58 protein-coding genes, 2 pseudogenes and 1 riboswitch (2 of these 61 running past the window's edge) are annotated in these 57,040 nt (G+C 38.4%); of the genes and pseudogenes, 32 read left to right on the top strand and 28 right to left on the bottom strand.

Translation table 11 applies throughout. The features are described 5' to 3' along the window. Window positions 1-161 carry the 5' end (the start) of a universal stress protein gene (locus MHI18_RS15405; RefSeq protein ID WP_340848583.1) on the bottom strand. Its footprint begins 385 nt before the window's first position, so the window shows 161 of its 546 coding nt (coding positions 1-161); it begins with the start codon at window positions 159-161; its stop codon lies off the left edge, out of view. 215 nt (window positions 162-376) lie between these two features. On the opposite strand from MHI18_RS15405, the gene MHI18_RS15410 reads away from it, so the two are divergent. The 3 genes and pseudogenes from MHI18_RS15410 to MHI18_RS15420 form a co-directional block, all read left to right on the top strand. Continuing rightward, the gene (locus tag MHI18_RS15410; RefSeq protein WP_340848584.1) at window positions 377-538 is read left to right on the top strand and encodes a hypothetical protein; all 162 of its coding nucleotides are present in this window, start codon (window positions 377-379) and stop codon (window positions 536-538) included. A gap of 161 nt (window positions 539-699) precedes the next feature. Further along, complete coding sequence (locus MHI18_RS15415) at window positions 700-2,727, top strand: transglycosylase domain-containing protein (protein WP_340848586.1); 2,028 nt, start codon at window positions 700-702, stop codon at window positions 2,725-2,727. Between the two features lie 285 nt (window positions 2,728-3,012). Beyond that, a pseudogene (locus MHI18_RS15420) lies at window positions 3,013-3,225 on the top strand (alpha/beta hydrolase family protein); the annotation flags it as partial. Between the two features lie 204 nt (window positions 3,226-3,429). Here the strand turns inward: MHI18_RS15420 and MHI18_RS15425 are convergent. Beyond that, window positions 3,430-3,750 carry a hypothetical protein gene (locus MHI18_RS15425; RefSeq protein WP_340848587.1) on the bottom strand — a complete coding sequence of 107 codons (321 nt, stop codon included), beginning with the start codon at window positions 3,748-3,750 and terminating at the stop codon, window positions 3,430-3,432. A 344-nt stretch (window positions 3,751-4,094) separates the two neighbouring features. Between MHI18_RS15425 and MHI18_RS15430 the strand changes: the two genes are divergently transcribed. From MHI18_RS15430 to MHI18_RS15445, 4 genes are all read left to right on the top strand, one after another. Beyond that, window positions 4,095-5,369: an MFS transporter gene (locus MHI18_RS15430; protein WP_340848588.1), complete on the top strand. Its 1,275-nt coding sequence runs from the start codon at window positions 4,095-4,097 to the stop codon at window positions 5,367-5,369. Between the two features lie 105 nt (window positions 5,370-5,474). Further along, window positions 5,475-6,014, top strand: coding sequence for a glutathione peroxidase (locus tag MHI18_RS15435; protein WP_340848590.1), 540 nt, complete (start codon window positions 5,475-5,477; stop codon window positions 6,012-6,014). Window positions 6,015-6,132: 118 nt separating this feature from the next. Beyond that, window positions 6,133-6,669 carry a GNAT family N-acetyltransferase gene (locus tag MHI18_RS15440; protein ID WP_340848593.1) on the top strand — a complete coding sequence of 179 codons (537 nt, stop codon included), beginning with the start codon at window positions 6,133-6,135 and terminating at the stop codon, window positions 6,667-6,669. A gap of 36 nt (window positions 6,670-6,705) precedes the next feature. After that, on the top strand, window positions 6,706-7,455 hold the full coding sequence (locus MHI18_RS15445) for an SDR family NAD(P)-dependent oxidoreductase (RefSeq protein WP_340848594.1): 750 nt from the start codon (window positions 6,706-6,708) through the stop codon (window positions 7,453-7,455). Here the strand turns inward: MHI18_RS15445 and MHI18_RS15450 are convergent. Further along, window positions 7,443-7,670 (bottom strand): hypothetical protein, encoded by a 228-nt coding sequence (locus tag MHI18_RS15450; protein ID WP_340848595.1) that lies wholly within the window; start codon window positions 7,668-7,670, stop codon window positions 7,443-7,445. The genes MHI18_RS15445 and MHI18_RS15450 overlap by 13 nt on opposite strands. Before the next feature lie 100 nt (window positions 7,671-7,770). Then, on the bottom strand, window positions 7,771-8,124 hold the full coding sequence (locus MHI18_RS15455; RefSeq protein WP_340848596.1) for a hypothetical protein: 354 nt from the start codon (window positions 8,122-8,124) through the stop codon (window positions 7,771-7,773). 536 nt (window positions 8,125-8,660) lie between these two features. On the opposite strand from MHI18_RS15455, the gene MHI18_RS15460 reads away from it, so the two are divergent. The 5 genes from MHI18_RS15460 (at window position 8,661) to MHI18_RS15480 (ending at window position 15,202) form a co-directional block, all read left to right on the top strand. Further along, window positions 8,661-10,412, top strand: coding sequence for an ABC transporter ATP-binding protein (locus MHI18_RS15460; RefSeq protein ID WP_340848598.1), 1,752 nt, complete (start codon window positions 8,661-8,663; stop codon window positions 10,410-10,412). Further along, window positions 10,409-12,427, top strand: coding sequence for an ABC transporter ATP-binding protein (locus tag MHI18_RS15465; RefSeq protein WP_340848599.1), 2,019 nt, complete (start codon window positions 10,409-10,411; stop codon window positions 12,425-12,427). The genes MHI18_RS15460 and MHI18_RS15465 overlap by 4 nt, the downstream gene beginning before the upstream one ends. A 216-nt stretch (window positions 12,428-12,643) precedes the next feature. Next, window positions 12,644-13,219, top strand: a complete 576-nt coding sequence (locus MHI18_RS15470) for a TetR/AcrR family transcriptional regulator (protein WP_340848600.1) — start codon at window positions 12,644-12,646, stop codon at window positions 13,217-13,219. A gap of 160 nt (window positions 13,220-13,379) precedes the next feature. Next, window positions 13,380-14,501: an ABC transporter permease gene (locus MHI18_RS15475; RefSeq protein WP_340848601.1), complete on the top strand. Its 1,122-nt coding sequence runs from the start codon at window positions 13,380-13,382 to the stop codon at window positions 14,499-14,501. Then, window positions 14,501-15,202 carry an ABC transporter ATP-binding protein gene (locus tag MHI18_RS15480; protein WP_340848602.1) on the top strand — a complete coding sequence of 234 codons (702 nt, stop codon included), beginning with the start codon at window positions 14,501-14,503 and terminating at the stop codon, window positions 15,200-15,202. The genes MHI18_RS15475 and MHI18_RS15480 overlap by 1 nt, the downstream gene beginning before the upstream one ends. Window positions 15,203-15,260: 58 nt before the next feature. Here the strand turns inward: MHI18_RS15480 and metC are convergent, their stop codons facing one another. From metC to MHI18_RS15495, 3 genes and pseudogenes are all read right to left on the bottom strand, one after another. Then, the gene (gene metC / locus MHI18_RS15485) at window positions 15,261-16,442 is read right to left on the bottom strand and encodes a cystathionine beta-lyase (protein WP_340848603.1); all 1,182 of its coding nucleotides are present in this window, start codon (window positions 16,440-16,442) and stop codon (window positions 15,261-15,263) included. A 140-nt stretch (window positions 16,443-16,582) separates the two neighbouring features. Then, window positions 16,583-17,416, bottom strand: a pseudogene (locus MHI18_RS15490) (IS3 family transposase); the annotation flags it as partial. Continuing rightward, window positions 17,410-17,973: a helix-turn-helix domain-containing protein gene (locus MHI18_RS15495; protein WP_340845507.1), complete on the bottom strand. Its 564-nt coding sequence runs from the start codon at window positions 17,971-17,973 to the stop codon at window positions 17,410-17,412. The pseudogene MHI18_RS15490 and the gene MHI18_RS15495, both read right to left, overlap by 7 nt. A gap of 83 nt (window positions 17,974-18,056) precedes the next feature. Continuing rightward, window positions 18,057-18,168, bottom strand: a riboswitch (SAM riboswitch). 938 nt (window positions 18,169-19,106) lie between these two features. On the opposite strand from MHI18_RS15495, the gene fumC reads away from it, so the two are divergent. Continuing rightward, window positions 19,107-20,489 (top strand): class II fumarate hydratase, encoded by a 1,383-nt coding sequence (gene fumC, locus MHI18_RS15500; protein ID WP_340848606.1) that lies wholly within the window; start codon window positions 19,107-19,109, stop codon window positions 20,487-20,489. Between the two features lie 52 nt (window positions 20,490-20,541). Next, window positions 20,542-20,784 carry a hypothetical protein gene (locus tag MHI18_RS15505; RefSeq protein WP_340848608.1) on the top strand — a complete coding sequence of 81 codons (243 nt, stop codon included), beginning with the start codon at window positions 20,542-20,544 and terminating at the stop codon, window positions 20,782-20,784. A 61-nt stretch (window positions 20,785-20,845) separates the two neighbouring features. Here MHI18_RS15505 and MHI18_RS15510 read toward each other — a convergent pair whose 3' ends face one another. Both MHI18_RS15510 and MHI18_RS15515 read right to left on the bottom strand, forming a co-directional pair. Continuing rightward, window positions 20,846-21,958, bottom strand: coding sequence for an ABC transporter ATP-binding protein (locus MHI18_RS15510; RefSeq protein ID WP_340848609.1), 1,113 nt, complete (start codon window positions 21,956-21,958; stop codon window positions 20,846-20,848). Window positions 21,959-22,075: 117 nt separating this feature from the next. Further along, complete coding sequence (locus MHI18_RS15515) at window positions 22,076-22,948, bottom strand: PucR family transcriptional regulator (protein WP_340848610.1); 873 nt, start codon at window positions 22,946-22,948, stop codon at window positions 22,076-22,078. Between the two features lie 198 nt (window positions 22,949-23,146). On the opposite strand from MHI18_RS15515, the gene MHI18_RS15520 reads away from it, so the two are divergent. Beyond that, window positions 23,147-24,283 carry a M20 metallopeptidase family protein gene (locus MHI18_RS15520; protein ID WP_340850299.1) on the top strand — a complete coding sequence of 379 codons (1,137 nt, stop codon included), beginning with the start codon at window positions 23,147-23,149 and terminating at the stop codon, window positions 24,281-24,283. 89 nt (window positions 24,284-24,372) lie between these two features. On the opposite strand, the gene MHI18_RS15525 is transcribed toward MHI18_RS15520, so the two are convergent. The 6 genes from MHI18_RS15525 to MHI18_RS15550 are packed head-to-tail and all read right to left on the bottom strand — an operon-like array spanning window position 24,373 to window position 29,883. Further along, entirely contained in the window at window positions 24,373-24,558 is a 186-nt protein-coding gene (locus tag MHI18_RS15525) for a hypothetical protein (RefSeq protein ID WP_040372233.1), read from the bottom strand. Between the two features lie 58 nt (window positions 24,559-24,616). Beyond that, entirely contained in the window at window positions 24,617-24,829 is a 213-nt protein-coding gene (locus MHI18_RS15530) for a YheE family protein (protein WP_340848612.1), read from the bottom strand. A 46-nt stretch (window positions 24,830-24,875) separates the two neighbouring features. Beyond that, the gene (locus MHI18_RS15535; RefSeq protein ID WP_340848613.1) at window positions 24,876-26,072 is read right to left on the bottom strand and encodes a YheC/YheD family endospore coat-associated protein; all 1,197 of its coding nucleotides are present in this window, start codon (window positions 26,070-26,072) and stop codon (window positions 24,876-24,878) included. Next, window positions 26,069-27,436 carry a YheC/YheD family endospore coat-associated protein gene (locus MHI18_RS15540; RefSeq protein WP_340848615.1) on the bottom strand — a complete coding sequence of 456 codons (1,368 nt, stop codon included), beginning with the start codon at window positions 27,434-27,436 and terminating at the stop codon, window positions 26,069-26,071. Before MHI18_RS15540 ends, MHI18_RS15535 begins: the two co-directional genes overlap by 4 nt. After that, window positions 27,433-28,512, bottom strand: a complete 1,080-nt coding sequence (locus MHI18_RS15545; RefSeq protein ID WP_340848617.1) for a YheC/YheD family endospore coat-associated protein — start codon at window positions 28,510-28,512, stop codon at window positions 27,433-27,435. Before MHI18_RS15545 ends, MHI18_RS15540 begins: the two co-directional genes overlap by 4 nt. 15 nt (window positions 28,513-28,527) lie before the next feature. Beyond that, window positions 28,528-29,883, bottom strand: a complete 1,356-nt coding sequence (locus MHI18_RS15550; RefSeq protein WP_340848619.1) for a YheC/YheD family endospore coat-associated protein — start codon at window positions 29,881-29,883, stop codon at window positions 28,528-28,530. A gap of 138 nt (window positions 29,884-30,021) precedes the next feature. Here MHI18_RS15550 and MHI18_RS15555 point away from each other — a divergent pair, with 138 nt between their 5' ends. The 4 genes from MHI18_RS15555 (at window position 30,022) to MHI18_RS15570 (ending at window position 32,885) form a co-directional block, all read left to right on the top strand. Continuing rightward, window positions 30,022-31,158 carry a DUF445 domain-containing protein gene (locus tag MHI18_RS15555; protein WP_340848620.1) on the top strand — a complete coding sequence of 379 codons (1,137 nt, stop codon included), beginning with the start codon at window positions 30,022-30,024 and terminating at the stop codon, window positions 31,156-31,158. Between the two features lie 50 nt (window positions 31,159-31,208). After that, window positions 31,209-31,562 carry a YlbF family regulator gene (locus MHI18_RS15560; RefSeq protein ID WP_340850300.1) on the top strand — a complete coding sequence of 118 codons (354 nt, stop codon included), beginning with the start codon at window positions 31,209-31,211 and terminating at the stop codon, window positions 31,560-31,562. A gap of 130 nt (window positions 31,563-31,692) precedes the next feature. After that, window positions 31,693-32,559 (top strand): Cof-type HAD-IIB family hydrolase, encoded by an 867-nt coding sequence (locus tag MHI18_RS15565; protein WP_340848621.1) that lies wholly within the window; start codon window positions 31,693-31,695, stop codon window positions 32,557-32,559. A gap of 74 nt (window positions 32,560-32,633) precedes the next feature. Continuing rightward, window positions 32,634-32,885 (top strand): transcriptional regulator SplA domain-containing protein, encoded by a 252-nt coding sequence (locus MHI18_RS15570; RefSeq protein ID WP_340848623.1) that lies wholly within the window; start codon window positions 32,634-32,636, stop codon window positions 32,883-32,885. 185 nt (window positions 32,886-33,070) lie between these two features. On the opposite strand, the gene MHI18_RS15575 is transcribed toward MHI18_RS15570, so the two are convergent. Beyond that, on the bottom strand, window positions 33,071-33,934 hold the full coding sequence (locus tag MHI18_RS15575) for a dimethylarginine dimethylaminohydrolase family protein (protein ID WP_340848624.1): 864 nt from the start codon (window positions 33,932-33,934) through the stop codon (window positions 33,071-33,073). A gap of 152 nt (window positions 33,935-34,086) precedes the next feature. Between MHI18_RS15575 and MHI18_RS15580 the strand changes: the two genes are divergently transcribed. Further along, entirely contained in the window at window positions 34,087-35,706 is a 1,620-nt protein-coding gene (locus tag MHI18_RS15580) for a long-chain fatty acid--CoA ligase (protein ID WP_340848626.1), read from the top strand. Window positions 35,707-35,814: 108 nt separating this feature from the next. Then, window positions 35,815-36,606, top strand: a complete 792-nt coding sequence (locus MHI18_RS15585; protein WP_445670039.1) for an enoyl-CoA hydratase — start codon at window positions 35,815-35,817, stop codon at window positions 36,604-36,606. A gap of 60 nt (window positions 36,607-36,666) precedes the next feature. On the opposite strand, the gene MHI18_RS15590 is transcribed toward MHI18_RS15585, so the two are convergent. After that, entirely contained in the window at window positions 36,667-36,855 is a 189-nt protein-coding gene (locus tag MHI18_RS15590; RefSeq protein WP_340848629.1) for a YhzD family protein, read from the bottom strand. Window positions 36,856-36,995: 140 nt separating this feature from the next. Here MHI18_RS15590 and MHI18_RS15595 point away from each other — a divergent pair, with 140 nt between their 5' ends. Both MHI18_RS15595 and MHI18_RS15600 read left to right on the top strand, forming a co-directional pair. Beyond that, entirely contained in the window at window positions 36,996-37,895 is a 900-nt protein-coding gene (locus MHI18_RS15595) for an ABC transporter ATP-binding protein (protein ID WP_340848630.1), read from the top strand. After that, on the top strand, window positions 37,888-39,135 hold the full coding sequence (locus MHI18_RS15600; protein ID WP_340848631.1) for an ABC transporter permease: 1,248 nt from the start codon (window positions 37,888-37,890) through the stop codon (window positions 39,133-39,135). Before MHI18_RS15595 ends, MHI18_RS15600 begins: the two co-directional genes overlap by 8 nt. Before the next feature lie 48 nt (window positions 39,136-39,183). Here the strand turns inward: MHI18_RS15600 and MHI18_RS15605 are convergent, their stop codons facing one another. The 3 genes from MHI18_RS15605 to MHI18_RS15615 are packed head-to-tail and all read right to left on the bottom strand — an operon-like array spanning window position 39,184 to window position 42,307. Further along, entirely contained in the window at window positions 39,184-40,797 is a 1,614-nt protein-coding gene (locus MHI18_RS15605; protein ID WP_340848634.1) for a YndJ family protein, read from the bottom strand. Continuing rightward, window positions 40,784-41,398: a DUF4166 domain-containing protein gene (locus tag MHI18_RS15610; RefSeq protein WP_340848635.1), complete on the bottom strand. Its 615-nt coding sequence runs from the start codon at window positions 41,396-41,398 to the stop codon at window positions 40,784-40,786. Before MHI18_RS15610 ends, MHI18_RS15605 begins: the two co-directional genes overlap by 14 nt. Window positions 41,399-41,407: 9 nt before the next feature. Further along, on the bottom strand, window positions 41,408-42,307 hold the full coding sequence (locus MHI18_RS15615; RefSeq protein ID WP_340848636.1) for a DoxX-like family protein: 900 nt from the start codon (window positions 42,305-42,307) through the stop codon (window positions 41,408-41,410). A 258-nt stretch (window positions 42,308-42,565) separates the two neighbouring features. Between MHI18_RS15615 and MHI18_RS15620 the strand changes: the two genes are divergently transcribed. The 4 genes from MHI18_RS15620 to MHI18_RS15635 all read left to right on the top strand — a co-directional run bounded on the left by MHI18_RS15620 (window position 42,566) and on the right by MHI18_RS15635 (window position 48,226). Beyond that, window positions 42,566-43,777: a metallophosphoesterase family protein gene (locus tag MHI18_RS15620; RefSeq protein WP_340848637.1), complete on the top strand. Its 1,212-nt coding sequence runs from the start codon at window positions 42,566-42,568 to the stop codon at window positions 43,775-43,777. Window positions 43,778-43,790: 13 nt separating this feature from the next. Beyond that, window positions 43,791-46,790 (top strand): ATP-binding protein, encoded by a 3,000-nt coding sequence (locus MHI18_RS15625; RefSeq protein ID WP_340848638.1) that lies wholly within the window; start codon window positions 43,791-43,793, stop codon window positions 46,788-46,790. Between the two features lie 208 nt (window positions 46,791-46,998). Next, window positions 46,999-47,937, top strand: a complete 939-nt coding sequence (gene yhaM / locus MHI18_RS15630) for a 3'-5' exoribonuclease YhaM (RefSeq protein WP_340850301.1) — start codon at window positions 46,999-47,001, stop codon at window positions 47,935-47,937. Between the two features lie 88 nt (window positions 47,938-48,025). After that, the gene (locus MHI18_RS15635; RefSeq protein ID WP_340848639.1) at window positions 48,026-48,226 is read left to right on the top strand and encodes a sporulation YhaL family protein; all 201 of its coding nucleotides are present in this window, start codon (window positions 48,026-48,028) and stop codon (window positions 48,224-48,226) included. 75 nt (window positions 48,227-48,301) lie between these two features. On the opposite strand, the gene MHI18_RS15640 is transcribed toward MHI18_RS15635, so the two are convergent. Further along, window positions 48,302-49,177, bottom strand: a complete 876-nt coding sequence (locus MHI18_RS15640) for a peptidylprolyl isomerase (RefSeq protein WP_340848641.1) — start codon at window positions 49,175-49,177, stop codon at window positions 48,302-48,304. Between the two features lie 192 nt (window positions 49,178-49,369). On the opposite strand from MHI18_RS15640, the gene MHI18_RS15645 reads away from it, so the two are divergent. Beyond that, entirely contained in the window at window positions 49,370-49,453 is an 84-nt protein-coding gene (locus tag MHI18_RS15645; RefSeq protein ID WP_340850302.1) for a YjcZ family sporulation protein, read from the top strand. 151 nt (window positions 49,454-49,604) lie between these two features. Further along, on the top strand, window positions 49,605-49,694 hold the full coding sequence (locus MHI18_RS15650; RefSeq protein ID WP_081705008.1) for a YjcZ family sporulation protein: 90 nt from the start codon (window positions 49,605-49,607) through the stop codon (window positions 49,692-49,694). 130 nt (window positions 49,695-49,824) lie between these two features. On the opposite strand, the gene MHI18_RS15655 is transcribed toward MHI18_RS15650, so the two are convergent. Next, window positions 49,825-50,007 (bottom strand): hypothetical protein, encoded by a 183-nt coding sequence (locus MHI18_RS15655; protein WP_407951462.1) that lies wholly within the window; start codon window positions 50,005-50,007, stop codon window positions 49,825-49,827. Between the two features lie 84 nt (window positions 50,008-50,091). Beyond that, window positions 50,092-50,634: a DUF3267 domain-containing protein gene (locus MHI18_RS15660; protein WP_340848644.1), complete on the bottom strand. Its 543-nt coding sequence runs from the start codon at window positions 50,632-50,634 to the stop codon at window positions 50,092-50,094. 158 nt (window positions 50,635-50,792) lie between these two features. Between MHI18_RS15660 and MHI18_RS15665 the strand changes: the two genes are divergently transcribed. Next, entirely contained in the window at window positions 50,793-51,128 is a 336-nt protein-coding gene (locus tag MHI18_RS15665) for a DUF1878 family protein (RefSeq protein WP_340848645.1), read from the top strand. On the opposite strand, the gene MHI18_RS15670 is transcribed toward MHI18_RS15665, so the two are convergent. The 5 genes from MHI18_RS15670 to MHI18_RS15690 form a co-directional block, all read right to left on the bottom strand. Continuing rightward, window positions 51,125-51,703, bottom strand: coding sequence for an HTH-type transcriptional regulator Hpr (locus MHI18_RS15670; RefSeq protein WP_340848646.1), 579 nt, complete (start codon window positions 51,701-51,703; stop codon window positions 51,125-51,127). The two genes, MHI18_RS15665 and MHI18_RS15670, sit on opposite strands and share 4 nt — an antisense overlap. A gap of 245 nt (window positions 51,704-51,948) precedes the next feature. After that, window positions 51,949-52,332, bottom strand: a complete 384-nt coding sequence (locus tag MHI18_RS15675) for a YtxH domain-containing protein (protein ID WP_340848647.1) — start codon at window positions 52,330-52,332, stop codon at window positions 51,949-51,951. Window positions 52,333-52,628: 296 nt separating this feature from the next. After that, on the bottom strand, window positions 52,629-53,147 hold the full coding sequence (locus MHI18_RS15680; protein WP_340848648.1) for a tryptophan transporter: 519 nt from the start codon (window positions 53,145-53,147) through the stop codon (window positions 52,629-52,631). A gap of 124 nt (window positions 53,148-53,271) precedes the next feature. Beyond that, window positions 53,272-54,366: a 3-phosphoserine/phosphohydroxythreonine transaminase gene (gene serC, locus MHI18_RS15685; protein ID WP_340848650.1), complete on the bottom strand. Its 1,095-nt coding sequence runs from the start codon at window positions 54,364-54,366 to the stop codon at window positions 53,272-53,274. 176 nt (window positions 54,367-54,542) lie between these two features. Beyond that, on the bottom strand, window positions 54,543-54,968 hold the full coding sequence (locus MHI18_RS15690; protein WP_340848651.1) for an HIT family protein: 426 nt from the start codon (window positions 54,966-54,968) through the stop codon (window positions 54,543-54,545). A 571-nt stretch (window positions 54,969-55,539) separates the two neighbouring features. Between MHI18_RS15690 and MHI18_RS15695 the strand changes: the two genes are divergently transcribed. Further along, entirely contained in the window at window positions 55,540-56,283 is a 744-nt protein-coding gene (locus MHI18_RS15695) for an ABC transporter ATP-binding protein (RefSeq protein WP_340848652.1), read from the top strand. Further along, on the top strand, window positions 56,276-57,040 hold the 5' portion of the coding sequence (locus MHI18_RS15700) for an ABC transporter permease (protein WP_340848653.1). The gene runs 444 nt beyond the window's last position; only the first 765 of its 1,209 coding nucleotides appear in the window; its start codon is at window positions 56,276-56,278; the stop codon falls past the right edge of the window. The genes MHI18_RS15695 and MHI18_RS15700 overlap by 8 nt, the downstream gene beginning before the upstream one ends.

A 57,040-nucleotide genomic window follows, 5' to 3' on the forward strand; every position in this document is an offset into this window, starting at 1 on the left:
TTTCCTACTGTTCGTTGTTCAACCTTTTCATTAAAAACATGCACAATAGTGAGATGAGAGCCTAAATAGGTTTTATGCAGCTTTATGCCGTACTCGATTGCTCTTTTTCCGCTGGGTGTGCCATCGTAAGCTGCGATGATATGGTTAAATTCTACTTCCATCTTTCTTCATCTCCTCAAATGTTTTAAGTATGATTGGTTCACGATTCTAGATGAAGGGATAACAGTTTATTATGTTATACCCTCTTTTACAAAATTTATCCATAGTTTAATTATGTATTTTTTGACATAAAGAAACAAATAAGACGATGGTCATCTATAAAAATGGGGATGGTTGGTATATTATAATAATATGCTGTCTAGAAAGAGGTGGTAAGATGCAACGTAATATTCCGAAAATGCACCCTACAATTAAACGCTGCTTAACCCATCTAGAAGTATTAGGCACCGATGATAAAACAAAACAAATTGTCTATATGTATCTGCAAACCTTATATAAAGAATTGTCCTTATCCCATAAACACTCTAATGATCATTAAAGGTCCGGCAGTCGATTTTCTTCGACTGCTATTTTTTTAGGATTAGTGTATGTTTATTGGGAAATCATTAAACTAGTGACATAATGATATTTTAGAGGGTAGTAAAAGAGGGATAGACCTTTTTACCATATGAAGATTTTTTGATTGTTGGAGGGATTGTTATGGAAGGGGATCGACGGTTAAGAACAAAAAAACGGAAGAGAGCCAGACTAATCGGTTTTGTTCAGGTTGGTATCTTAGTACTGTCAATTATTACACTAGCGGCAGCTGGCTTTATATATTCTGTATTACCAGATACTGATATTAGTCAATTAAAGAATCAAATTGGTCACTCTACTAAGATTTATGATCAAGATAACCAATTGGCGAGTACTGTGACTGCGAATAAGTCAGAGGGAATATCAATAGAAAAAATACCAGAACATGTAAAAAACGCTGTGATTGCAATCGAAGACCGCCGCTTTTACGAACATCATGGTATTGACTATAAAGGGATAACACGTGCGATGGTTAATAACCTGAAGGCGGGTGGAATTGTTGAAGGAGGAAGTACTCTTACGCAGCAGTTCATAAAAATCTCATTACTTGAATCTGACAGGACCTATAAACGAAAAATACAAGAATACTTTCTCGCGAAAGAAGTTGAACATGAATATAAGAAAGACGAAATCCTTGAAATGTATTTTAATCAGGTTTATTTCGGGCATGGAGCTTGGGGAATTAATAAAGCATCCCAAATATACTTTGGTAAAGATGTTGAGCAATTAACCATTTCCGAAGGAGCGATGCTTGCGGGCGTTATTAATCTTCCAAGTAAACTAGATCCCTATAAGAATTATGAAGGAGCGATTAATCGACGTAATCTTGTCCTTAGCCGAATGGAGGAACTGAATTTAATTAGTGCTGAGAAAGCGGATCAAGCGAAGAAAGAAACAATTACTCTCGCTTCGGTTGATCAAGTAGATCCGCTAAAAGGTAAGTATCCGTATTATGTCGACCATGTTTTAGCAGAGGCTTCTAAAATGTATAAGATTGATTTGGATGAGTTGTTGACTGGCGGCTATAAAATCTATACCACATTGGATCAAGAGGTTCAAAGTATTGCAGAGGCCATTTATAAGGAAGATTCTAATTTTCCAACTGGTACAAGTCCAGATCTTGTCCAAAGTGGAACTATTTTAATCGACCCGAAAACCGGCGGAATAAAAGCATTAATCGGCGGCAGGGGAACACACCAATTTCTTGGCTATAACAGGGCTACTCAGTTGATTACATCACCGGGATCATCCATTAAGCCGCTGGCTGTTTATGTGCCTGCACTAAAAGAGGGGTATGAATTAACAGATCCTTTGGTCGATGAAAAAATGGCTTTTGGCCAATATAACCCAGAAAATTTGAATGGGCAGTATAAGGGAACGGTCCCTATGTATGAAGCAGTCATGGAATCATTAAATGTCCCGACTGTGTGGCTTCTTAATGAAATCGGTATCCAAAAAGGAGTTGACTCCTTAAAGGACTTTGGACTGCCCTTAGAAAAGGACGATCGTAACCTATCTATCGCATTAGGGGGGATGAGTAAAGGAGTATCTCCTCAGGATATGGCAGAAGCATATACGGTGTTTGCCAATAATGGTGTACGGAATGAGTCTCATGCCATTGTGAAAATTCAAGACCCAAATGGAAAAGAAATGGCTGTTTGGGAAGAACAATCGAAAAAGGTGGCCACAAAAGAAGTCGTAGAAAAAATGAATTCTATGCTCTTAGGAGTAGTGAAGTATGGAACAGGTGTAAATGCCGCAGTCGAAGGTCATGAGATTGCTGGGAAAACCGGATCCACACAGGTTCCGATAGAAGGCATATCAGGAGTAAAAGATCAGTGGTTTGTAGGGTATACACCATCACTAGTTGGAGCTGTCTGGGTTGGGTATGATAAAACAGATAAAGATCATTACTTAACGACCTATAGTAGTGAAGGGGCTACTAAAATTTTTCAAAAAATTATGGCTCAATCGTTACAATCCAAAGAATCAAAATCGTTTGAAGCAGCTGATATAGGTCCATTAATTGAAGAACAAGAAAGAAAAGCTGAAGAAGAGAACCAAAAAAACTATTGGGAAGATAAGAAAGAAGAATTTAAAAAGGGCTGGAATAAATGGCGTAATAAGCTATTTAATAACGACGGCAATTAAAAAGGATAAGGTTGGCATCTTCTGATTCATTGTCGAATCAAGGAGATGTCATTTTTTTGTAAAGAGATGGATGGAATCGTATGAATAAGAGATGTGTTGTTATGGAATATACAACCATTTTTATCAATTATCTTATATAATAAAGAGAGAGAATATTTAGAAAAATAAGTAACGCGCAGAGTAAAAAATTTTAAGAAAAGAGGAGTAAGTATGATTCAGTTTGAAAGTCGGATAGTACACATTTTTTATAAAATTTAGCTATTAGTGACTTTGCAGTTAGTCCTGATGACAAAGCCCATGTTAGTGATCCAAGGCGCGAATGATCCACGCGTTGTTCAACAGGAATCAGATCAAATTGTGGCTGCTTTGGAGGGAAAAGGGAGGGAAGTGGAATATGTCGTTCTAGAAGATGAGGGACATGGGTTTACGAAAAAGGAAAATGAAATTTACGTTTACAAGAAAATCCTAGAGTTTTTTAATACACATATACATAGATAACAGGGTGTATGGAGTGCGCATGAGAAATTATATGGATATATCAAAAATGAACTAAGCACGAAAAAGGACTGCCTTAAGGCAGTCCCGAATAATTAAAAGATAAAGTTAGCAATAATACCGATTACGACAATAGCACCAATGATCATTAAGATTGTTCTCATGTTTTTTCACATCACTTTCTTAGAGTAATAGTAAGTGTACTCATTAGAGTTTAATTTTATGATTAGAATGTACAACAAAGTCCATCTTGTCTTCAGAAATATAAGATCCAGCACAGCATTCATTGATCTTCTGCATAATGGCCTGTACTTCAGGTCCTTCAATCATAATTTTTAAATCAGAACAGTCCTCAAGGGTGAGCATAAAGGAAACGAGTTTTGATAACCGTTCAGGTTCAACTACTCTGTTCTTGCAGATGAAGTAAATACTGCCTTCATAATTTTTGGATATTTCAAACAGATCCATAATTTGCTGCATACTTAATTTCTTATCGAAGGTTAGTTGAGATGAAATTGTTTGATTCATAAGTCGATACTCCTTTTTAAGTAATATACCAATTGTATGATTTCATCGAGTTGTAGATGTTATGTTTGCTTATGTTAGATATTTACCCGCCCTGGTTCATTTGAAACCTATTATTTGGAACAGGTAAATATTATTTTGAAATACATATTATTGAAGAGTATAAGATGACAGGTACTAATGAATAACAGCTATATGAGGTTAGCGGGGGGACAGGTCTGTATTTTTAGTGTACAAAGTAGGAACTTTCATCCGCCTAAAGTCTGAAGAAAAAATGATCAGAAGGCGGTTTTTTATCGGAAAATTCCCATGTAGTATTAAAAGAAAAAACAGAATGAGGGAATGTAATGAACAATATTATTGGGATTTTTCGTAATTCAAATTACACGAAGTTGTTTTTTGCTACGTTTACATCACAAATGGGAGGCACAATTGGACTCACCGCTTTTACCTTCTATTTGCTCGATCGTTTTTCTAGTCAGCCAGCGTATGCAACAGTTACGGAATTAATGTTTTCTTTACCGACGCTGGCCGTTTTCTTTTTGGTGGGGGTGTTTGCCGACAGACTAGACCGAAGGAAGATTGCCCTTTACTGTGATTGGATATGTGCTGGACTCTCACTAATCTTTCTTTTGTTATTATCGGTTGACATTATGCCGTTGATTTTTGGGCTTCTATTTATCCGCAGTGCTATTCGTAATTTTTTCTTTCCGGCCGAGGCTGCTCTTGTGCAAGGGATATTATCTAGTGATGACTACACCACAGCTGCTGGGTTAAATCAAATGGTCTCCAGTTTATTTATGTTATTTGGAAGCGGCATGGGTGTGTTCTGTTATTGGACGTTTGGTATTGAAGGGGCGATTGCTATTGATATGGTTTGTTTTATTATTAGCGGCTTTTTGATTAAATCGACCCAATTTACTGAAGAAATACGGCTCCCAAATGGAAGACATACACTTAAAGATTTAAATGTTTCCTTAGTTATAAAGGATTTCTCGTCAGGGTTTCTCTATTTAATTCGAAATAAACTGCTGCTTACATTAATCTCTGGGTTTGTCCTTTTTGGAATAGTAAACGGTGGTTTTTCAGTCATGCAGGTGTTTATTTTAAAATATAAGCTGGAACCGTTAGATTATGAAAAGTATGCCGTTCTTTTAGGGATTATTTTCGGACTGGGTGTTTTAATAGGAAGTATCATTGCTTCCGTACTGGCAAAAAAATTAAAACTACATCATATGCTTATTATTGGTTTGTTGATTTCTGGGACAGCGACTATCTTTGGAGCCCTGGTTAATTCAACTGTTCTATATATGTGCGGGTTAGGGATTGTAGCCTTATCTCTTCCATTGGTTAACGTCTCGTTAGGTGGGTGGCTTCCAAGTATTGTGGATCCGAAGATGATGGGCAGGGTTCAGGGATGTATTAATCCGGTGATGATGCTCTCGCAATCATTGACACTATTCCTTATTGCTGTTCTATATCCTAGCTTTGTAACGATAGAAATGTTGTATTTGATTGTAGGCAGTTGTCTTGTACTTGTGGGTTTCTTCTATATGATGATTTTGCCTAAATTTATCAATCAGGAACATGCACAAAAGAAGAAGGAAGTCGTTGCTTTATAAATGGATGAGAGAGTTCTATGATGGCTAATTATAGTAAATATGTATATGATTAAATAGGACTTTTCACTTAGATGATAGTCACATAGATTTCTTGGAGGATATAGGATGAGTATCTTTAATTTTTCTGCACAAAAGATGAATGGACAGGAAATTTCTCTTGAACAATATAAAGGTAAAGCAATAATTGTTGTTAATACAGCAAGCAAGTGCGGATTTACCCCACAATATGAAGATTTGCAAAAATTATATGAACGCTATCAAGATAAGGGATTAATTATTTTAGGTTTTCCATGTAATCAATTCGGCCAAGAAACTGAAAATAATGAGGGTATACAAACATTCTGCCAGATTAATTATGGTGTTTCGTTCCCGTTATTCGGGAAGGTTGATGTTCGCGGAGAACAGGCGCACCCGCTTTTTCAATACTTAATAAAAGCAGCTCCATTCGAAGGCTTTAAGAATAATTCAGGCAGCAGACTGTTGAAATCGATGATTGAGTCAGAGCACCCAGAACTCTTGGGAGACGATTCTATTAAATGGAACTTCACTAAATTCTTGATTAATAAGGAAGGGGAAATCGTTAAACGATTTGAACCAGCGGATGAGCCCTTTGACATGGAAGCTGATATTGAGAAATTAGTATAAAGGCATTAATATTAACGGGCAGTCCTCCAGATGAGAGGGCTGCCTTTTTACGATTTTAAAGGAATAGAAGTAGTTAAATCGAATAGATAAGAGAGATAAAAATATAGGGGGAAAGTAAATGTTTCCGAAGCTTGAGACTAGCCGATTGATTCTAAGAGAAATAGGGAATGAGGATATAGAGAGCGTTTTTTCAATCTTTTCTAATTCGGATGTCACCCGTTTTTATGGAATGGAACCGATGGAAAATAGTAACCAAGCAATACAACTTATCACGAACTTTACTAAAAGTTATCAAAAGAATCAGGGGATACGATGGGGAATTGTCAAAAAAGAAGACAATGAACTAATAGGTACAATTGGATTTAATAATTGGGCTCCGAAGAATAAACGGGCTGAAATTGGTTATGATCTTCACCCTAGTTATTGGCGGAAGGGATATGCAACGGAAGCCATTCAACGTGTATTGTCATATGGGTTTAGTCAGATGGAGTTAAATCGTATTGGTGCCATTGTATATTTGGAAAATAAGGCATCAAGACAGCTGTTGAAGAGTATCGGATTTGCAGAGGAGGGAATCTTAAAGGAATATATGCTTCAAAATGGACACTTCTATGATGTGACTATGTTTTCTCTATTAAAGCGTTCAAGAGAATAAGTAAGAGCAGAGATACCTACAGAAAGGAGTACGAATATGGATTACTCTAATAAAACGGTTATTGTAACGGGGGCTTCTAATGGTATTGGCCGAGGGGTGGCTGTTGGTTTTGCAGAAAAAGGGGCATCGGTTGTACTGGCTGATTTAGATGAGGCAGCGGGAGTCGAAGCAGCAGCTAGTTTACAAGAAAAAGGATGGCAGGCCATATTTATTAAAACAGATGTGAGACAGGAAAGTGACATTCAACAGCTGATGGAGAAAGCTGCTCAGTCATTTGGGTCGATAGATATTTTAATTAATAATGCTGGGAAAGCAAAATTTACGCCTCTTCATGAATTAGAAGTAGAAGAATGGGATGATCTATTAAATACGAATTTACGTAGTGTCTTTCTTTGTACGAAAGCGGCATCAAAATATATGAAGCAAAATGAGGCAGGAGGTGCGATTATTAATCTTGCCTCAACACGAGCGATGATGTCTGAACCTAACTCTGAAGCGTATGCTGCCAGTAAGGGCGGAATTGTTGCATTGACGCATGCTCTCGCCGCTTCACTTAGTCAAGAAAGAATTACGGTGAACGCCATTTCTCCAGGCTGGATTGAAACAGGTGATTATGCGCGGTTAAGAACAGAAGATCATCTTCAGCATTTTTCAAGACGAGTTGGCCGTCCTCAAGATATAGCTCGGGCTTGTTTGTATCTAACGGCAGAGGAAAATGACTTTGTAACAGGGATAAATCTGATCATCGACGGGGGAATGACTCGTAAAATGATTTATGAAGAATAGTCAGTCAGCTCTTTCTTGCGACCGCGATAATTTTCCTCGTGATTAAACTCTCGGTTGAGAAGCAGTTCCATCGCTTCAAGATCGGAGGTATGTACGGGTGGATCTAATTTTGACCATTGTACGTAATAAATAACATAATAGCTTTTAATTTTTCTTAAAATGACGGGCGAATTTGGAAAGGCATCATATAAAGCCTTCACTTGATGGCGTTTCATATAGGACCAGTGTAATAGATTCATAGCTGCACCTGCTTTTATTCTTTTTATCTGTGTTTACCCATTGGGAAGAACAAATAATCGACCATCTCAAAAAAGCTTAAAGACTGTGCCTCAAAGCTTTTGTTGCAGTATGGAATTGAGGGCCGGTAATCGTTTTAATATCCTGAAAATAGGTACAGATCATCAGCCACTTTTCAGGATAGATAGAAACGAATCGTTGAATACTTTCGACTGAATAAATAAGTAAACAGTCAAGCGGTTCGTGCTTTATCTTCTGTAAATCATATAATAAAGCATGGGGAATCGTATAAAATTGTTCGACTTGAAAACCGTTTAATTGGACAAGGGTATGCGGCTGGTCAATGAGATACTTGTCCAACACTATTTTTTGTACCAATAAATGATAATTTTCATCGCCAGACTGTCTGTTCAATAATACGATTGAACGCATTTTATCACTGCCTTTTTAGCATACAGTCTGGCCAAAATAAAGGATACATATGCTTCGAAGGATAGGTAAGCTAAACTATTTGAAAAATATAAAAATTTGTAATTGACAAAATTCTTTAGTCGGATTACTATTATAAAAGGAAACTTTAACCATTAAAAAGAAGGGAGGCGAAGATTATGACTTACATGAAGAGGAGTAATCCAAATGTCATTTATCTTCATAATATAGCCTGCCTGAATCCTGCTTTATATCTGTCTTAGACAGAATTTAGTTATGTTCACATAAGCGCAGGCTGCATTCCGCGGTGTGTGCTTTTTATTTGTTTGCATTTTTGTGCATTCCAAAAAAAGCTTTCGTGTGCTGCGAAGGCTTTTTTTGTCTTTTTGAGAGGGAGTACGATGCTAAAAGCATCTGTTCTATAGATAAACCATACACAGGAGGAATAAGAGATGATTAAAAGGACAAAGATTATGCTGTTGAACACAGGAGATCCAGAAAGCGGCTAGTACATCATTTAGACTAAAGGAGGAAAATACATGTTTTCGATATTCATAAAGCTGTCCTGGTTTTTCAAGGAACAATGGAAGCGGTACAGTATTGCCATACTATTTTTATGCTTAGTGAACGTGATGGAGATTATACCGCCAAAGCTTGTCGGTATGGCCATAGATGATATTAACCAAGGTACGCTGACTACGAATGGGATTGGGCGATATATTCTCTATTTAGCGTTAGTCGGGACGGCTAGTTATCTTTTTAGTTATATATGGAGTTACCTGTTATTTGGTGGAGCCTTTTTAGTTGAGCGCAAGCTAAGAAGTGGATTTATGGGCCATTTATTAAAAATGACACCTACGTTTTATGAACGAAATCGAACTGGTGACTTAATGGCAAGGGCGACAAATGATTTAAAGGCTATTTCAATCACTGCCGGTTTTGGAATTTTGACGTTAGCGGATTCTGTTCTATTTACAGCAACGATTTTGCTTGTGATGGGAACAACCATTAGTTGGACACTAACTTTGGCCGCTGTGCTGCCGTTACCTATTATGGCTGTAATGATTCAGGTTTTTGGTAATAAAATTCACCAACGATTTACCGATGCACAAAATGCGTTCGGTGACCTAAATGATAAAGTGCTAGAATCTGTTGCAGGTGTCCGCGTCATTCGGGCTTATGTTCAAGAACGTGAAGATGAGCAACGTTTTGATGATATGACTGAGGATGTATATAAAAAAAATCTTGAAGTGGCCAAAATTGATTCGTTATTCGATCCGACTATTTCCATTTTGGTTGGAATTAGTTATTTAATTGGACTGGGTTATGGCGCCTATATGGTCTTTCAGCAATCGATTACCTTAGGGAGCTTGGTTTCCTTTAATGTTTATCTCGGCATGCTGATCTGGCCGATGATAGCAATGGGTGAACTGATTAATGTGCTGCAAAGAGGAAATGCATCCTTAGACCGTGTTCAAACCACTATGTCTGCCCATCAAGATGTGAAAAATGAAGATAACACTGAAACGGTGAATCGGCCAGAGGAAATTATTTTTGACTCGGTTGAATTTACCTATCCATCTTCTAAAGTAACTAATTTAGATAATATTTCAGTCGCCGTTAACCGAGGACATACGCTTGGTATCGTCGGTAAAACTGGCAGCGGGAAGACTACATTTGTGAAGCAGCTATTACGTGAATATCCGTTAGGAAAGGGTATATTGTCTATCGGAGATATCCCCCTTGAGAAACATTTAATAGAAGATGTCCGAAACTGGATTGGCTACGTCCCTCAAGATCATTTTTTATTTTCAAAATCAGTAAAGGATAACATCTTATTTGGAAAAATGGATGCCACAGAGGCGGAACTGGCTGAGGCAATTCGTTTAGCCGATTTTGAAAAGGATTTAGAGATGCTTCCAGAGCGTCTGGAAACAATGGTCGGAGAAAAGGGTGTGGCGTTATCCGGCGGCCAGAAGCAGCGGATATCAATCGCACGTGCACTCATTAAAGACCCGGATATACTGATTCTTGATGATTCGCTTTCAGCGGTTGATGCCAAGACAGAAACGAACATTATAACCAATATCCAAAAGGAACGAGCAGGAAAAACGACCATTATTACAACACATCGACTTTCAAGCGTACAGCACGCTGAGTGGATTATTGTCCTCGATCAAGGGAAAATCATTGAAGAAGGAACGCATGAAGATCTGCTCAAGCTGCAGGGCTGGTATTGGGAACAATATGAACGACAGCAAGTGGAAGATGGAGCGGAGGTAAGTGCATGAAAGTAGTTAAAAAACTCTATCAATATGCCTGTTTGTATAAAAAAATTATCATTGCCGCGCTTATTATGTTATCCATATCGGTTGCCGCCGATTTAGGTGGACCGTTTGTAGCGAAAAAGGTGATTGATTCTCACGTTTTAGGAATTGAATCACCCTGGTATGAAACAGTGAAAAGCAAAGATGCCGTCTCCTATCAGGATACCTGGTATAAGCGAGGCAGTTACTTTGCAGATAATGAAGAAAAAGGCCAGGAAGTAAGGATTCTTCAAACAGGTACAAAGTTTGTCTTTGTTGAGGAGTTGGTTCCGTTTGAAGGAAAAAGAACGCTTGCAGATTCAACTCTTAGGGTGACCAAGAACAACGAAACAACAGCGTATGAGGCACAAGTTCTTTCTAAACGAGAATTAATGGCCTTTTATCAGCCGGAAATTTCACGGATAGCGCTGCTTTTAGCTTTTTATCTAGGGTTGGTTATTCTATCCTCTATTTTTCAGTACGGACAAAGCTATTACTTGCAAAAAGCAGCAAATCGAATTATTCAACGGATGAGGAATGATATTTTTACACATATCTCCCGATTGCCGATTCGCTATTTTGATAACTTACCAGCTGGAAAAGTGGTTGCACGAATTACGAACGATACAGAGGCAATCCGTGAATTATATGTTACGGTCCTCGCCAATTTCTTTTCAGGGACTATCAATATCATTGGTGTTTTTATTGCTCTATACATTTTAGAACCAGTGATTGCACTGATTGCTTTATTGGTTATTCCCATATTAGTAGTGTGGACATATTTCTACCGGAAATTTGCTTCAAAGTATAATCAAATTATTCGAGCAAGAATTAGTGATATCAATGGAATGATTAATGAATCTATATCTGGAATGAGTATTATTCAGGCTTTTAGTCGTGAAAAAGAAACCGAAAAGTCTTTTGAAAAAATGAATCATGAGCATTTTACGTATCAAAATAAGATGTTGAATTTGAATTCACTGACGGGCCATAATATGGTTAGTGTTTTACGAAATATAGCACTGGTAGCCTTTATTTGGTATTTTGGAGGACAGTCATTAACTGCCTCTTCAGCTGTTTCTCTCGGTATGCTCTATGCAATTGTTAACCTTATCAATCGGCTGCTTCAACCCGTCCAAGGGATTGTTAATCAGTTTGCCAATCTAGAACAGGCCCTCGTGGCGGGTGAACGTGCTTTCAGTCTCTTAGATGAGCAAGGGATAAGGGTAAGTGATGGGAAAATTAACCGATATAAGGGTGACGTTGAATTTAAGGACGTTTCCTTTGCCTATAAGGAAGATGAGTATGTCTTGAAAAATATTTCTTTTACAGCAAAGCAAGGTGAAACGGTGGCATTGGTAGGTCATACTGGATCAGGAAAGAGCTCGATTATGAATCTGCTGTTTCGTTTTTATGACCCTAGTAAAGGAACGATTACCATTGATGGCCGTGACATCACAGACATACCTCATCAAACTCTTCGGGAGCATATGGGAATCGTTCTTCAGGATCCCTATTTATTTACAGGTACGATCGCGTCGAATATCAATCTAGGAAATGAGAACATTTCCAAAGAAACCATTGAAAAGGCATTACGAGAGGTAGGGGGCGACACAGTACTAAATCATTTACCACTTGGTCTAGAGGAACCAGTTGTTGAAAAAGGAAGCACGCTCTCCTCTGGACAGCGTCAGCTCATATCCTTTGCAAGAGCTTTAGCTTTTGATCCAGCGATATTGATTCTAGATGAAGCAACAGCGAGTATTGATACAGAAACAGAAGCCATTATCCAGCAAGGAATGGATGTATTGAAACAAGGACGTACGACCTTTATCATTGCCCACCGACTTTCAACCATTAAAAATGCAGATCAAATTCTCGTTCTTGATAAAGGCAGAATTGTTGAAAAGGGAAGCCATGATGAATTAATCGCGTTGAAAGGGAAATATTATCAGATGTATGAATTGCAGAAAGGTAAGAATAAAGGCCTGGCTGGATAACAAATACCCCCTCTTTCCTAAGAGGGGGTATTTGTTATGGGATGGTGAAAATAATAAAAAGGTGAAACATACCCAACTTGTACTGTACAATACAAAGATAATATACTTCGAATTAGACCGTTTTTTATGTCTCATTAAAGTAAATATTCGGCATCTTAGGGAAAGTCGATTAAGCTAGCATACAGATTAGTTGAAAGTAATGGAAGAGGTGGTTAGATGACAAGAGAAAGGAAGTTCTCGACTCCAGAGATATTTAAAGCTACAAATTCCCTTTTACTACGTTACGGTTATGAAGGCTTTACATTTAGTCTCTTAGCAGAGTCATTAGACGTATCGAGGGCAGCCATTTATAAATATTATCCCAATAAAGAAGAACTTATTATTGACTATATGGTCTATGAAATGACAAAGATGCTGATTGATCTTCAAAAGATTGACCAGTCCGCAACCTTCACAGCTCAATTAAATGAGCTTATTACACTTATTTTTACGTACAAGGATATTCATCAAATACTAGGGATGGTTCATCAATTCAAAGAAAGCAGTTCAGCTGTGATTATGGAGAAAAAGAAACAGCTGGAAAAACTTCATTTGGACATGTATCAATACCTAGAAGGTCTTATGGTGCAAGGGAAAAAAGAAAAGGTTCTGCGGGACACTCTTTCAAATGATGTGATACTAGGCTGTATTTTTCAAAGCATCGCCATCCCCAATCACAGGGGGATACCTGAAAATGAATGGATTTCATCAATAAAAGACGTGGTCTGCTATGGAATCTTTGAAATTAAATGAGTGACACTTGTGTAACTTAGATGTATAATAAAGTTACACGAGTGTTATTTAAGTTTGAACTATTTTTTTTGCCTAAAGATACACTTGTGTAACTTTGGCTTGTCATCATAGAGTTTAGCTGTGTTGCTAAGTACTAAATACGAAATGAGGGTGTCTTTTTATGTTTTTAGCTTTGAAGGAGTTAAAGCACGGAAAACTTCGGTTTGCAATGATTGGTTTTATCATTGTATTAGTGGCTTGGCTTGTATTTATTCTTTCCGGTTTAGGAAACGGTCTATCAACACTGAGTGCAGCGACCATTAAGAATATGGATGCTGATTATGTCGTTTTCGAAGAAGGGTCTAGTTCTTCATTCAGTAAGTCCATGCTATCAGAGTCAATCAGTTCGGATTTAAAAGATCAAGCGAATGTTGAAGAGGTAGCTCCATTTGGTTCTGCTATGGGAGCCATCTTAAAAGAAGGCAGCGATGAAGGGCAAGATAAAACAGATGTTGCCATTCTGGGAATCTCTCCGGGATCTTTCCTAGAGCCGAAACTTATCGAAGGAAAACCTTTAGATGAAGAAAACCAGTTGGGTGTTCTGGCTAATGATACCTTAAAAGAGGATGGATATACGATTGGTGATACGCTCACTTTAGATGGGTCTACCGAGACATTCCAAATAATCGGATTTGTAGAAAACGAAACGTATAATCATTTACCCGTATTATTTACGACCTTGGATCACTGGCGTTTATATAGCTTTGCTGCCCCAGGTGCCAATAATGGAATAGAAGATGTAGTGAATGCTTTTGTTCTGCAAGGACCAGATATTGAAGCTGCGGAATTAGACAAAAACCTTGGTGGTATTGAAACAGCGACAAAAGGTCAAGCAGTTAATGGGATGCCTGGATATCAAGAAGAGACAGGAACAATCTATATGATGCTTGCCTTCTTAATTGTCATTTCAGCCTTTATCATTGCCGTATTCTTCTATGTCTTAACGATACAAAAAACAAATCAATTTGGTGTAATGAAAGCAATTGGAGCAAGCAATGGCTTTATTGCAAAAGCCATCGTAGCGCAAGTGTTTATCTTATCGTTAGTTAGTGTGTTAATCGGTATTGCATTAACGTATGCAACAGCCGCCATCATGCCAGAAGGAATGCCGTTTGATTTAGACGTAACCCTTGTGATTATTTTTGGGGCAGCATTACTCGTCATTAGTGTTCTGAGCTCACTATTTTCAGTCCGTAAAATTACAAAAATCGATCCGCTGACCGCACTTGGGAGGGTAGAATAATGACTGGACTACTATTGAAAAACGTATCAAAAGTATATAAAGAAGGTAATGACGAAGTAAAAGCAATGGATAACGTCTCGTTAACCATTGAACAAGGGGAATTTGTTGCTATCATTGGACCCTCTGGATCTGGTAAAAGCACCTTATTATCCATTGCGGGTGCACTTTTACACGCATCTGCAGGAGAAGTGATCATCAATGGAACAGATATTGCCAGCTTGTCAGAAAAACAACTAGCAAACGTTCGTTTAAAAGAAATTGGTTTTATCTTACAAACATCAAACCTAATTCCGTACTTAACGATTCTTGATCAGCTGCTCGTCGTAAAAAGAATGTCAGGCTCTGTCAGTACTGCAGACAAAGCATTTGCTAAAGAATTATTAACGGAATTAGGATTAGGTGCTAAATTAAACAATTTCCCGAATGAATTATCCGGCGGGGAACGTCAGCGTGCCGCAATTGCGCGTGCCTTCATGAATAACTCTAGTATCATTCTAGCTGATGAACCAACGGCGAGCCTTGATTCAAATCGTGCACATGAAGTCGTACAGCTGATTTCAAAAGAAGTCAAAGCAAGAAATAAAGCCGCAATCATGGTTACACATGATGAACGGATGCTAGGTTATTGTGATCGTATTTACCGTATGGAAGATGGTCTATTGACACTAGTCGAAAACCACCAACCCAGCGTAACTAAATAATGATAAGAACAAAACGAACACTATCCACTGGATAGTGTTCGTTTTTGTATCAACTGTTCTATAATGCACCAGCACTAAGTTGTACTTTACATGCTTCAAGTGCTTCCGAAAAATCTTTAATTAAATCATCTGCACTTTCAAGCCCAACGGATAGACGGAGCAGAGAATCGGTTATTCCACGCTTTTCCCTCTCATCTTTTGGAATAGCAGCGTGAGACATTTTTGCGGGATAGGACAGAATCGATTCTACTGCACCTAAGCTAACAGCAAATACAGGGAGCTTTACAGATTCCACAAAGGACCCGAGCAATTCTTCATCCACAAGTTCGAAAGAAAGGACAGCGCCGGCTCCTGAAGCTTGAACTTGCTGCAATCGATAATCTGGATGATTAACGAGACCTGGATAATGGACGGTTTTAACAAGATGGTGTGCTTCTAACCATTCCGCAAGTCGTTGAGCAGATTTTTGAGAATGTTGAATCCTGACATGTAAAGTTTTAATCCCCCGCATAACCAACCATGCATCTTGAACACCTAGGATTGCACCAAAAGAGTTTTGCAAAAATCCAAGCTGCTCCGCAAGTTTTGCATCTTTGACGACAGCGAGACCGGCAACTGCATCACTGTGGCCGGATAAGAACTTTGTGGCACTATGGAGGACGATATCTGCTCCCAGGGTTAACGGTTTTTGAAGGGCAGGCGTTAAGAATGTATTATCCACGTAGGTTAACGCTCCAACTTGCTTCGCAAGTGTGCTGAGGGCTTTTATATCGGTCACTTTAAGCAGTGGATTAGATGGTGTTTCAATATATATTGCTTTTGTATTAGATTGTATCGCTGCTTCCACCGCGGAGATATTCGTCATGTCTACAAAGGTATGTTCGATATTAAAACGGGTTAAGACGCTCGTTACCATTCGATACGTTCCCCCATAAACATCCTCAGAAACAATAACGTGGTCACCGGCAGACAGCAGAAGAAAAGCTGTGGAAATGGCAGCCATGCCAGAGGCGAAGGCAAATCCATTTGTTCCTTCTTCAAGGTCAGCGATAATATCTTCTAATGCTTCACGGGTAGGATTCCCACTGCGACTATAGTCGTACTTGCCAAACTGATCAATCGCAAACTGATGAAAGGTAGAAGAAAGATGAATCGGTACATTAACAGCTCCTGTTTCAGGATCAATTTTATGCTGATTGTGAAGTAATTGTGTTTCAAAACTAAAAGATTGTTTTGTCATGGTCGAACCTCCTTTTTATATTGGGGGGAATTCTGTTTAGGCCGCTGTACGACGCCCAGATAAAAAGTATGATCGACTCAAAAAGAGGCAAACAAAAAAAGTCCTCTAATGATGTGACCCCTAAAAGTTAGAGTTTTATATTACGCAGCCAATTGGTTGGTTTGAAGACGGTATTGTACCGGACTCATTCCAGCCAATTTCTGTTTAATGCGTTGGTTATTATAATAATAAATGTAGGACTCGATAGTCCGTTTCAGTTCCTCGTACGTGCGAAGTGGTTCACCATAATACATTTCTTGCTTTAATAATCCGAAGAAGTTCTCCATAGGCGAGTTATCTAAGCAGTTTCCCTTTCGGGACATGCTTTGGAACACGTTATGTTTTTTCAATGTATGGACCCATTTTCTATGCTGATAATGCCAGCCTTGATCTGAATGGATGGTCGTTCGGTATCTTGCCTCTTTTACTACTCGAAGAGTTTCCTTCAAAGGCTCTAGTACAAAGTCCAGTGTCGGATGCATACTCATCCCATATGAAAGAATTTCACCATTATACATATCCAAAATCGGACTGAGGTAGAGTTTACCTCCATCCGCACACTTGAATTCTGTGATGTCGGTGGTGAGTTTTTGATAGGGAATAGGGGTCTTAAACCGGCGATGGATTCTGTTCTTCGCTACCGTGCCAATTGTTCCTTTGTACGAACTAAATCGACGTGATTTACGGGTGAACTTATCCCCTTTCAATCCAAGCTTTCTCATGATGCGTAGTACTTTCTTATGATTCACTAGGAGTCCCTGGTTCTTTAACGCTAAACGAATCCTGCGATACCCATAGTTGCCATTATGCTCTTCAAAAATAGCTTGAATGATTTCTTCTACTTCTTGATGAGGGTTTTCTTGCTTCATTTTTTTCACATGGTAATGATAAGAAGATTCGGGAATACCTATGAACTGAAGTACATCCTTCAGTCGGAATTCTTCTTTGAGTTCGTATGATAGCGCTGCTTGTGCTTTTCGAGATAACCGTCCGGATCCATCTGAAAAGCGCGCAACTTTTTTAGGTACTCGTTCTCCAAACGCAGAAGTTCATTTTCCCTTTTGAGTTTCTGTTCAACGGTCATCTCTTTTACAGGCTGTTTTCTTCTTTGATTGTTCTTCGCTTTGTCTGACATGGCTGGCCGTCCTTTCGGTTTAAGTAGGCCTTCCACACCACTCTCAAGGAGTTTTCCTTTCCACGAAGCAATCAAAGGTGGATTGGTCAACCCGAAGTGAAGAGCCGTTTCAGTGTAAGAAGCGCCTGTCCTTTTCATAAAGCTTAGTACATCAAGCTTGAATTGAACAGAGTAAAATTCATTGGTTTTCTTTCTAGAAAGTCCAACTGCGCCTTGGTTCTTGTATATATTTACCCAATTTCTTAATTGCGTAGGTGATTTTATCTCGTATTTACGAACAAGTAGTTTGAAGCCAAGTGGACCATTCAGATACTCTCTCACAATCATCAACTTAAACTCATCGCTATATTTAGCCATACTAAAACACCCCAAAAGTTAGATTATGACTCTAACTTTTGGGGTGCACTTCATAAGAAGAAGACTTTTATTGTTAAGTCATCTTCTTATCTGCCAAGCCATACAAGCTTGCTGGAGTTAGCACCTTTTCAATGGGTTGCATTGATGGTTGCTGAGGTGTCATAGGGCCATTCCCTCGACCTCTCTGGATAAGAAATTCAGAGTATTCTATTTTTTTGAATCTTACTATATTACAGGGTTCATGTCAACGGCTTGATTAGTATATCTGTGTTCATGATTATGTCACTTACTTGTCAATAAATAGTAAAGAATATGTACTCAGCTTACTCAGTCTATATGGTATTTTGGTAGTAATAGGGTCTAAGGATGGAGGAAATAAGATGGAAGAATTAAGTGTAACATTGGCAATTGCAAGTGTTATGACACTCGGCTATTTTTTTTGCTACACCATTTTTCACAAAGCTTCATAAACAGGTAAAAAGGCAGCAGAGGCTGTCTTTCAGTTTGTTTGTAGACAAAAGGAGATTGGAATTAAAAATTCCGATTTCCTATAGAAATACTTTGGCGTCTACCTCTGAATACATATCCTTCACCAAGTCATAAATGAAAGTGAAGTCAATGGCCGCCTTCATTTTGCGAATCAAATGGTTAGGTGGCACTAGCCTAAGTTGTAATCCTTCTATTTTTAAACAAAGTGACTCGAGGATATCTAAAAGGTAAAACAAAGTTGATTGGAACGGAAGGTAGGAGACTCCTGCGGGAAAAGCGTGTCTAGGTGAGACCCCGCAGGCGAAAGCCGAGGAGGCTCACCGACCGCCCGCGGAAAGCGAGTGCTTAGAGTGGAAATCAATGTTCATGTTATACAAACCATAAAAAATAGACAAACTCGGTTTTCACCCGAGTTTGTCTACAGTCTGAAAGGCAGCTGAGGCTGTCTTTTTTTCTTTCTCGCCTATTTTTAGCAGTTATATCCAAAGTTACCCACCGTATTCCTTGCTTTTAAAAGTTTAAAGTTTGTACAATACTAATGAAGGCGTTTTATATTAATGGGGATTAATTAAAAACAAAGGGAAGATGACTATCTTTAAACAAAAGAGAGCTTAAGTAAAAGCTTGTAATCAGGAGGAGAAACGATGAAATATAGAATCGAGAAAGATACAATGGGGGAAGTTCAAGTACCGTTCGATAAATATTGGGGTGCACAAACAGAAAGAAGCCGGAATAACTTTAAAATTGGTAATGAGAAAATGCCGCTTGAACTAATTCGAGCCTTTGCCTATGTGAAGCAGGCTGCAGCAAAAGTGAATTATGAGTTAGGTGATTTATCAGAATCAAAAATGAAAGCGATTGTACAAATCTGTGGTGAAATTATGGAAGGAACGCTTGATGAACATTTTCCACTAGTGGTCTGGCAGACAGGCAGCGGAACACAGAGTAATATGAATGTTAATGAAGTGATTGCAAATAAAGGGAACGAATGGTTGAAGGAAAAAGGTAGTGACGAGACCCTTCATCCAAATGATGATGTTAATAAAGCACAAAGCTCGAATGATACATTCCCAACTGCGATGCATATTGCCGCTTATATGGAAGTTGCAGATCAATTAATTCCGGCTATTAAAGAGCTTCGGTTGACCTTTGCAGCCAAAGAAGAGGAATTCTGGGATATTGTCAAGATTGGACGTACTCATCTTCAGGATGCTACTCCATTAACATTGGGTCAAGAAATTTCAGGATGGAAAGCGATGCTTGATAAAGATCTGAGAATGGTTGAAGAAAGCAGCCGTTACCTATTAGATTTGGCACTGGGTGGAACAGCAGTGGGTACGGGAATTAATACGAAGGCTGAGTTTCCAGCATTGGCAGCAAAACAAATAGCTGCCGATACAGGTCATTCATTTGAAACAGCAGATAATAAATTCCATGCATTAACAAGCCATGATGAACTAGTCTATGCACACGGTGCATTAAAAGCACTTGCAGCGGATTTAATGAAGATTGCAAACGATGTTAGATGGCTGGCAAGCGGACCAAGAAGCGGAATTGGCGAAATTACTATTCCTGCCAATGAGCCTGGAAGTTCCATTATGCCTGGGAAGGTAAATCCAACTCAAAGTGAAGCGTTAACGATGATTGCTGTTCAAGTTTTTGGGAATGATACAGCTGTATCGGTAGCTGCAAGCCAAGGTAATTTTGAATTGAATGTTTTTAAACCAGTTATTATCTATAATTTCCTGCAATCTGTGAAGCTATTAAGTGAAGGCATTATTTCCTTCAACGAACATGCAGCTAAAGGAATTGAAGCAAATGAAGAAAAAATAAAGGAAAATCTTGATCAATCCTTAATGCTGGTGACTGCGTTAAACCCATATATCGGTTATGAAAAAGCAGCTGAAATTGCAAAACTAGCCTTCAAAGATGCCTCAACCTTGAAAGCTGCAGCCTTGAAGTTAAATTATCTTACTGAAGAGCAATTTGATCAATGGGTCGACCCGCAGACAATGGTCAATAAATAATAAGCAAAGCCCTTCTGATTTAAGGGGGTCAAGCTTCTAAGGAGCAATTGCAATGGCACTTTGTCCGTTATGTAATGGATTAAGAAAAATTAATGTTCTTTGTTCAGAATGCAACACTGAAATGGATGATAAAGGTAAGAGTATGGATTATGATGATGAATACAGTGCTTATATGGATACGGATACCTTAAAACAAAATGATGGGTTTATGCGTAGTCTTGCTGACGGTCAGTGTCCTCATCTAATGAAATGCCCAAGTTGTGGACATGATGAAATTATACTTGTGAAGGAATAACCCAGCATTATAAGATGAATAAAGGCTATCGAGTGGATCTCGATAGCCTTTTCTTTGTAAATTATTGTTCTTTCATAGTACGAATTCGTACTTCGGTTTCTTTATCGAAGAAATGAGCTTTGTTCATATCTAAGGCTAGTTTAACTTTCTCACCCGCTTGATAAATGGTACGTGCATCTACACGAGCAACAAAGTCTTGCCCAGCGATGGTTGAGTAAAGCATAAATTCAGCACCCATCAATTCTGCTACATCAATATGAGCAGTAACTGTCGTTTCTGGAGATGATTCAATAAATAAAGGCTCGTCATGGAAGTCTTCTGGACGGATACCTAGAATTATTTCTTTACCGATATATCCTTGCTCACGAAGCATCTTCATTTTACCTTCAGGTATAGCGATGGTTTGTTCACCTGTTTTAATGATGCCATCAGAAAGAGTTCCATGCAGGAAGTTCATTGCTGGTGAACCGATAAATCCACCTACAAATACATTATCAGGTTTTTCATAGACGTCTTTAGGTGCCCCGACCTGTTGAACAATGCCGTCTTTCATAACTACAAGACGAGTTGCCATTGTCATGGCTTCTGTCTGATCATGCGTTACATAGATTGTTGTTGTATTTAAACGTTTGTGCAATTTTGCAATTTCTGCACGCATTTGAACCCGAAGTTTTGCATCTAAATTGGAAAGTGGTTCATCCATTAAGAATACTTTCGCATCACGAACGATAGCACGACCAAGCGCAACACGCTGACGCTGTCCGCCCGATAAAGCTTTTGGCTTCCGATCTAAGTATGCTTCTAGACCTAGAATCTTTGCAGCATCGTTAACGCGGACTTCAATTTCTTTTTTTGGCATCTTTCTTAATTTTAAACCGAACGCCATATTATCATAGACTGACATATGTGGATATAGTGCATAGTTTTGGAATACCATGGCGATATCACGATCTTTAGGAGGAACATCATTAACGCGTTTTCCATCGATAAAGAAATCACCTTGTGAGATTTCCTCAAGACCAGCTATCATACGTAAAGTAGTTGATTTACCGCAGCCGGATGGACCAACAAATACGATAAATTCCTTATCTTCAATTTTTAGATTAAAATCATCAACAGCAGTTACTTTATTATCGTAAACTTTAAAAATATGATCTAATTGTAATTCAGCCATTAGTGAGTCCCCCTTAAATATGTATCTTACCATTAGTGTAATGGAAGCGTGTTCAAAACGATATGTACAATCTGCACAAAATTCAGACACCTTTTTTCAGGCAAATCTTCTAAACTCCTATTTTCCCAGTTTCAATAGGAGCAGATAGGCAGGCAGAGCATGATGAAAGGTTCGAATATCCAATCCGGTTTTTTCAATAAATCGATCGATCCGATATTGTAGACTATTGCGGTGGATATATAGTTTTTTGGCGGTCAGACTCGCGTTTGAGCTCGTTTCGATATAGGTTTTTACCGTATGTATAACTTCATCGTTATCTTTCATTTCTCCAAGCAGTTCATCCGTATACCAATCAATCTTATCTGTTAACCTTCCATCGAGAAAAATATAAGGAATGACCATTGGCAAGTCACTGACCGCAGTATCAGGAAAATGACTGACAGCAGCATTAAAACAAGTTTTCTCCATTTGATAGTGATGACGTAATTCGTTATTAACTTCATGAAAATAACCAAGATAAAAATGTAAGTGAACATATAAATCACTTTCCAGTGTCCGAACAATTGGAGTTAACTCAGCTTTATCGGCATTTTCATTATTTAGCCCTTCAATCAATACTCCAGCCTCAGAATTCTCCCAAATAATGATTGCCTCAAGAGGAGAAACCGCAAGGAAGGCTTCTTCGAAATCTGATCGTGAAAACTCAGCTTGAGTAATTCGAAAGTGGATAAATCGAACATGTTTCCAGTTTGTAAGTGGAAGACTCGTGCTGTTTCTAAGTAAAAAATTTCCCCATTCACTTTTGTCATCCAGCGTCTCATCTGAAAAAAGTGCCTCAATCAAGCTGATTTCTTGTGTCGATAGATCCTGACGAAGAATGCCGAGATGCTCACCGTTATACTCAATCCAAAGGTACTTTTCAGGCAGCTGGGTTTGAGCTCTTGATTCAAGACAATCAGGATATTTTTGTTTTAATTTTTCAAGCAGCATAGACAACCCTTCTTCTTTTTATGGTTCCTTTAATTATAGCTCATGTCATTTATCTAGAGAAATATAAGGCTGTTTATATAAGGATACTTTATAATAAAATAATGAAAAGTAAACCGATAACGTAATGTTGGGAGTATGAGTGATTTGATATCAAGAAAAGAAAACATTCTACAACTTATCGATAAATACTTGCCTGAAATGCTTGCTCTAAGGAGACACTTACATATGTATCCTGAATTAAGCAAGCAGGAATTTGAGACAACAAAGAGTATAAATCAAGTGTTAGATCATTATGGTATAAGCAGGATTCCGGTTTCTTCACAAACTGGTTCAGCCGCTGAAGTTAAGGGGAAATCCAATCGAACAATAGCTATTAGAGCAGATATTGATGCCTTGCCGATAGAAGAAGAATCAGATTTGGAATTTCGTTCAAAGATACCAGGTGTCAGTCACATGTGCGGCCATGATGTTCATACAGTCATTTCTCTCGGAGCAGCACTCATCCTCCAAGAATTACAGGAAGATCTTCCAGGAAACGTTCGAATTCTCTTTCAGCCTGCTGAAGAATTCGAGGGTGGTGCAGAATCAATGATTGATGATGGGCTTTTAAACGGCGTGTCTGCTATCATCGGTTTACACAATACACCAGATCAGGAAGTAGGCACAATTGGTATAAAAGAAGGATTCTTAATGGCCGGAATCGATGATTTTATCATTACAATTAAGGGAAAGGGAGGACATGCAGGTATACCAGAACGTACGATTGATCCCATTATCATCGGCAGTGCGGTCGTTACTCAACTACAAACACTTGTCAGCAGAACCATATCACCAAAAGAATCAGCAGTTGTGACGATCGGTACCTTTCAAGCGGGAAGGACGAATAATGTGATTCCTGAGAGAGCTGTACTGACGGGAACAGTCAGAACATCTAGTGACACTGTCCGTTATAAAATTCGTGACGAATTTGTACGGCTTGTTACTAACCAGGTTCACGCACTCGGCGGCGAAGTGGAGATTGACTACCAACTGCTTATCCCGCCCGTAGTGAACGACCCTGCTATAGCAGCCATTTCGCGGATAGCTGCTGTAGACATTGTTGGTACAAAGAATGTACTAGCGGCAGAACCGACAATGGGCGGAGATGATTTTGCTCTCTATCAAAAAGTTGTTCCTGGCTGTTATGCTTGGCTTGGTTCTGGTAACAAAGAAAAGGGCATAGAGCATGGGTGGCATCATCCTAAATTCATGGTAGATGAAGACGCCATTAAAATCGGAATTCAATGGATGGTCCATACGGTCATTCGTTTGTTAGAAGACAAATCACTTACTTAAGTTGATTCAAGGTAAATGGGGTATTACAGACTGTATTTCTGCTGGAATGAAAAAGTGCTAAGACGATTCAATTCGTCTTAGCGCTTTTTCTAATGGTTATCATTCGGCGGCGTTTCGTCATGCAAATCACGGGCTTCCTCTATGTTCTGAGTATCTCCGGCAGTAAAGACAGTTCCACCAGCCATTCCCTCATTAATAATGCGGTCGATGTCTAAGTAAACCATATTTTTTCCGTCGTATTCAGTATCTTTGAGAAAGGTGTATTTTTGTTTCATGAAATCCCTCCTTTTGTATAACTTTGGTAAAAAGGGAGAGTTTCATACAATCATTTACTTATTTATCATAAACATGATAAATCATTAATTCATGAATCATTGAAGAAAGGTTTTCTTTATCTTCTTCAGCAGGCTGGGCCCCATTAAATTCAATGCTGCCGTTGCTGTTGTAAATCGCTTGATACAGGTGCTTTTTAAAGTAAAAGGATATACTCCAACCAGGTAATGAATCATCACTATAAAGCGGTTTCCATTGAAAGTGGGTAAGCAAGCAGATAACCTCCATTATTTTGGTATACCTTCAGTATAATGGAAAGTTATTGAGTTCTGTTGTTATTTTTCTCCAAAACAATCGTAATAAATAAATTTTTGAGCATTTTAAGCCGTGTCCGTTCAATCTCTTCTTCGTCAAACTGCATCGGTTTTGCATTAATTTCATATATAAACAGCTGGCCGGATTCATCTTGACCTAAGTCAATTGAGAACTCTCCGTAAAACCCATTTTCTTTTGATAAGGCTATTCCGCATTGCTGGGTAATTTGATTGAGAAGTAGATCGAGTTCTTGTGATTGCAGATTTTTATAGGGATATAGAATCCCTCCCTTTGGAATATGAGTAGTCACTTCTTGGGTCTGTGACATACGAATGGCTTTTCCGCTAATATGATAATTCCCTTTCCAGTAATGCGTTAGAATGCGAAAGTCATAGCGATGACCATTTATTTTCTTAGGCGTAATGGCACGCTGAGCAATGTAATTTTTCTTTACTAAACGCTTGCCTTCATCGAGCCAAAACTCATTCAGAGTGGGGAAATTCTTTGTCCCGCTTGTCTTCTTCACTGTAATGCTCTGGTTTTTATTCAATGTAACAAGTAAAATTCCTCTGCCGCGATTTCCTTTGCCAGGTTTAAGGTATAAAGAACCGTATTTTTGTAAAAGAAATAATAACTGTGTTTCGCTGGTCAGTCTAAATGTCTCTGGAAGGTAGTTTACTAAGAATCGATCCTTCTTCAAGCAACGATAGAGTGCATACTTATCGATAAATCCTGGATTAAACATAGGAATATCAAGTTCTTCAAAGAGCTGTTTTAATTGTTGATAGGAATCCGATTCTTCAAATTTTCGAAAAGGGATTCGATTATAGACGAGAGAGGGAAGGGGGACAGCCATACGAAGCCATTTTTGCTCACTCTCGGAATACACCAGCCCTCTCCAATTTCCTTCAAGTACATCTTCCGCTGTAAAAATAAAAGAAAAAATGTTATGCCGTGTTAAATAACGATGAAGACTTTGAAACAAGACTGCATTCCCGCTTATGACCTCTTTGTTTTTAGGGCTGCGACAGGACATGATTCCGATAGCAGGAATAAACGAATGAAAAACATCTGCAGTAAAAACGGGTTCATCAGCTGCAGTAAACTTAACGGGGATACTTTTGCTGTTCTTTCCAAAAGAAATGTCCATGCCATCTGTATGGTACCATTCCTTTTCAAGTGAATCGTAAAAAAGTTTCATCCGTTGCTGCTGCCGGAACTCGTAATGGATTTCTCAGCAAGATAGACGGCATAATCGAGCGAGAGTTTTCGTGTTAATAATTCAAATTCTCGTAACTTTGGATGAGAAAAAATGGATCGGCCCGGTTTTGAATTGGCTTCAAACATCCAGACTTTTCCTTTTTTATCGATACCTAAATCAAAGCCTATTTCGGCTATAATTCCATCAAGATGTTCTTCCATGCATTCACTTAAGATGAGAGCAGCACTTGTGAGTTTGTCTTTCACCTCTTTGACGGTTTCTGGATCAACAAATAATTCTTCAATTGTCTTGATGGTTCCTCCGCTTTTGATATGTGTGGTTACACTTCCAGCACCAGCAATTTTAGCGGCCATTGCTGTAACCTGCCAGATTCCATCATGGTCTTTATTCGTATGGACCCGAAAATCAATATGTCTTTTTTCGCTGCGTATTAAAGGAATGCCTTGTTGAACAATCATATTATGGAGACGTTTTTCTTTAAACACATGACTGAAAATCGCTTCAAGTGACTGGAATTTTTTTAATTTATTTTCCTTTTGTTCATTTTTATAACGACAATAATAGACTTGATCATGTTTGTCATATAATACCTGATGGATACCAAGACCAAGAGACCCATGAATCGGTTTAATATAGACTTGGCGATACTTTGATAACAATGTTTCTATCACGGACAGTGATTGAAACGGATAAGTCTCAGGCAAAAAATTGATGGCCCTTGGATCATCCGAAAGCCGCTCATATACATCCCATTTATTAAAAAAACCAGGATTATACCATGGAATTGCGTATTTCTCTTGGAATGTCTGCTTTACCTCTCGCGGTCCACTGCGTCCTTCTGTTTTACGATTGGGGAGACGGTCATAAACGACATTAGGAAAGGGGAGCTCATAGGTTTCCCATGTATGCTGATGATACATATACCCGGTTATGGTCTCATTCTCCCAATCAATATGATTTTCTCCAAACATAAATGGAATGCATCCCGTCGCTTTGTTTAAGGAAAGCAGCTTAGAAAAGAACGACGTACGTTCTCCGAGGGGTTTATTTTGAATCGTTGAAAAGCCGGAAGAAAAAACACCTACAAGTGGACCAATGTGAATGTCTTTTCCATAGATGAATAAATGGATGGGCGTTTCTGTATCCGGGAAGTGCAGGCGCTCAGCCAGGCTTTTAGAAATGACAATGGATTGTGTAATGGATGGATTTCGCTTGATTAAGGCCGGTACAGAAGAATGACCAAAACAGACGGTGTTTATTTCCTGCATATCCGTTAATTCAGAAGGATAATAAAAAATATCTTCTGAAACATCTGAGATTTCAACTGAATAAATCCTCTTCATGATGATTGACCTGCTTTCGAAAGTTCTGATGCTAGGTATTTACAAAATAGACCAGGGGCGGAAAAGATGTTAGTCAGTTGTTCTGGGTGAAGCTTTTCGATAATTTTCCGGCCTGGCTTAGAATTAATATCAAGTATCCAAACCTTCCCGTCCTGATCACGTCCAAGATCAACACCCAATTCAAATAAACGATTAAATTTTGTTTCTAATGCAACAGGCAATGTTTGGTAAATACGTTCAATCATCGGTTCTAGCTGTCTTGCTGCAGCAATGGAAAGTGTATCTAAATAGGAATCATAAGAATAGGCCCGTCCGCCGGTGGCAAGATTTGAGGTAATGCCATCCTTTTTCCCTTTACGTATTCCTCTTCCGCGTTCAATCCAGTTGTTTTCTTCATTCTTTTGCAGCAGAGACCGGATATCAAAAGGCTCCTGCTCTTGTGTGAAGAGAGTAAGAAAAGGCTGACCTAGATAGTGGTATTTCGTTAGTAATCGTTCCAGCCATTTGTTTAATTCTTCCTCAGTAGTAAAGGACCTTTTATAGCGGCCTGCCTGTTTTTGCATGGATACTTCCGTACCCTTCTCCATTTTGGTTAAGACAAAAATGCCGGATCCGCGTGAACCGTATTCTGGTTTCAGGATAATAGAGGAAAACTGTGTCAGCATGGCGGCGGCATCAGCAGGACTTTGTAGTTTTTCAGTAGGTGGAAGAAAGGCCTGTAAGAACGCATCTTCCTTGAGGGTTTGATAAACCTCCCATTTCCCAGGAAGACCGTATCCAATAAAGTTGGTATCTTGTTTAAGCCAGTTTATATTTTTCCTAGTTTCATTGGATTGGCGAGTTAAGCCGTGAAAGGTTCGATCATAGATAAATTCAGGTACTGGGAAGAGTCTTTTTGTCCAATAGTGATCCTTACGATGAAAACATTCACCTTGAATCATTTTTTTTGTACTATCAATCGCTTGCGGTGTAAAACGGTAAACATTGAGATTCAGTTTGATGGCTTCCTTTGCGATTGCTGTAAAATAGAGATGTTCCTTTGATAAGTCATTCGTCATAATTCCAAGAGATTGCATAATACAGCTCCTTTCTTAATTAGGGTTTAAATAAAGTGCATGCATATAGTCAATGATCTTTCTTACTGACGGTCGAAAACGTACGTAGTTACCTATGAACTTTTTGGAGGGTTTTGAGTTTACCTCAATAATCCATGGAAAATAATCTGTATCGAGTGCCAAATCAATCCCAAGCTCTCCGAATAAATCACTTCTGCCATTTGATAGAACTTCAGCTGTTTTCAATGCAAGCTGGGAGAGTGTTTGGTACATTTCATACGCTTTTGCTGGTTCGAATATAGTTAGCAGAAATTCAAGACCGTTTTCCATTTCGCCCCCGCGAGCAAGATTTGAGACAATATGACCGGCGTGACCGGTTCGTGCAATAATGGAAGTGATTTTCCAGTTATGCTGTTGATTTTTAATTAAGAGCACCCTGAAATCTGTCTTTTTATCATCGACCTCAAATAAAGAAATACCTTTTTGAATGATATAGGAACGTCTTCGGCTTTGTTTTTTTAAAATCTGAAATACTTCTGCTTCGGATTGAACAAGAAAAGATGTAAGGTTATTAGAATGTTCAATAACCCACCCTTCCGAGGTTTGAGTCAGTTTGCAAATATTTTTTCCTTGGCTTCCAAAGGATGGTTTTACATAGACAGCAGGGTGTTTAAGTAAGAACGTTATGAAATCCGATTCTATTTTAAGCGGAACGGTCTCTGGCAAGAAAGGCAGCAGAGAATTCTCTATGCTTAGAAGTTCATGAACTTCCCATTTAGAGAGAAAGCCCCCATTAAAAAGCGGGATAGCTAGTTCTTGTAACTTTGAGACGAAGTGGTGAAAGTCTACAGATTTCTCTAACTTTCTTGAATGCAGCCGATTATAAATAACATTTGGCATAGGAAGTAAGGTTCTCTCCCATTGGTTTTCTGTTGGATAATAACCAAGTACTTGCCTATCTTCAAGGCTTTGCAGCTTTAGCAGATAAAAAATAAAGCCTTGTTCACTACAATAGGAAGATAGTTCGCGGTAAAATAGATCGTTATCAAATGTTCCATTTAGAGAGTTTGGTGTATGATTGGTAAGGAGCGCCAAAATAGGACCTATGGTTAATCTATTTTCGTTAGGACAATATTGAACGCGGACAGGGAAGGTAAGTAAAGGAATCAACAGATCTTGCATACTTTCTTCCGCCAGCTTAACTAAACTGTCGCGGCCTGGAAGTTGACGGATCTGTAATGAAAGTTGGTTGATTCCTGCTCTCACGAAGATGCTTTCACCATGTTTGAGTTCCCACTTTTTGAGAAGACTTTTAGAAATATAAATGGATTCTTTATTCTCGGGAACATTTCCTGCCGTTAGTATAAATGCACGATTTTCTAACACCTTCATTCTCATCCCTCATTTGCACTGAGATTAGTATCCTTTTATAATGAAGAGATGGGCTAATGCGGATATCATATCTTATGTTTTGGGTGATTTGAACGTACCTTTATGATGAATATTTTTAACAGAAGAAGGAGATAAAGCATGAACTGGATGATTACACTTGCATTTATGATTGTTATTGGAGCAATAATAGGAGGATTTACCAACTTTATTGCAATAAAAATGCTGTTCCACCCTTATAAACCAATCTATCTATTTGGTAAACAGCTGCCTTTCACACCGGGGTTAATCCCAAAACGACGTGATGAGCTAGCCTCTCAACTTGGAAAAATAGTAGTTGAACATTTACTTACCCCTGAAAGCCTTCAGCAAAAGGTGCTCAATTCTACTCTTAAACAGGATATGAATACATGGGTACAGGGAGAAGTAAAAAAATATCTGTCATCAGAAAAAAATCTAGCGGAATTATTGGCTGATTACGGAATCAACAATGCTTCTAATGTAACGGAAGACTTTTTAAAGAAATTCCTTGTAAGTAAATATGACAGCTGGATGGCTGAGAACCGCAGTAAACAGACTAGTGATTTATTTTCACCGGCCATTCTTGAGAAAGCTGTTGCAAAGATCCCTGACATTTCTGAATATATTCTGTCCAAGGGAAAAGATTACTTTACGAGCCCAGAAGGCAAGCGTCGTCTTGAACAAATGATGGAAGAATTTTTTAGTCAGCGCGGAAAAATTGGGAATATGATTCAAATGTTCATGGGGAATGCCAAATTGGTCGATATCGTTCAACCTGAATTGCTTAAATTTCTTAATCAGCCTAAAACGTCCGATTTAATTACTGTGTTACTTACTCGAGAATGGCATAAAGTAGAAGAATGGGAACTGGAAAGAGTGGAAGGCATCTTTGGTGCAGATGCTATTAAAGATATGCTTGCTAAGAAAGTAACTCAATTAGCAGATATTCCTGAATGGTTTGAAAAGCCGCTTCATGAGCTTGCTGCTCCAATGGAATCTGTCATCCTTGATAAGGTAATTCCCACCCTGCTGGATCAAGCCTTACTGCTGGTCAGTGCACACCTTATTCCAATGGTAAAAAAACTTCATATTGAGGAAATTGTGGAAGAGCAAGTTAAGGCATTCTCACTCGAAAGACTTGAGGAAATTGTTTTACTGATTGCAAAGAGAGAATTGAGTATGATCACGTACTTAGGATTCCTGCTTGGTGGATTGATTGGAATGTTCCAAGGCTTTTTCTCCATATTTTTTGGCTAATGAAGATTGTTTTGGTATAGTAGGGAAATAGATTATTAGGAGGTTACACAATTATGGCAAATGTATATGATGCAGCGTATGATATGGAAAAAGCAATTAGAAACAGCAGTGAATTTACTGAATTAAAGAATCTTTATGATCAGGTGAATGCCGATCCGGGAGCTAAAGGAATGTTTGATAATTTCCGTCAGCTTCAGATGAGTCTTCAGCAAAAACAAATGACAGGACAAGAAATTGCACCTGATGAAATGGAACAAGCACAAAAAACAGTTGCTCTTGTACAGCAGCATGAAACCATTGCTAAATTAATGGAAGCAGAGCAAAGATTAAGCATGGTTATTGCCGATTTAAACCGTATTATTATGAAGCCTTTAGAAGACTTATACGGTGCACCTGAACAATAAGTCATTGAAATGCCTCTCAAGCACATTGTGCTCGGGAGGCATTTGTTTTTTACAAAATCCCTGTGAATGTTCTAGCCCTCATTTTTGATTCATAAATTGTAGTAGAACACTACAGATGGGGGAGATTGGCATGGTATATCGGTTACTGGCGGTCAATATTGATGGAACCCTGCTTCAATCGAATGGCCGCTTAAATAAAATAACTAAGGAAGCCATAGAATATGTTCACCAAAAAGGTGTACATGTAGCTTTAGTTACATCAAGAAGTTACCATTCAGCCAGAAAAGTGGCTAAGGCCCTTAAAATAAATCCAATGATTGTGGCTCATCAAGGAGCATTTGTAGGAGAAGCGCTTGATAAACCAATTCATGTACAACGAATGTCAGAAAGTCTAGTCTTGGAAATCGTGCAACTACTGGAGAAGACAGTTTGTCAGATTCAATTGGTCCATGAAAAGCAGCTATTAGCTAATCGATTAGAAATACCAGAAAATCTAATAGGGAAAGCTGTTCTGCAAATGAATGAACAAAATTTCTATTCACAGCACTTTGTCGATACACTTAGTGAAGAATTGGAAGTGCAGCCCTTTAAAGCAACCAAAATCGATGTCTACTTTCCAGAAGAAGAAGAAAAGGAAAGCCTATTTAATCTAATCAATGACATGTTTAAAGAAGTGACTGTTATTGAAAAACCAGGGCAAATACTCACCATTGTTCCAGCTGGGGTATCCAAGTGGAATGGGGTTCTCTATCTTGCTGATTTTCTAGGAGTTAAAGCAAATGAGATTGTAGCGATTGGCGATGGTCTTGATGATTTAGAGATGATTGCATACTCTGGATTAGGGGTAGCAATGGGAAATGCACCAAATGAAGTGAAGTTAGCAGCAAAATGGGTAACAAGGACGAATGATGAACAAGGTGTTGCCTATATGCTCAAGGAATTTTTTCGCAAGCAGCATCCCATTGGATTTATTGAAAAACTGAATCATCTTCGATAAATAGTTGATTTGATAAATATTTTTATGTTTCTTTCACACACTATAACTATCCTTAAATAGAAAGGAACATGAAAATGGGAACAATTGATCCAAAAGATGTGAATGTTGGCGATGAGGTCTATGTCATTTACAATAACCCTCATACACCTAGTGTATCGAATGTAAGAGCAGCTGAAATTGTCCAGCATCCAAAGGACCCTCAAGCCATAGCTTTGTTTTTAAATGATACTTTTCATGTTGTAGAGAATGACGATGCTCTCTATTCTTCTGAAGCGGAAGCAGAGACAGCCTTTAACGAGTTATACGATGAAGATGTCCTATTCTAAAGAATAGATCACATCCTAAACGGGGCTCGTTCAGTTTGTACGAAAAGAGGTTCGGAATGATTTCATTCTGAACCTCTTTTCTTTTTGAATACAATTCATGGTGTTTATACCTCAAGTAGTCTATCTCTCGGATATCAACAAGCCCCCAAAAATCAACAGACCCCGTCGACAAAACGGGGTCAGTTTTATTGTTGTGGATACTCTGTTCGCAAAATAGGGAGAGTACAGCAGCGGAATGAGCCGCCAGATTTAATGATTTCTGAGATATCACATTCTAACACTTCATATCCACGGTTACGTAACTCCTTATTTACTTGTTTGTTTACAGGCAGGCTGATTATCTTTTTGTTCCCAATAGATAAAACATTCGTGCCAAGTGTGAATTGTTCTTCAGGAGAAACGCTAATCAAATCATAACGTTCACTAAGTTGTTTCCGATCTTCTTCATGAATCGCATCTGGGAAAATTAATGCTTCGGTAGGTGAAATAATATTAAAGACACAATCTAAATGCAGGTATTTTTCGTCAAAACGGATCGAGTTAATTTCATAATCAGTAAGCAGTTTTTGTAATTGGCGGACCGAATGTTTATGCGTTCGATCGCTCAGTCCTACATAAATCGAATCACGATCAATAATTACATCTCCGCCTTCAATTCGTTCATGATTCAAATTATAGTTAGGCAGGTTATGGTCTTCTATCCAGGATTTTAATATGGTTTCTTCACCCTGTCTGATAGGACTAGCCATTTCAGCAATAAAGATGGTATGTCCAAGTGTAAATCCAATATCTCGTGTGAAAACCTGTTCATTATATGTAGGTTTAGCAGGCAGTTGAATGACGTCAATATCATGATTTTCAAGGAGGGTAATAAAAGCTTCGTGCTGCTGTAAAGCTAAAGGAATTTTAATATTATCTTCTTTATAATACTTTTGTGTTTCATTAATGACATCACGAATCTTCATAAAGCGTGGTTCACATACAATTACTTTTTTTAAAGTGTCATACTCACTTCCACAAAACACAGTGTTTTTTACTATTTGTTTCATACAGTCCTCCTGATTAAATTCTTTCTTCTTATATTTCCTTAAATGAAGGGAAAGAAACCTACCAAGCCAGAAAATAGGTAAAGGAATATTCTATTATTCAGCGAATACCTATCTTTATATTCATGAAATGGATTATTAAGGGGGAAATGTCTATGATGAACACGCCATTATTAGTAACACAAATGATTGAACGAGCAGAGCGGTATTTTCCAAGAAAGGAAGTCATTTCGAGAACAGAATCGGGCATACAACGAATGACATACGCTCAAACTGCTGAACGGACGAGGAGACTTGTTAGTGTTTTACGGAAGCTGGGTGTTAATAAAGGGGACAAAGTGGGAACCTTGGCTTGGAACCATCATCGTCATTTAGAGACCTATTTTGCTGTTCCCTGTTCGGGTGCCGTCTTGCATACCATTAACTTTCGTCTATCACCTCAACACGTTTCTTATATCATTAATCACGCCGAAGATAAGCTCCTATTTGTCGATACAGATATCTTACCGCTGTTGGAAGGGATTAAAGAACAGTTAAAAAACGTAAAAGGGTTTGTTATTATGACGGATCAAAATGAGTTGCCTGAAACGACATTATCACCTGTTTATCACTATGAAAACCTATTGTCTGAAGGGAATCCTAAAGAACCATTTATTCAAGATTTAGATGAAAACAGCCCAGCTGGTATGTGCTATACATCAGCTACGACAGGTAATCCAAAAGGGGTTATCTATTCACATCGAGGGATTTTTCTGCATGCAATGGCTTTAGGATTAGTCGATAATACGGGAATAAGTGAACGAGATACAGCCCTCCCAGTGGTCCCTATGTTTCATGTTAATGCGTGGGGGATTCCCTTTGCGTGTGTTTGGTTCGGTGCAAAATTAGTCCTGCCAGGTCCAGCGTTTTCACCGAAATTGATTGCCGAATTATTTGAAGCAGAAAAGGTTACGATTTCTGCAGGTGTGCCGACAGTATGGCTGGGTCTCCTTAAAGAACTCGAGGAACATACCTACGATACAAGCAGCTTGCGTATGATTCTTTGCGGCGGATCTGCTGCACCGAAGAGTATGATTAAAGAATTTGAAACTAAATATCATATCCCGTTTCTTCATGCTTACGGGATGACAGAAACGAGTCCATTAGTGTTTTCTGGCCGATTAAAAAGCTATCAAGAAGAGCTTAGCGAAGAAGACCGTTATAATATTAAGTCAAAACAGGGAATGGTTGTTCCTTGTATTGAAATTAAAGTTGTCGGACCTGATGGAGAAATTCAGCCAGATGGGAAAGAAATGGGCGAACTCTTAATCAGAGGGCCATGGATTGCGGATGAATATTATCAAGATGAGCGGACGGAAGCTGCTTTCGTAAATGGATGGCTGCATACAGGGGATGTAGTAACTATCGATGAAGAAGGATATGTGAAAATAGTTGACCGAACTAAGGATTTAATTAAAAGCGGGGGTGAATGGATTTCTTCCGTTGATCTTGAGAATGCTCTGATGGCTCATTCTAGTGTTTTTGAAGCAGCCGTTATTGCTGTTCCGCATGAGAAATGGCAGGAGCGCCCCGTCGCTTGTGTAGTATTAAAGGATGCATATAAAGATAAAGTGACAAAGGAAGAACTGCTTGAATTTCTAGCGCCGCAATTCGCAAAATGGTGGCTCCCTGATGACATCTTATTCTTAAGTGACATTCCTAAAACTGGTGTAGGAAAATTTTTAAAAATGGCACTCCGTGAACAAGTAAAAGATCTATACGCTAATAGCAAATAACAAATATGAACATTTTTATAATAATTCGACATAATTATTTTTAATGAATCCGCTTTCATGTATACTGTTAGTATATACAGTAAATAGAAGGAGCTGGGGAGCTTGAGTATCGAATCGACTTCGACAAAACAAACCGTGATTGTCACGTATTTTGAAAGAACAGCAGTCGTAGAATTGAACCGCCCTGAAGCCATGAATGCCATGAATGAAGCGATGCTTCACGAGTTGGCAAAAGTTTTAAAGGAAATAACGTACAAAGACGAGATTGACATCGTCATATTAAAAGGCAAGGGAAAAGCGTTTTCAGCAGGCGGGGATATTAAGATGATGTTGTCATCAGATGTGACAACAGGATTCGATAACATCATGGACTGTATAAGTGATATTGTGACATCACTTTATTTAATGCCGAAGTTGACGATTTGTGCTGTGCACGGTGCAGCAGCGGGTCTTGGTTTATCTGTTGCCTTAGCAACCGATTATATTATTGCTGAGCCGGAAAGCAAATTGGCCATGAACTTTATTGGGATTGGGTTAATTCCGGATGGAGGCGGTCACTTCTTCCTAGAGCGAAGGCTTGGAGAAGTGAAAGCAAAAGAATTAATCTGGGAAGGAAGAGTACTGAGTGCCCAGCAAGCATTTGAAAAAGACCTGATTCATGAAATAGCATCGATTCCCCTAGAACAGGCGGTAGAGAAAAAACGTCAAATCTGGTTGAACAGCCCGACTAAAGCCATGATCAAAACGAAAAAAATCCTCAGTGAACAAAACCGGCCGACTCTATTGAAGATCCTTGAAATTGAAAAAAATGCTCAAATGAAAATGCGCGAAACTATAGACCATAAAGAAGGCGTGCAAGCCTTTCTTGAAAAAAGAAAGCCAAAATTTATTGGTCAATAAAATAATGTAAATACCCCGTTCAGTACGTTGAGTGGGGTATTTACATTTACAGCGCTTTCATTATGAATGAAATAAAACGAGACTGCCTTGTGGTGATGTACAGCGGTGTGTTTTTTCAAGGAAGTTCTTTTCAACTAACATCTTATGGCCGATTTCCTTTGCCAGCTTGTTGTTCTCAGCAGTAAATGATTCATCAAGCAGCTTTTCACCAGTTGGTTCAAAAACGGTCAACTTATAAACGTTACTCATAAAAATTCCTCCATCTATTTTAAAAGGTTCTACTACTATTATTTTTGCATAATATTCCATCTTTTGTAAAGGGTTATGTACTTTCGTAGATTTATATAATACGATTAGATAAACGGTTTTTATTGAGAGGGGGAAAAGGTTTGTCATTACATATAAATCACGTAACCAAAAAATTTGGTGATTTTACTGCAGTGAATGAATTGAATATTACCATTCCTGAGAATCAAATGTTTGGTTTGTTGGGAGCAAATGGTGCAGGGAAGACGACAACGTTCCGAATGATTCTAGGATTACTAACTCCAACTGAGGGCGAGGTTACTTGGAATGGAAAAGGAATCGACTATTCAACCAGCTCAATTATTGGCTATCTTCCTGAAGAAAGAGGATTGTATCCGAAATTGAAGGTTCGTGAACAGTTACTTTATTTAGCAAGACTCCGAGGAATGTCTAAAAATGATGCGTTTACTGAGTTACAGCATTGGCTGGAGCGCTTTAAAATCCCAGAATACCTTGATAAAAAGGTAGAGGATCTTTCAAAGGGAAATCAGCAGAAGATTCAGCTGATAGCATCTGTTATACATAAACCACAGCTGCTCATTCTTGATGAACCCTTTAGCGGGCTGGATCCAGTCAATGTAGAAATGCTTAAACAAGCTGTTATTGATTTACGCGACAAAGGGACAACAATTGTCTTTTCCAGTCATCGTATGGAGCATGTCGAGGAAATGTGTGAACACTTATGTATCATGCATCGAGGAGCACCTGTAGCAGCCGGGAAATTAAAAGATATTAAGCGTTCTTTTGGAAAAAAGAATATCGTCATTAAAGCCGATTTTAACCTAGATTTCCTTGATGAATATCCGGGTGTGGTGAAAACGAAGATTACAACAGAAGGAAGAATTCTACAAATTACGGGAGAGGATGTTGCAGAAAAAATTCTTCAGGATCTTGTACCGCGTGGGTTTGTAAGGAAGTTTGAGCTGGAAGAGCCATCGCTAAATGATATTTTCATTGAGAAAGTAGGTGCAGCTTATGAATAAATTTTGGATTGTCTTTGCACATACCTATCTAACAAAGATAAAATCAAAATCCTTCATTATTACGACTGCAGTTATGTTAGTGTTAATCTTCGGTCTGTCCAATGTAACGAAGATTATTGATTACTTTGATGATAATGAAAAAGAGAAAGTAGCTGTAATTGATCAGACGGGTGCTTATTTCGACCTTTTCAAGAATACGGCAGAAACGATGAATAAGGAACTGACAGTTCAAGCGGTTCCAAATGAAAAAGAAGCAAAAAAGCAGGTTGCCGATGAAGAGATAACCGGCTACCTACTTATAAGTGAAGACAGTAACGGAGAAGTAATGGGGGTCTATAAAGCGAATGAAATATCTAATACGGAGGTAAGTGCAGGCTTATCTACAACGCTAAACCAGTTAAAACTGCAAAAGGTGAAAACTGAACTCAATTTAACTGATCAGCAAATTGAAGCGTTAAATAAACCGGCTGTTTTTGAAACTGTTGCGCTGAAAGAAAGTGCAAAAACAGAGGAAGACTTGAACCAGGCACGTGGCCTTGTCTATATCCTATTGTTTGTTATCTATTTTAGTGTTTTGATGTATTCTAGTATGATTGCAACGGAGGTTGCTACTGAAAAGTCTTCACGAGTAATGGAAATCTTAATTTCAAGCATTCCACCCATACAGCAGATGTTTGCGAAAATTCTTGGGGTCGCCTTATTAAATTTCACCCAGATTCTGCTTTTTTTAGGAGTTGGGTATGTGACGGTGAAACAAAATCTTGCAGAATTGAATGATGGGTTTTTCTCCGTTTTTGGATTTGGAAGTATTCAGCCTTCAATACTTGTGTATGCAGTGATATTCATGTTACTCGGTTATTTGCTGTATGCAACACTTGCGGCATGTCTTGGGTCAATCGTCAGCCGAGTGGAGGACGTTCAGTCCATGATTATGCCAATGACGACGCTCATCATTATCGCCTTCCTTATTGCGATGTCTGGTCTTTCTAATCCAGGAGCAAGCTATGTGACGTTCACGTCGTTTATTCCCTTTTTTAGTCCCATGATTATGTTCCTTCGAGTAGGGATGCTTGATGTACCGTTTTGGCAAATCCTTACGAGTATCCTGATTCTTCTGGGTACGATAGGTCTTTTAGCCATCATCGGTGCTCGTATCTATCGCGGGGGAGTTCTCATGTACGGAAGTTCAAAATCATTTAAAGATATTAAAGAGGCATTGAAGATGTCAAAGCACTCGTAAAAAAAGAGCAATTATCTTTGTTCAGAACAATTAACCCCTGACTTTCAGTCAGGGGTTAATTGTTGTAGAGGTATTTTCTTTATGATGAATACGATAAATGATTTTTAAAAAAGGCACACCGAAGATCCACATTGTATGATTTGCGGAAAGAGTTCCTGCACTCGTTTGTTTGACCCGGAATATTTCTTCTATCGGTAATTTAGGCAGGTAGTTATGAATGGCTAAATAAATACCTGCGTCCGAGAACTGATTTGATTTACTAGTCAGCTCTAGTTCATCATCAACCTGTTGAAGATCTAAGACGCCTGTCATTGTTGACCATGGCAGGGGAAGAGCAATATTCATATAGGTACGGCCAAGATGTTCATGGGAAGAATAAAGGGCAACGAAAACTGTGTCCCCATCAATTTTTCGTACCCAAGCTCGCGGACGATCTCGCCCGTCCATCTGTTCGTTTATTTCCACTATTGTACCGGTCATTTCCACTTTTCGGCTTGATAGAGGCAAATTAATTTGTTTGACCCATTTACTGATCAAACGATATACACAGGCAAAAGGCTTAAACCAGTTTAGCCAATGTACTTCAGCAAATAAACGATAATCAGCTGTGTTTTCATAGAAGTCAATAATGGCAGGTGATAGAGTAAGCGGATTTACATGTGGCTTATACACGTGCATGTTTTCCACTAATCCTTTTTTTGTTATAGAATTGCCAGCTTTAGCAACAATGGTATCCCCTATGACTAGACCGCCTCGAATGCGGCTGACGGGAAAGGTTAAGGGTCTTACACCAGACACAGGAGTGTGGGACCAGCCAAAAACGCCAAGCAGCGCAAAACAAATTGCATTAAAAAAACCATGGAAAATTAACATAAAGTTTATACTAAGTGATGGCAGCCCTGCAAGATGCCGCAGTGCGTACAACATTGAAAAGAGGATCGTTACTCCAAGTGTTGAAAAGGATAACCGAACAAGCCATTTCTGAATTGGGTGAGTAAAGGGCGCTTGATACGCTAATTTGAGTAATTGATAAATCCCAATCATATAAATGATGACTGATGCAATTTCAATCAGAGAAGAAAAAGTAATTCCTGCCGCAACAATCATCGGTGAAGATAGAATGATAGCCACTGTCAGGCCGTAAGATTTCGGTTTATACATTCGCCCAAGAAACCCAACAAAAATGGGCAGTAAGCAAGCGGAGTAATGAAAATGAATGGCCGTTAACCAAGTAAGCAGCGGTGAAAAGCCTAAATTGATTTTCGCCATATAGGCAAAGAACCAACCGCCTCCTAAGGCCAGATACATCATCCCCATTTCAATGGAGAATTCTTCAACATGAGAAAACCCCCTTTTTAAAAAACGAATCAATCCAAAGAGTGCAGTAAGCAAGGGATAACATAAATAAAGAGCTGCGAATAGAGCATCAAATTGTGTTTCCCCCGTTATTTGTAAAAAAACAATGGCTAGTGAAGAAAAAAAGGCTAGATAAGGATGTATGGTTGTATACCAGTCCCCTTTTTGCAGAATCAATTGGATAACTAAGGGTACAAATAGAATTTGGGCCGATGTTAATAATAGATAGGGCCAATTCTGCTCTCCTAAGATAGCAGTGATAAGCAGTAGTCCTGTTTGAATATAGGTCAGGTTAAGCTTGAACATCCTCTGTAAATTCCCCTTCATACGCAAATATGCGACCTATTAATGGATTTTGCACTTCTACTTTTATCTGGAAGCTATCTCTATCTTCTAGATAGTTTTCATGTACGGTTGCTAAGCCTTGGAGTATCCCCGGTAGTGGGATTTCGAGCGGTCCTAGTACTAGTCGTTGTTTTTTTGATAAAATAGAGAGATTTCCCTCGGGTGATACGTGAAAGACTAGGTCAGAGTAGAGAAGACTCGGCTGTCCTAAATAATCTTTAATGATTTTTCGTTCTGGGTCATAACTCATCAACGCATTAAAATACCTTTTCTTTTCTCCGAAGAAGAAAATTCTTTCCCAGTGAACGTGTTCTTCCCCATTCGTGCCAATTTGATAGGTATTTAAAATCGTAAATGGTATCTGCTTTCCGTGCTCTGGGAATACTAGTTTCCAGTGACTTCCAAGGCGAAAAAGCGGATAAAGCCATTTTGGTCCGCCTGTAATGGTTTGCATCACTCCACTTGCTTTAAATTGATTGTCTTTTGTTAGGTTATATCTTTTTTGCAGCATAGGGTGAAGCTGCTTGTACTGTGGACCTAATATTTTCTGATAAATAGACATAGGCTCTCCTTATCTCTTGCGTTTACAGCTTTTTGAAGTAGGAGTGTCCTTGCTGAACAAAAAGCCAATGATTGATAGAACTAGCAAACTTATATTAAAGGTTAATGGATTAAACGGATCAATGAGAACAGCAGGATCAGCGACAAAAGCAGAAATCGTGAGTAACGGAAAAAGAATAAGTTGAATCCCAAATAAGTGACGTTTTTTTTGATAGAAAAGCCAAAGTAAACCAAATAAAATTTCAAAAATACCAATCACGATAACTGCTGACGTCGCGTAATTTTCAGGAAGTGGCAGAAGCGCTTGGGTCATAGCTACCTCCTCGGGATGCCGGCCGATTAGCTTTGGCAATAATCCTTGGTAAGTCCAAACAAAGAAAAAAGTAAAGGAAAGCAGAAAAGTGCTGAAAAAACGCAGATATTGGGAAGCAGGTGTTTCCCCTTTTTCAAGCCATCTTTTTAATACATCAAAGCTAAGTGCAGTCGCCCATCCGATAAGCGGTCGGAACATGCTTCTGTCAAAAAGCTGACCGATTTGGCCAAAATTCACCTGGTAATCATACTGCGTGAGAAAAGTTAATGTTTCCCCAGGGGTATATTTCCAATACCCTTTCCCTTCTTTAATGATTGAATAAGCTTGATTTGTTCCAAAATGGAGTGAAGAAGTCCTTGATCCATTCGTGCTGTTGTGAGTACCTGTTGTTGTCCCCCAGCCTTCAATGCTAAGCCCAAAGGCAAGATTCGTTTTATAAGAAAAGTCCTGGGCATCATCGTCTGGTTTTGGTAAATAGGTAATGGAAGAAAAGCGAAGGTCCCACTGCTGATGCAGTTCTGGTCGTTGCGTTGAATCCCATAACTTATCCATCTCTGAATCTATCGGTATTTCCACATAAATGGGCTTTGATTGCATACACGTCACCTCAGGCTTTATTTTAACATAATTTAGGTGTTTTTATTGTACATACAATACAATAATGGAATGGGAAAGCATGTTCCCTTTGTGATAGAATATTAGCTAGAGTGTTGCTAGACGGGAATACGACGATCTCAGACGGGAATATCATCATCCTAGACGGGAATATGGCTACACCAGACGGGAATACCCCGTCATCAGCCCAAACCTAGCCATCAACATTTATTACTATTCATATAGAACGAGGTGGAAAACATGAGCCAGATTCGATTTATACATACAGCGGATCTTCACTTGGACAGCCCATTTGCAGGGCTGAGTCATTTACCCGATTATTTAGTTAAGGCGCTTCGTGAAAGTCCATTTCGTGCGTTTCAGAACATTATTGAAACAGCTATTTCACAAAAAGTAGATTTTATAATCATTGCAGGAGATTTATTTGATGGTGAAAATCGGAATTTAAGAACTCAGGTCCGTTTCCGTTCAGAAATGGAAAGACTGGATCGAGCAGGAATAGAAGTCTATATGATTCATGGAAATCATGATCATTTGAATGGTTCATGGATTCAGCTTGAGCTTCCAAAGAACGTTACCGTTTTCGGAGGAAAGACGGATGTGAAGGTATATAGCAAACAGGATGGAACAATGGCAAGCCTATACGGCTTCAGTTATCAGCAGAGACATGTAACGGAAAGAATGATTGATACCTATAGGAAGACTGCGAGTGAGGGCTATCATATCGGTCTCCTTCATGGCAGTCTTGAAGGAGTAGCTGGACACAGCCCTTATGCACCGTTTACGATCAAAGACTTGGTTGAAAAGGATTTTCATTACTGGGCGCTTGGACATATTCATAAAAGTCAAGTGATCTCGGAGCTGCCGCTGGCCATCTATCCCGGTAATATTCAAGGAAGAAACAGAAAAGAAAGCGGTCCAAAAGGCTGTTTCCTTATTGAAATGGAAAATAGGACTATCTCCCGAAACTTCATAGAAAGTGCTGAATTTATTTGGGATACGGTCGTGATCCCAATCCATGATCAGCCTTCATTTGATGAGATATTAACTTCAACGAGAGACGTAATTGAGCAGAGAAAGCAAACTGGTTCTAAACTTTTACTTGAATTAGAGCTCGAAATCTCATCCCTTGAACCGTCTCTTATCTCCCTACAGCTGTTGGATGATCTATTAGCTATTTTACAAGATGAGGCTGAGCAAATAGAATCTCTTTGCTGGCCGTATAAAATAAAAATAGCGAATCATCAGGAATTGGTCTTAACACATACAGAAACGCCATTTACGAGTGAACTTCTTGCGCTTGCTGAAGGATTTACAGATTTTGAGGGTGCCCTTCAATCACTATATAAACATCCAGGAGCAAGGCGTTATTTAGATGTGCTCGATGAAGAAGAACGAAAAGGACTGCTTGAGGAATCTCGACAGATGCTGTTTCAATTATTTAAAACGTAAAAGAGGTGAGAAGATGCGAATTAAAGAATTACATGTCTACGGCTATGGAAAGCTTGAAAATGAACGATTTAATGATTTACAGCAGTTATATGTGTTTTTTGGAGAAAATGAAGCCGGAAAATCAACCATTATGTCTTTCATTCATAGTATGTTGTTTGGCTTTCCAAGTAAAAATCATGAAGAGCCAAGATATGAACCAAAACAACAGGCTAAGTACGGAGGAAGACTTGTACTTGTTACCGAACGATATGGTGAGGTAATGATTGAACGAGTAAAAGGGAAAGCCGCTGGGGATGTAACGGTTACGCTCGAAAGTGGTGAGGTTAGATCAGAGGAAACGCTGCATGACATCCTTCATGGGATTGACAAGTCCTACTTTCAATCTGTATTTTCCTTCAATTTACAGGGGTTACAGGGTGTACATACAATGAATGAAGGAAATGTTGGAAAAATTTTGCTGTCTGCAGGGTTAATTGGCAATGATGTGCTGCTTGAAGCGGAGGACACTCTCCAAAAAGAAATGGAACAGCGGTTTAAACCTGCAGGTCAAAAACCATCCATCAATCTTCAACTGAAAAAAATAAAAGAATTAGATAAACAAATGAAGCTTGCTGGAGATGAGCAGGAAGCATATAAAGCACTGATTGAGCAACAAAAACAGTACACAGAAGAATTGGCAGAAGTAAAGATGAAAAGCAGTGAAAATGAAGAAATGCAATATAGGTATCAGGAGTTTTTGCGTATTAAACCCATTGTGGATGAACGTAATATCCTTGATCGGAAGTTAGATTTTCTTGGAGAACAAACATTTATTGCGGATGGGATTCAGCGGCTTGAACAATTTCTTGCAGTCAAGGTGCAGATTCACTCACAGATAGTGTCTCTTATCGAAAGAAAACAAGCAATGCTAAAGGAACAAGCAGAGCGAAAACCAAATGAATATATACAAGACCATAAGGAAGAAATCGAAGCAGCTCTGGAATCAGCATCTTTTCTTGAAAAAATGGAACTTGAACAATCAGTCCTTTTGCAAGAACTTGATAGGATACAAAAGGATATTAGAAATGCATACGGTAATCTTCATTATCCAGGAGATGAAACCAGTCTATTAACGCTTGATTTAAGTAATTTTGTAAAAGAGTATGTCAAACGGCTTGATCGGGATAAAAATCGATTACTTGATGAACGGAAGCAGCTGGATGAAGAGTATAAGACAGAAAAAGAAAAGCTTGAACGTTCTGAAGCACGGATAGCTGAGTTAAAGGAAAGAATGCTTCCTGAAGAAAAACGGAAGCAGCTTGAAGATACCGTAGGACGGGTGAGTAATGAAAGCTTTCAGACACTAAAAAAAGCTTTGCTGACTGAGCAACTTGCAGAAGTTGAACAGCAGTATGAACAGCAAAAGAAACGGGAGACTCAAAACCGTTTACGTCAGCGGAACCTTTTCGGATTATTGGGCATTCTTTTGGCAGCTGGAGCTGCATACAGTTTTACCCAAGACCAAGTAATGATTGGGCTTCTTCTAACAGCAGGATTGTTCATACTGATTGCGTCAAGATCGGTATTTAAAGGGCAAGGACTAGCTCAAGAGTTAAGCCGTCAGCTTGATACCTTGAAACGAAAGAAAGCAGCACTGGATCAAGAAAAACCGATTCCAGCTGAAGAACATACGGCCCAGCTCGATCTCCTCGAAAGGGATAGAGAAGTTGAAAAATCCTTGAGAAATGAAATGTTTCGCCATGAAGAACGTGAGATGGTCTTTGATAAGTCTATTCAGAAATTCGAGGGCTGGGAACATTCCTGGAAAACGGTATATGATGAAATCCTAGTTTTCCACAAAAATTGGAGGATCAAGATTAATCCGACTGAAAATAATTTGGAAGTTATTTTTGACATGCTCAGTCAATTAAAAGCTTTAGTGCTAGAAAAAGAAGAGAAAAGCAATCAGTTGACCTTTCTTAAAAAAGAAATAACCGATAAAACGCAAGAACTTCTAACTTTCAGTAGAGAGCTTGGGAAGACAACAGCCTCTTGGAAAGAAGCCGTTGTTTTATTAAAAAAGGCACTGAACGAAACACTTGAAAAAACAATTCAATCAAAGCAGTTACTTACAGAAATAGAAAAAATGACTTTGGAAATAGAAAAACTCACAAATAATCGGTCACAAATAGATGAGGAAATTAAGAAGCTCTATAACAAAACGGGAACAGGAGAAGAAGAAGAGTACCGTCAAAAGGCTCTGAAAGCAGAGGAATGGGCAAGCCTAACTAGTAGAAGGGACCTGCTTCAGATCCAACTTCAACAATCGCAGCTTGGACATGAGCAAATAGCTGACTATTTGACTGCTCAAATTGACGGAAATAGTTTGGAACGGTTGAGTAAGGAACGAAAGGAACAATCCAAACGTCAATCTCAACTGCTAGAACAACTTTCAGATTTGAAGCATGTCATTCAAAATCTTGAGGATGGGGGCACGTATGAGGAACGCATGCATCTCTTTATGGAAGAGCGGGCTGCATTGAACGAGGAGGCAAAAGTCTGGGGTCGATATGCGATTGCCAAAACGCTCCTAGAACAGACGGTTAACAGCTTTAAACAAGAACGTCTGCCGGCAGTGATTGCTTTAGCAGAAGATTATTTTTCCTTCTTGACAGATGGTGAATACACGAAGATACGCATAAATGACAGCGGAAAGGGTCTGCTAGTCGAACGAAATGACCGACTCACTTTTGAGGCCGAAGAATTAAGCAGAGGAACAGCTGAGCAAATTTATGCGTCTATGAGGTTAGCGCTTGCTGTCTCTACTTTTGGAGAGGATCCCTTTCCTTTAATCATTGATGATGGCTTTGTTAACTTTGATCAAAAGCGGACAAGAAATATGATTAAGCTTTTGCGACAATTATCTGAAACAAGACAAATTATCTTTTTCACTTGTCATGAAACATTACTTACTAATTTTTCAGATTCTGAGATACACGTATTAAAGAAACCCAACACGCATTCTTTTCAATAAGAAGAGAGATACCTAAAGAGACTTTCAACAGGAAGTCTCTTTCGTAACAAGCGGCGGTGGAGGAATGTTTGTTTATTTATTGGATAGAAAAAACGGGTATTAATTAGTAATTCAGAAGGTTTTTTTGCGTGGTGTAGAGGAGGAAACTTCAAGCTATCAAATGCTCGATATGGTATACTATTTTTACTTAATGAACGGAGGTATGTCTATGGAAACGGGAATTAATCATTATGGAATTGGTGACACAATCGATACATATATGTACATCAAAAGTAGTACCAAAGCTTTAGCAAGTAATGGTAAACCTTTTTTGACGTTGATCCTTTCGGATAAAACGGGAGAAATTGAGGCAAAACTTTGGGATGTTTCAGAAGAAAATGAAAAGACATTTGCTGCGGAACGGACTGTTAAGGTACAGGGAGATATTCAAAACTATCGCGGCCGCCATCAGTTAAAAATACGTAATATCCGTGTTACTACGGAGGCAGATGGAATTACACCTGCTGATCTAATTCAGACGGCGCCGATAAGTCAAGAAGAAATGATGGATAAAATTACGCAATTTATTTTTGAAATGCGCAATCCAAACATTCAACGAATTACACGTCATTTATTAAAAAAATACCAAAAAGAGTTTCTTACATTCCCAGCTGCAACAAAGAATCACCATGAATTTTATTCTGGTCTTGCTTATCATGTTGTGTCAATGCTTGACCTTGCTAGTGCCGTCGTAAATCTATATCCAAAACTGGATAAGGATTTATTATACGCAGGAGTCATTTTACATGATCTTGGGAAGGTATTTGAATTATCTGGACCGGTTTCAACTGTTTATACGGTTGAAGGAAATTTGCTTGGTCACATTACGATTATGGTTAATGAAATTGGTAAAGCAGCTGATGAGTTAAGTATTAAAGCAGAAGAAATTATGATTCTTCAACATCTTGTGCTCGCTCATCATGGGAAAGCGGAGTGGGGAAGTCCAAAACCTCCAATGGTAAAAGAAGCGGAAGTGCTTCATTATATTGATAATCTAGATGCGAAGATTAATATGATGGATCGCGCTCTTGAAAAGGTAAAACCTGGTGAGTTTACGGAGCGGGTGTTTGCCCTTGAAAATCGCAGCTTCTATAAACCAAACTTTTAACTAGTACGACGTTCTAGCATATTTTCTTTCTTACAGGCATATTCTCTATTAAGAGTGTTTTAGGACAACCTTTGGAAGGAGAATATGTATGCCGATTTGGGTATGGTTTGTTTTTGCAGGAATTCTGGTGAGTGCAGTAATGGCCGTCTATACAGCCAGGAAAGATCAAGTTCAGGAACAGGACTGGATTGAGGAGCAGGGACAGAAATATATGGAACGTATGCTGCAGGAACAGGAAACACGCAGTAATGAATCTAGTGAAAATAACGAACAAAAAGACCCGGCATAGGCCGGGTTTTTTTGTTGTAGAAAAAAGTGAATAAAAAAACAGGCCTGTCCTAGGACCGACCTGTTTTTTATACTCTTATTGTGCTGCAGGAGCTGCAGGCGCTGGAGTCAAAGCATCTTCTAGATCTTTATCTTTGATTTTCACTTTTGCATCTTCAAGCTCTTTATCAAGGATAGATTGTACTTTATCTGCCTCAATTTTTTCAACTTTAAGATCGTATTCAAGTTTAGCTTTCATTTTATCATATGATTCTTTTTCTTTTTTATCTTGAAGTTCGATGATGTGATACCCGTATTCTGTTTTAACAGGTTCACTAATTTCACCTTTTTTCAGCTTATAGGCAGCTGCTTCAAATTCTGGAAGCATAGCGCCCGTTCCGAACCATCCTAAATCGCCGCCAGCTTCTTTAGAACCAGTATCTGTAGAAACTTCCTTAGCTAGATCTTCAAACTTTTCACCTTTTGCAAGTTTAGCTTTTACATCCTTGGCAGTTTTCTCATCAGCCACTAGGATATGTCTAGCTTTGATTTGCGGTTGTGTTTCTTCGTAGCGTTTTTTGATTTCAGATTCTTTTACTTTAATATCTTTAATTGCTGCTTTTTCTTGCAGCATACCAATTCTCATTGAACTCTTAAGAGCATCTTCATCTTCGTATCCTGATTGAGCTAATGCTGTTGCAAAATTATCACCCATTTGTTCTTTGAGCTCAGCCACTTTTGCATCTAGTTCTTTATCTGTCACTTTATATTTTTCTGAAAGAACTTTTTCATAAACAAGCTCTTGAAGAACTTGGTCACCGTATTTCTCTTTCATTTCATTATAAAGCTCGTCCTTCGAAATATCTCCTGCTTTAGTGGTTACCACTGCTTCGGAGTCGTCTCCTCCGCTGTTGCACGCAGTTAATCCTAGAAGACTTGTTGTAACCGCGATGGATAATACCCATTTTCTCATTAAGAACAACTCCTGTAAATAAATTGGTGGTGATTTATAAATCCACAAATCTTACTATAACATAGTTAGAAGTTATAAAAAAACTATAATTATCCTTTTCAACCAGCTAATTTGTGAAATATAGGTAAATGCACACCCAATATCAGTAAAAATGCATAGGATATAACGAAGAATACAAAGGAGGTATGCAGCTTGAGCCAAGGATATAGCGGAGGGTTCGCTTTTATAGTTGTATTGTTCATTCTATTGGTCATTGTAGGAGCATCATTCTGCTGACTAAGATGACGAGGCTTTAGGGATTGTTTCTAATTTGATATGAATGCCGTTTCCGTTACGTAACGGTCTGCATATAGTACAGAGAACTTGTGTACAGAACTGCTGATTATGGGTCTGTACCATGCAATGGTAATAGAAAGGAGGGGGAATAATGTCTGGAGGATACGGTGGAGGCGGAGGCTTCGCGTTAATTGTTGTTTTATTTATTCTATTAGTAATCATTGGCGCTTCTTGGTTATAAGAAGCAGCGAATTAAACAAGGAGACAGCATATGCTGTCTCCTTGTTTCCTGAAAAAACCAAGCAAGTATCCAGTGTTACGTATGTATATGGACCAATTTTGCTCTGGTCAATCTTCTTATCATTGAAAGTTTAGGTAAATAAAATTTCAACGTAAGAAGATAATAACAGAATCGTAATGAGTACGTTAATCGTGCGGAATACTTTAGGCTGACGTTCTTCAGGAATTTCTTTCTGCTGACAAAGTGAATTCGTCATTTTATTAATATTATATAGAATCAATCCGGAGAAGATGATGAAAATTATAAGAATCATTCCTGACTCCCTCCCTGCATAACGGTTCTGTAAGTATTACGATATCAAATAACGCGTTAAAAAGATACTACAAAAAACAGTTTGTTAATCTGCTAGGGTCAATATGTCGTATCCATCAGCATGTTCTTCAACAAAGCATCGGTTGGGAGAACCAGTAATGGTTTTTAAACAAATGAAATCTGTTACACAGAGGCCTGTGTGTAAAGCAAATAAAATGGTAAAGTAATGGGTATAATGTGGGAATGTAAGGGTACAAGTGAGTAGACCAAGTGATACAATAAAGAAAGGGATAAAAAGTGTCAGAAGATATAATTGTTTAGAAATGGGTTCGTGAATGATAATTTTAATAGTTGGAAAAAAGGTATAGTTATATGTGATTTGCGTTTTAATTTTTTTCAGCTGTCCAAGGAGCGGCAGGTAGTGCAAAAGCTTATGGACGGGATATAATAAGATAATGAAGATGATTAGTAAAAGACTGTGATCATCATACATAGCCAATCCAGACGTAAATGGAGCGATAAGTGTGTGTATGGCAATAAAAGATAACAGCATGGTGAATAATGATAAAAAGAAAATTCGCTGACTGTCATATTGTCTTGATAGATTAATTGATTTCCAGCTATTCATAGAATGAATGCCTCCATTTAGTGAGGATAAGAAGACTGATAAAATTACTTACATACTTTACGATGTTTTGATATAAAAATCAATAGTTTTTCGTTAAGCCGATTAAAAGAAAAATGGAAGCTGTATGAGTAGGGAAACGATTGCGATGGGGGATAAATATGAAGGACCTGTATAAAGAGGTGGAAACGTTACGTTATCATCAGGAATTATTGATCAATGTAATAAGAAATCGGGAAGCAGAACTAGATCTGCTCTTCGTAGAAAAAAATCTAACGAGGGAAGAGGGAAGGATACTCCTTAAACTATGTGCAACGTTGAGCAAGAAAATGGAAATAGAAAAAGCGGAAGGTTATTTACACTTTCAACCGCTTCTACAACAACTAAGAAATCAATTAAACCCCAAGCTATCAATATACGAATTAATCCGATCATGTCTAAAGCAAGGTGTGTTTAGTGAATTCATGAAGGAAATGGAAAAAGAGTTGAAACTCTAAACTGGCTCAGCTTCTTTCTCTATCTTTTTTTTCAACGTACCATCTTCTCCGACGTTAAACTCCTTGTCAATATTCGAAAAAGAACGTTCGAAAATCTCCATAAAATCATCACCATAAATATTTTTAATAATGGACATCAACTCAATTAATTCAGGAAATTTACCATACAAATTGCGAAGCGGCAATACACCTGAAAAGGCTGCATTTGTACCAGGATCATAGGTTTCCATCAAATCTGAGAGCATTTTTTCACCATCATCCGTAATTTGGATATAGGTATTCCGTTTGTCATTTTCTTTCTTTGAGAAATTCAATAAACCGCGTTCTTCTAACTTTTTGGAAAAGTTAAAGGCGGTGGAAACATGCATGACACCAAATTTCGCCACGTCTGAAATTGAGGCACCGTTTAAGTGATAGGCGATCCAAAGAATATGATGTTCATTAATATTCAAATCATACGGCTTAATCCACTGCTGCCAATCTTTTTCTACTGATTTCCATAATGCCTTGCTTAATTGAGCAATCCTTTGGCTGAAAATCATAGCCTCTTTCATAGTATAATTTTTATCCTGCATAATTTGGCCCACCTACTTTAATTTATTCGTTATATTTATTATGACAATAAAGTAATAATTAATAAAGGAAAAATTAACATAATTTTTAGATTTTTTTATTATTTTTAACGGTTTAACTATTTTTTGGATGATTATTTGGAAATTTCCTCATGAATATTGAAGTGAAATTAAATGAACCCCCGGTTTAAATAGAACATGCCAGTTCTTTATAAACCGGGTCTGGTTCAACTGATCAGATATAGGGGTTATTCGACTGGATGTTTTTTATCATCTGCAGGTGCCGATGCAATGGCTTCAAGCTCTTGGATCGATGACTCTATTTCTTTAATGCTCTTTGATAATTCCTCTTTATTCGGTTCGATGTCCTCTTTCCAATTGTCTAGAAGGATTTTTAAATCAGCAATAAACGTTTTTAGGGTTTCTTTACCAGCCTGAGTTGCGGTAGAGGCATCTTCTTTAACGGCAGCTGCCTTTTCCTTAAGTTCCAATAAGGTAAGAGCGATGTCCTCTTTGTTTTTTTTAATTCGATCTCTTGTTTCTTTTCCTGACGATGGTGCAGTCAGCAATGTGGCAGCTCCTGTTAAAATTGATCCTGTTACAAATCCAATAAATAATGATTTTATCTTCATTATCAATCACCTCATTCTCTTATTTAATTGATTCGCCTTAATTAAGCCAAATCCCTTCTAATAGTGAAAACATAATTGGTAATCTTACAAAGGATTTTATATATGCCATTTTCCCTAAAATACCATATTTTTCTTACGAAGGGAAGGATAATCTTTCCTTTATCTTTATATCACAAAAATAATAAGTTAAACTTCATTTGCAACATCGAGGTATATAAAAATAGTAAGAAGGAAAATAAAGGGATTTGTCGGATAAAAAAAGCATGCAGAAAAGTCTGCATGCTTTTTTTATAGGGTTACACATGGGCAGGAATACTGGTTTTCCTAATAATCCCGCTGACAATCGGATAAATAATAATAATAGCCGCTGTATTAAGAAGGGTGGCTGGTAAGACAACTGCCGCAAATAGTCCGAGGAATGCTCCGGGAAGACCAACTAAATAATAAGCGGATCCCAAAAAGACAAAACCGGATAGTAAGGTACCAATTACAGTTAATATACCTATGCTTACTAAAGACTTTGAAATTTTTCTAATGCCGATAAATAGTAAGAAGAATATAAAACAGGTAACACATTTATCAATTATATTCGGGATAAATCCTCCCGGAAAGGTTGTTGTTAATCCTGAAATCAAGCCACTCGTGATAGCAACAAGAAACACGCTCTTTTTATCTGGAAAAAGGATAATCGCTAAAAAAGCCATTGTCAGCATCATATCTGGTTTCATTCCTAAGAAAAATCCTGGAATAATTACATGAAGCGCGGCGCCGATCCCCACTAATAGGGATAGGGAAATAAGGGTTTTAGTATTCATTTAAACTCTCTCCTCTTCTCGTCTCAACTAGTTTCTTCTCCTCCAGTGCACTAATTGCCTGGAGCGAAAAGTTCTATACAGTATATCATGTGCAAGCAGCTTTCGAAATAGTTTTTTGTGACTCTTAGCTGTTCTTCTCATATGTTTTTTGGAAGTTCTTCATAAATGCAGCAAGCTCTGCGCAATGTTCTAATGGGACAGCGTTATAGATAGAAGCTCTGCATCCGCCAATGGAACGATGTCCCGCTAAGCCTACAAAGCCAGCATCACTTGCTTGTTGTAAAAATAATTTTTCAGCAACTTCTGTAGGAAGATTGAAGGTAATATTCATCTTTGAACGACTATTTGTATCAGCATGACCGATATAAAAACCATCGCTTTCGTCAATCGCAGCATAAATGAGATTGGCTTTTTTACTATTTAAGGCCTCAATCGCTTTGACTCCACCTTGTTTCTTTACCCATTCCATGACAAGGGAGAGGAGATAAATAGCCATCGTCGGTGGTGTGTTATATAAAGAATTGCTCTTCGCGTGGATGGAATAATCGAGCATGCTTGGTAAATTTGTTTGATTCGATTGAATCAAATCTTTTCTAATAATCACAACCGTTACTCCGGAAGGGCCAAGGTTTTTTTGTGCTCCAGCATAGATAACGCCAAATTTACTGACATCAATTTCTCTGCTCAAGATATCGCTCGACATGTCTGCGATTAGCGGAACAGACTGTGTGGAAGGGAAATCCGTCCATTGTGTTCCATAAATGGTATTATTACTAGTAATATGCAGATAAGCGGCAGTCTCATCTATCGATAAATCATTTACATCAGGAATAAACTTGTAGCTGCCATCTTTCGAAGAAGCGATAACTTTGGTGTCTCCTACCTTTACAGCTTCTTTAAGGGCTTTTTCAGACCAAGACCCAGTTAAAACATAATCTGCATGTTTATCAGCAGGTAACAAATTCATCGGTATCATCGAGAACTGTAAACTGGCACCGCCTTGCAGCAGCAGGACTTCGTAGTTTTCTGGTATGTACAATAACTCTTTTAATCCTTGGATGGCCTGATTATGGATGCTTTCAAAAATGGCACTTCGGTGACTTAATTCCATGACGGACATACCAGAATTGTTTATGTTTAAGAATTCTTTCTCAGCTTTCACTAACACTTCTTCAGGTAGTGCAGCTGGTCCTGCATTAAAATTACGAGCACGTTTCATGAATTTTCCTCCTATACGTCAATGTAGTAAAGTGTTAATAATCTATATCCTATCAGAAATAAAAGCAGTAAAGGGAGAAAATTTAGAACTTTATGATTAAAAGTGAAGGGATGGAAAACATTAAGAAATAAAAAACAGATCTGGGAGAAGTTTTCCCAGATCTTCATGAATAGCGTTTACTGTTGAATATGACTGGCAATCGAGTCAGCAATTTGTTTCAAGTTTTCAGGGGTATACTCACTTGTATGAGTTTTCCATACTGCGCCGAAGCCATCATCCACACCATGGCGCGGAATTAAATGTACATGATAATGGAAGACTGATTGTCCAGCGGCTTCTCCGTTATTATTTAGAATGTTCAAACCAACTGGGGAAAATTCTGTTTTAATTGCACGTGCAATTTCAGGAATGACTTCGAAAACTTGTTTTGCTATCTCTGGAGTCAACTCGTAAATATTTTCTTTATGTACTTTTGGTATGACAAGGGTATGTCCTTTTGTTACTTGGCTGATATCAAGGAAAGCCAATACATGCTCATTTTCAAAGACCTTTGTACTCGGAATCTCACCATTAATAATTTTACAAAATATACAATCGCTCATTCCAGTCACCCTTTCTTCTATCTTGTTCTTTGCTCTAATTGTACCATCGGCAAAACATATCGAAAAGGCTGGTTGAAAAAAATAAAACAGGATGCAGCTAATAGCTGCACCCTGCCCAGAAAAAGGGGTCCTGATCTTCTTATGCGTTTTAGGTTGAGTTCTCTTGGACCAACACCTCATTTAATTAGAGTAAAATGCGGTTACAGTTGGTAGAGTTATTCCATTCAAAGCAACCATCTCCTATATCTTCATCGTTTATTCAACGCAGAAAGCATAATTGACAGTTATCAATGGGTTTCCGCCTATTACGTGCAAGAGTACCATCTCCTTGCTCGAAACGTTTATATGAAGTCTGTGTAATTCAGTTATATGTCTTTAACTGACACCTCATTTGACAATAGGATATGACCAATTGCTAATGAAGAACCCCTTCTTCCTTAATTATGATTACCATGAAGGCTTGAAAATATAATTGGTAACTTATGGTAAAATAATAATACATCACTATGTTAACGAATCATTTTTTGATAATATATAAATAACCTACATACATATAGAAGGGAACGTTGATATGTCTTTACTAAAAATTGACAAGCTTGTTGGAGGCTACACGCGAACTCCCGTCTTAAAAGGGATAAGCTTCGAGATCGAGCCGAATCAGCTGGTCGGCTTAATTGGATTAAATGGAGCGGGGAAAAGCACAACAATTAAACATATAATTGGACTTATGGAGGCGAAGGAGGGGGGAATTTCAATAAACGATAAAACGTTTGCTGAAGACCCTGATCATTATCGTAAGCAATTTACCTATGTTCCAGAAACCCCTATATTATATGATGAATTAACACTTGAAGAACATTTAAAACTTACTGCAATGGCTTACGGCCTGGATGAAGCTACGTTTCAAAGCCGTATGACCGGCCTGTTAAAGGAATTTCATATGGAAAAACGGCTATCTTGGTTTCCTGCACATTTCTCAAAGGGTATGCGTCAGAAAGTGATGATTATGTGTGCTTTTTTAGTACAGCCTTCGCTTTACATAGTCGATGAACCCTTTGTTGGACTTGATCCATTAGGAATTCAATCGTTGCTTGATTTGATGGATAAGATGAAACAAAATGGTGCGGGTATATTAATGTCTACACATATATTAGCTACTGCAGAACGATATTGCGATTCATTCATCATTCTTCATAATGGAGAAATACGTGCGAAGGGTGATCTTGAACAGCTTCGTACTCAATTTAATATGCCAGGTGCGACGCTTGATGACCTTTATATTCAACTGACTAAGGAAGAATTAAATCATGAATAGTCAGGGATTATGGAATGAACGGTTTACCTTGTATAGCAGAGAATTACAAAAGTATTTAAAGTACATTTTTAATGGGCACCTGGTCTTTGTCATGATTATAGCTCTTGGTGGATTAGGCTATTACTACAGTGAGTGGATTAAAACGCTAGACAGTAGTTTTCCTGCTGCCTTGATTATATCGATTGTATTAGGCATCTTTATGACAAGGAGCCCCGTGTCTACTTTTCTTAAAGAAGCTGATATGGTCTTTTTATTAGCGCTCGAGACTAAGCTTACTGGGTATTTCAAACGTTCAATTATTTTAAGTTTAGTGCTTCAAAGCTTTCTGTTACTGATTGTATTTATCGTTTCAATGCCTATGTATTCCAAAGTAACAAACGCTGGATCAACAGAGTTTCTTACTATTTTGGGATTAATGATTATTACAAAATGTATGAATATCGGCATCCATTGGTATGTGCTGAAATATCAGGAAAAGTCTACAGCCAGAATAGATGCACTGATTAGACTGGTTCTAAATGTTGTCTTGTTGTATTTTGCACTTGCAAACGTAAACCTTCTTCTTATTATTGCACCTTTTATATTGCTTTTTGCATTGTTGATGTATTACAAAAAATCGACTGAAAAAAAATCATTAAAATGGGAAGTTTTAATTGAACTTGAAGGTAAAAGAATGATGAATTTTTACCGTTTTGCTAATCTTTTTACTGATGTGCCAAGCTTGCGCGGAAAAGTTGCAAGAAGAAAATGGCTTGAT

Origin of the sequence: Peribacillus sp. FSL H8-0477, from assembly GCF_038002765.1 — a bacterium.
Taxonomy (GTDB): domain Bacteria; phylum Bacillota; class Bacilli; order Bacillales; family DSM-1321; genus Peribacillus.

Excerpts from the sequence above, each read along its gene's own strand:
- MHI18_RS15545 (WP_340848617.1), bottom strand. The coding sequence starts at position 28,512 with ATGCAATCTCTTGGAATTATGACGAATGACTTATCAAAGGAACATCTC.
- MHI18_RS15440 (WP_340848593.1), top strand. The coding sequence starts at position 6,133 with ATGTTTCCGAAGCTTGAGACTAGCCGATTGATTCTAAGAGAAATAGGG.
- MHI18_RS15620 (WP_340848637.1), top strand. The coding sequence starts at position 42,566 with ATGAGCCAGATTCGATTTATACATACAGCGGATCTTCACTTGGACAGC.
- serC (WP_340848650.1), bottom strand. The coding sequence starts at position 54,366 with ATGAAACGTGCTCGTAATTTTAATGCAGGACCAGCTGCACTACCTGAA.
- MHI18_RS15610 (WP_340848635.1), bottom strand. The coding sequence starts at position 41,398 with ATGTCTATTTATCAGAAAATATTAGGTCCACAGTACAAGCAGCTTCAC.
- MHI18_RS15695 (WP_340848652.1), top strand. The coding sequence starts at position 55,540 with ATGTCTTTACTAAAAATTGACAAGCTTGTTGGAGGCTACACGCGAACT.
- MHI18_RS15650 (WP_081705008.1), top strand. The coding sequence starts at position 49,605 with ATGTCTGGAGGATACGGTGGAGGCGGAGGCTTCGCGTTAATTGTTGTT.
- yhaM (WP_340850301.1), top strand. The coding sequence starts at position 46,999 with ATGGAAACGGGAATTAATCATTATGGAATTGGTGACACAATCGATACA.
- MHI18_RS15680 (WP_340848648.1), bottom strand. The coding sequence starts at position 53,147 with ATGAATACTAAAACCCTTATTTCCCTATCCCTATTAGTGGGGATCGGC.
- MHI18_RS15430 (WP_340848588.1), top strand. The coding sequence starts at position 4,095 with ATGAACAATATTATTGGGATTTTTCGTAATTCAAATTACACGAAGTTG.
- metC (WP_340848603.1), bottom strand. The coding sequence starts at position 16,442 with ATGACAAAACAATCTTTTAGTTTTGAAACACAATTACTTCACAATCAG.
- MHI18_RS15600 (WP_340848631.1), top strand. The coding sequence starts at position 37,888 with ATGAATAAATTTTGGATTGTCTTTGCACATACCTATCTAACAAAGATA.
- MHI18_RS15675 (WP_340848647.1), bottom strand. The coding sequence starts at position 52,332 with ATGAAGATAAAATCATTATTTATTGGATTTGTAACAGGATCAATTTTA.
- MHI18_RS15665 (WP_340848645.1), top strand. The coding sequence starts at position 50,793 with ATGAAGGACCTGTATAAAGAGGTGGAAACGTTACGTTATCATCAGGAA.
- MHI18_RS15465 (WP_340848599.1), top strand. The coding sequence starts at position 10,409 with ATGAAAGTAGTTAAAAAACTCTATCAATATGCCTGTTTGTATAAAAAA.
- MHI18_RS15605 (WP_340848634.1), bottom strand. The coding sequence starts at position 40,797 with ATGTTCAAGCTTAACCTGACCTATATTCAAACAGGACTACTGCTTATC.
- MHI18_RS15425 (WP_340848587.1), bottom strand. The coding sequence starts at position 3,750 with ATGAATCAAACAATTTCATCTCAACTAACCTTCGATAAGAAATTAAGT.
- MHI18_RS15640 (WP_340848641.1), bottom strand. The coding sequence starts at position 49,177 with ATGAGAAAATGGGTATTATCCATCGCGGTTACAACAAGTCTTCTAGGA.
- MHI18_RS15670 (WP_340848646.1), bottom strand. The coding sequence starts at position 51,703 with ATGCAGGATAAAAATTATACTATGAAAGAGGCTATGATTTTCAGCCAA.
- MHI18_RS15480 (WP_340848602.1), top strand. The coding sequence starts at position 14,501 with ATGACTGGACTACTATTGAAAAACGTATCAAAAGTATATAAAGAAGGT.
- MHI18_RS15655 (WP_407951462.1), bottom strand. The coding sequence starts at position 50,007 with ATGATTCTTATAATTTTCATCATCTTCTCCGGATTGATTCTATATAAT.
- MHI18_RS15565 (WP_340848621.1), top strand. The coding sequence starts at position 31,693 with ATGGTATATCGGTTACTGGCGGTCAATATTGATGGAACCCTGCTTCAA.
- MHI18_RS15505 (WP_340848608.1), top strand. The coding sequence starts at position 20,542 with ATGGCACTTTGTCCGTTATGTAATGGATTAAGAAAAATTAATGTTCTT.
- MHI18_RS15515 (WP_340848610.1), bottom strand. The coding sequence starts at position 22,948 with ATGCTGCTTGAAAAATTAAAACAAAAATATCCTGATTGTCTTGAATCA.
- MHI18_RS15590 (WP_340848629.1), bottom strand. The coding sequence starts at position 36,855 with ATGAGTAACGTTTATAAGTTGACCGTTTTTGAACCAACTGGTGAAAAG.
- MHI18_RS15660 (WP_340848644.1), bottom strand. The coding sequence starts at position 50,634 with ATGAATAGCTGGAAATCAATTAATCTATCAAGACAATATGACAGTCAG.
- MHI18_RS15445 (WP_340848594.1), top strand. The coding sequence starts at position 6,706 with ATGGATTACTCTAATAAAACGGTTATTGTAACGGGGGCTTCTAATGGT.
- MHI18_RS15450 (WP_340848595.1), bottom strand. The coding sequence starts at position 7,670 with ATGAAACGCCATCAAGTGAAGGCTTTATATGATGCCTTTCCAAATTCG.
- MHI18_RS15495 (WP_340845507.1), bottom strand. The coding sequence starts at position 17,973 with ATGGCTAAATATAGCGATGAGTTTAAGTTGATGATTGTGAGAGAGTAT.
- MHI18_RS15520 (WP_340850299.1), top strand. The coding sequence starts at position 23,147 with ATGCTTGCTCTAAGGAGACACTTACATATGTATCCTGAATTAAGCAAG.
- MHI18_RS15475 (WP_340848601.1), top strand. The coding sequence starts at position 13,380 with ATGTTTTTAGCTTTGAAGGAGTTAAAGCACGGAAAACTTCGGTTTGCA.
- MHI18_RS15625 (WP_340848638.1), top strand. The coding sequence starts at position 43,791 with ATGCGAATTAAAGAATTACATGTCTACGGCTATGGAAAGCTTGAAAAT.
- MHI18_RS15550 (WP_340848619.1), bottom strand. The coding sequence starts at position 29,883 with ATGAAGGTGTTAGAAAATCGTGCATTTATACTAACGGCAGGAAATGTT.
- MHI18_RS15570 (WP_340848623.1), top strand. The coding sequence starts at position 32,634 with ATGGGAACAATTGATCCAAAAGATGTGAATGTTGGCGATGAGGTCTAT.
- MHI18_RS15635 (WP_340848639.1), top strand. The coding sequence starts at position 48,026 with ATGCCGATTTGGGTATGGTTTGTTTTTGCAGGAATTCTGGTGAGTGCA.
- MHI18_RS15415 (WP_340848586.1), top strand. The coding sequence starts at position 700 with ATGGAAGGGGATCGACGGTTAAGAACAAAAAAACGGAAGAGAGCCAGA.
- MHI18_RS15580 (WP_340848626.1), top strand. The coding sequence starts at position 34,087 with ATGATGAACACGCCATTATTAGTAACACAAATGATTGAACGAGCAGAG.
- fumC (WP_340848606.1), top strand. The coding sequence starts at position 19,107 with ATGAAATATAGAATCGAGAAAGATACAATGGGGGAAGTTCAAGTACCG.
- MHI18_RS15455 (WP_340848596.1), bottom strand. The coding sequence starts at position 8,124 with ATGCGTTCAATCGTATTATTGAACAGACAGTCTGGCGATGAAAATTAT.
- MHI18_RS15690 (WP_340848651.1), bottom strand. The coding sequence starts at position 54,968 with ATGAGCGATTGTATATTTTGTAAAATTATTAATGGTGAGATTCCGAGT.
- MHI18_RS15575 (WP_340848624.1), bottom strand. The coding sequence starts at position 33,934 with ATGAAACAAATAGTAAAAAACACTGTGTTTTGTGGAAGTGAGTATGAC.
- MHI18_RS15435 (WP_340848590.1), top strand. The coding sequence starts at position 5,475 with ATGAGTATCTTTAATTTTTCTGCACAAAAGATGAATGGACAGGAAATT.
- MHI18_RS15535 (WP_340848613.1), bottom strand. The coding sequence starts at position 26,072 with ATGAAACTTTTTTACGATTCACTTGAAAAGGAATGGTACCATACAGAT.
- MHI18_RS15410 (WP_340848584.1), top strand. The coding sequence starts at position 377 with ATGCAACGTAATATTCCGAAAATGCACCCTACAATTAAACGCTGCTTA.
- MHI18_RS15460 (WP_340848598.1), top strand. The coding sequence starts at position 8,661 with ATGTTTTCGATATTCATAAAGCTGTCCTGGTTTTTCAAGGAACAATGG.
- MHI18_RS15525 (WP_040372233.1), bottom strand. The coding sequence starts at position 24,558 with ATGAAACAAAAATACACCTTTCTCAAAGATACTGAATACGACGGAAAA.
- MHI18_RS15615 (WP_340848636.1), bottom strand. The coding sequence starts at position 42,307 with ATGCAATCAAAGCCCATTTATGTGGAAATACCGATAGATTCAGAGATG.
- MHI18_RS15540 (WP_340848615.1), bottom strand. The coding sequence starts at position 27,436 with ATGAAGAGGATTTATTCAGTTGAAATCTCAGATGTTTCAGAAGATATT.
- MHI18_RS15510 (WP_340848609.1), bottom strand. The coding sequence starts at position 21,958 with ATGGCTGAATTACAATTAGATCATATTTTTAAAGTTTACGATAATAAA.
- MHI18_RS15555 (WP_340848620.1), top strand. The coding sequence starts at position 30,022 with ATGAACTGGATGATTACACTTGCATTTATGATTGTTATTGGAGCAATA.
- MHI18_RS15470 (WP_340848600.1), top strand. The coding sequence starts at position 12,644 with ATGACAAGAGAAAGGAAGTTCTCGACTCCAGAGATATTTAAAGCTACA.